This window comes from Pseudarthrobacter sp. MDT3-1 (assembly GCF_054510755.1).
In genome coordinates this window covers 1-55536 of sequence record NZ_JBTNDX010000026.1, presented here as the reverse complement: position 1 = coordinate 55536, position 55536 = coordinate 1, and the positions used below count along the sequence as shown (strand labels likewise).

Annotated in this window: 52 protein-coding genes and 2 pseudogenes; 28 read left to right on the top strand and 26 right to left on the bottom strand. The window is 66.3% G+C overall.

The genetic code is table 11. The annotated features are described in order from the left end of the window. Positions 1–156: 156 nt before the first annotated feature. Positions 157–918 carry an SGNH/GDSL hydrolase family protein gene (locus tag ACX80X_RS17380; RefSeq protein WP_252599570.1) on the bottom strand — a complete coding sequence of 254 codons (762 nt, stop codon included), beginning with the start codon at positions 916–918 and terminating at the stop codon, positions 157–159. Between the two features lie 75 nt (positions 919–993). After that, positions 994–1485, bottom strand: coding sequence for a MarR family winged helix-turn-helix transcriptional regulator (locus tag ACX80X_RS17375; RefSeq protein ID WP_056342119.1), 492 nt, complete (start codon positions 1483–1485; stop codon positions 994–996). Positions 1486–1567: 82 nt separating this feature from the next. On the opposite strand from ACX80X_RS17375, the gene ACX80X_RS17370 reads away from it, so the two are divergent. Continuing rightward, complete coding sequence (locus ACX80X_RS17370; RefSeq protein WP_459312853.1) at positions 1568–1855, top strand: YciI family protein; 288 nt, start codon at positions 1568–1570, stop codon at positions 1853–1855. A 69-nt stretch (positions 1856–1924) separates the two neighbouring features. Here ACX80X_RS17370 and ACX80X_RS17365 read toward each other — a convergent pair whose 3' ends face one another. The 6 genes from ACX80X_RS17365 to ACX80X_RS17340 form a co-directional block, all read right to left on the bottom strand. After that, entirely contained in the window at positions 1925–3046 is a 1122-nt protein-coding gene (locus tag ACX80X_RS17365) for an ABC transporter ATP-binding protein (protein WP_459312851.1), read from the bottom strand. A 9-nt stretch (positions 3047–3055) separates the two neighbouring features. Beyond that, complete coding sequence (locus ACX80X_RS17360) at positions 3056–3883, bottom strand: ABC transporter permease (RefSeq protein WP_252614942.1); 828 nt, start codon at positions 3881–3883, stop codon at positions 3056–3058. After that, positions 3870–4754: an ABC transporter permease gene (locus tag ACX80X_RS17355; RefSeq protein WP_252599573.1), complete on the bottom strand. Its 885-nt coding sequence runs from the start codon at positions 4752–4754 to the stop codon at positions 3870–3872. The genes ACX80X_RS17360 and ACX80X_RS17355 overlap by 14 nt, the downstream gene beginning before the upstream one ends. Before the next feature lies 1 nt (position 4755). Further along, entirely contained in the window at positions 4756–5385 is a 630-nt protein-coding gene (locus tag ACX80X_RS17350; protein WP_459312849.1) for an extracellular solute-binding protein, read from the bottom strand. Positions 5386–5427: 42 nt separating this feature from the next. After that, entirely contained in the window at positions 5428–5847 is a 420-nt protein-coding gene (locus ACX80X_RS17345) for a hypothetical protein (protein ID WP_459312847.1), read from the bottom strand. A 221-nt stretch (positions 5848–6068) separates the two neighbouring features. Next, positions 6069–6932 carry an SGNH/GDSL hydrolase family protein gene (locus tag ACX80X_RS17340; protein ID WP_459312845.1) on the bottom strand — a complete coding sequence of 288 codons (864 nt, stop codon included), beginning with the start codon at positions 6930–6932 and terminating at the stop codon, positions 6069–6071. Between the two features lie 427 nt (positions 6933–7359). Between ACX80X_RS17340 and ACX80X_RS17335 the strand changes: the two genes are divergently transcribed. Both ACX80X_RS17335 and ACX80X_RS17330 read left to right on the top strand, forming a co-directional pair. Further along, positions 7360–7629 carry a hypothetical protein gene (locus ACX80X_RS17335; RefSeq protein WP_459312843.1) on the top strand — a complete coding sequence of 90 codons (270 nt, stop codon included), beginning with the start codon at positions 7360–7362 and terminating at the stop codon, positions 7627–7629. A gap of 205 nt (positions 7630–7834) precedes the next feature. Further along, positions 7835–8272 (top strand): glycoside hydrolase family 16 protein, encoded by a 438-nt coding sequence (locus tag ACX80X_RS17330; protein WP_459312861.1) that lies wholly within the window; start codon positions 7835–7837, stop codon positions 8270–8272. A gap of 219 nt (positions 8273–8491) precedes the next feature. On the opposite strand, the gene ACX80X_RS17325 is transcribed toward ACX80X_RS17330, so the two are convergent. From ACX80X_RS17325 to ACX80X_RS17305, 5 genes are read right to left on the bottom strand one after another with little or no spacing between them, the layout of a single operon-like run. Beyond that, positions 8492–9532 carry a siderophore-interacting protein gene (locus ACX80X_RS17325; RefSeq protein ID WP_252599576.1) on the bottom strand — a complete coding sequence of 347 codons (1041 nt, stop codon included), beginning with the start codon at positions 9530–9532 and terminating at the stop codon, positions 8492–8494. Further along, on the bottom strand, positions 9529–10344 hold the full coding sequence (locus ACX80X_RS17320) for an ABC transporter ATP-binding protein (RefSeq protein WP_459312841.1): 816 nt from the start codon (positions 10342–10344) through the stop codon (positions 9529–9531). The genes ACX80X_RS17325 and ACX80X_RS17320 overlap by 4 nt, the downstream gene beginning before the upstream one ends. A 1-nt stretch (position 10345) precedes the next feature. Next, a complete protein-coding gene (locus ACX80X_RS17315; protein ID WP_459312859.1) occupies positions 10346–11425 on the bottom strand; it encodes a FecCD family ABC transporter permease in 1080 nt (359 codons plus the stop codon). A 23-nt stretch (positions 11426–11448) separates the two neighbouring features. Then, complete coding sequence (locus ACX80X_RS17310; RefSeq protein ID WP_459312839.1) at positions 11449–12588, bottom strand: FecCD family ABC transporter permease; 1140 nt, start codon at positions 12586–12588, stop codon at positions 11449–11451. Positions 12589–12598: 10 nt separating this feature from the next. Next, positions 12599–13693 (bottom strand): iron-siderophore ABC transporter substrate-binding protein, encoded by a 1095-nt coding sequence (locus ACX80X_RS17305; protein ID WP_459312837.1) that lies wholly within the window; start codon positions 13691–13693, stop codon positions 12599–12601. A gap of 208 nt (positions 13694–13901) precedes the next feature. On the opposite strand from ACX80X_RS17305, the gene ACX80X_RS17300 reads away from it, so the two are divergent. Together ACX80X_RS17300 and ACX80X_RS17295 are read left to right on the top strand one after the other, a co-directional pair. Further along, positions 13902–15887 (top strand): MFS transporter, encoded by a 1986-nt coding sequence (locus ACX80X_RS17300; protein WP_459312835.1) that lies wholly within the window; start codon positions 13902–13904, stop codon positions 15885–15887. Beyond that, positions 15884–16429, top strand: a complete 546-nt coding sequence (locus ACX80X_RS17295) for a TetR/AcrR family transcriptional regulator (RefSeq protein ID WP_459312833.1) — start codon at positions 15884–15886, stop codon at positions 16427–16429. Before ACX80X_RS17300 ends, ACX80X_RS17295 begins: the two co-directional genes overlap by 4 nt. A 107-nt stretch (positions 16430–16536) precedes the next feature. On the opposite strand, the gene ACX80X_RS17290 is transcribed toward ACX80X_RS17295, so the two are convergent. From ACX80X_RS17290 to ACX80X_RS17280, 3 genes are read right to left on the bottom strand one after another with little or no spacing between them, the layout of a single operon-like run. Next, the gene (locus ACX80X_RS17290; protein ID WP_459312831.1) at positions 16537–20007 is read right to left on the bottom strand and encodes an ATP-binding protein; all 3471 of its coding nucleotides are present in this window, start codon (positions 20005–20007) and stop codon (positions 16537–16539) included. Beyond that, on the bottom strand, positions 20004–20963 hold the full coding sequence (locus ACX80X_RS17285) for a DUF4194 domain-containing protein (protein WP_459312829.1): 960 nt from the start codon (positions 20961–20963) through the stop codon (positions 20004–20006). The genes ACX80X_RS17290 and ACX80X_RS17285 overlap by 4 nt, the downstream gene beginning before the upstream one ends. A 2-nt stretch (positions 20964–20965) precedes the next feature. Next, on the bottom strand, positions 20966–22426 hold the full coding sequence (locus tag ACX80X_RS17280) for a DUF3375 family protein (protein WP_459312827.1): 1461 nt from the start codon (positions 22424–22426) through the stop codon (positions 20966–20968). A 151-nt stretch (positions 22427–22577) separates the two neighbouring features. Here ACX80X_RS17280 and ACX80X_RS17275 point away from each other — a divergent pair, with 151 nt between their 5' ends. The 4 genes from ACX80X_RS17275 to ACX80X_RS17260 all read left to right on the top strand — a co-directional run bounded on the left by ACX80X_RS17275 (position 22578) and on the right by ACX80X_RS17260 (position 26406). Continuing rightward, a complete protein-coding gene (locus ACX80X_RS17275) occupies positions 22578–22982 on the top strand; it encodes a PepSY domain-containing protein (protein ID WP_252599585.1) in 405 nt (134 codons plus the stop codon). A 172-nt stretch (positions 22983–23154) separates the two neighbouring features. Then, complete coding sequence (locus tag ACX80X_RS17270; protein WP_459312825.1) at positions 23155–23454, top strand: hypothetical protein; 300 nt, start codon at positions 23155–23157, stop codon at positions 23452–23454. Between the two features lie 63 nt (positions 23455–23517). Beyond that, positions 23518–25548: an acyl-CoA dehydrogenase family protein gene (locus tag ACX80X_RS17265; protein ID WP_252599587.1), complete on the top strand. Its 2031-nt coding sequence runs from the start codon at positions 23518–23520 to the stop codon at positions 25546–25548. Between the two features lie 51 nt (positions 25549–25599). Then, positions 25600–26406: a M48 family metalloprotease gene (locus tag ACX80X_RS17260; RefSeq protein ID WP_252611148.1), complete on the top strand. Its 807-nt coding sequence runs from the start codon at positions 25600–25602 to the stop codon at positions 26404–26406. Here ACX80X_RS17260 and ACX80X_RS17255 read toward each other — a convergent pair. Then, complete coding sequence (locus tag ACX80X_RS17255) at positions 26403–26804, bottom strand: YchJ family protein (RefSeq protein WP_252611147.1); 402 nt, start codon at positions 26802–26804, stop codon at positions 26403–26405. The two genes, ACX80X_RS17260 and ACX80X_RS17255, sit on opposite strands and share 4 nt — an antisense overlap. Positions 26805–27033: 229 nt before the next feature. On the opposite strand from ACX80X_RS17255, the gene ACX80X_RS17250 reads away from it, so the two are divergent. The 3 genes and pseudogenes from ACX80X_RS17250 (at position 27034) to ACX80X_RS17240 (ending at position 30023) form a co-directional block, all read left to right on the top strand. After that, a complete protein-coding gene (locus tag ACX80X_RS17250; protein ID WP_252599590.1) occupies positions 27034–27921 on the top strand; it encodes a hypothetical protein in 888 nt (295 codons plus the stop codon). A gap of 171 nt (positions 27922–28092) precedes the next feature. Continuing rightward, positions 28093–28937 (top strand): annotated as a pseudogene (locus tag ACX80X_RS17245) (aldo/keto reductase). A gap of 81 nt (positions 28938–29018) precedes the next feature. Next, entirely contained in the window at positions 29019–30023 is a 1005-nt protein-coding gene (locus ACX80X_RS17240; protein ID WP_252599592.1) for an aldo/keto reductase family protein, read from the top strand. Here the strand turns inward: ACX80X_RS17240 and ACX80X_RS17235 are convergent. The 4 genes from ACX80X_RS17235 to ACX80X_RS17220 are packed head-to-tail and all read right to left on the bottom strand — an operon-like array spanning position 30020 to position 33975. Then, positions 30020–30529, bottom strand: coding sequence for an RpiB/LacA/LacB family sugar-phosphate isomerase (locus tag ACX80X_RS17235; RefSeq protein WP_459312822.1), 510 nt, complete (start codon positions 30527–30529; stop codon positions 30020–30022). The genes ACX80X_RS17240 and ACX80X_RS17235 overlap by 4 nt on opposite strands. Beyond that, positions 30526–32304 carry a dihydroxyacetone kinase family protein gene (locus ACX80X_RS17230; protein WP_459312820.1) on the bottom strand — a complete coding sequence of 593 codons (1779 nt, stop codon included), beginning with the start codon at positions 32302–32304 and terminating at the stop codon, positions 30526–30528. The genes ACX80X_RS17235 and ACX80X_RS17230 overlap by 4 nt, the downstream gene beginning before the upstream one ends. Before the next feature lie 44 nt (positions 32305–32348). Continuing rightward, positions 32349–33125: an SDR family NAD(P)-dependent oxidoreductase gene (locus ACX80X_RS17225; protein WP_459312818.1), complete on the bottom strand. Its 777-nt coding sequence runs from the start codon at positions 33123–33125 to the stop codon at positions 32349–32351. 25 nt (positions 33126–33150) lie between these two features. After that, positions 33151–33975, bottom strand: coding sequence for a sugar phosphate isomerase/epimerase family protein (locus ACX80X_RS17220; protein ID WP_459312816.1), 825 nt, complete (start codon positions 33973–33975; stop codon positions 33151–33153). 187 nt (positions 33976–34162) lie between these two features. On the opposite strand from ACX80X_RS17220, the gene ACX80X_RS17215 reads away from it, so the two are divergent. The 6 genes from ACX80X_RS17215 (at position 34163) to ACX80X_RS17190 (ending at position 40250) form a co-directional block, all read left to right on the top strand. Next, entirely contained in the window at positions 34163–35500 is a 1338-nt protein-coding gene (locus ACX80X_RS17215; protein WP_459312814.1) for an MFS transporter, read from the top strand. Between the two features lie 50 nt (positions 35501–35550). Then, entirely contained in the window at positions 35551–36417 is an 867-nt protein-coding gene (locus ACX80X_RS17210) for a transketolase (protein WP_459312857.1), read from the top strand. After that, the gene (locus tag ACX80X_RS17205) at positions 36414–37421 is read left to right on the top strand and encodes a transketolase family protein (RefSeq protein WP_252599597.1); all 1008 of its coding nucleotides are present in this window, start codon (positions 36414–36416) and stop codon (positions 37419–37421) included. Before ACX80X_RS17210 ends, ACX80X_RS17205 begins: the two co-directional genes overlap by 4 nt. A 116-nt stretch (positions 37422–37537) precedes the next feature. Then, positions 37538–38191 (top strand): GntR family transcriptional regulator, encoded by a 654-nt coding sequence (locus tag ACX80X_RS17200; protein WP_252599698.1) that lies wholly within the window; start codon positions 37538–37540, stop codon positions 38189–38191. A 99-nt stretch (positions 38192–38290) separates the two neighbouring features. Beyond that, positions 38291–38677 carry an RNA-binding S4 domain-containing protein gene (locus ACX80X_RS17195; protein WP_056342031.1) on the top strand — a complete coding sequence of 129 codons (387 nt, stop codon included), beginning with the start codon at positions 38291–38293 and terminating at the stop codon, positions 38675–38677. A 109-nt stretch (positions 38678–38786) separates the two neighbouring features. Beyond that, positions 38787–40250, top strand: coding sequence for an amidohydrolase (locus ACX80X_RS17190; protein ID WP_459312812.1), 1464 nt, complete (start codon positions 38787–38789; stop codon positions 40248–40250). Here ACX80X_RS17190 and ACX80X_RS17185 read toward each other — a convergent pair. Continuing rightward, entirely contained in the window at positions 40247–40753 is a 507-nt protein-coding gene (locus ACX80X_RS17185) for a hypothetical protein (protein ID WP_252599599.1), read from the bottom strand. The genes ACX80X_RS17190 and ACX80X_RS17185 overlap by 4 nt on opposite strands. 118 nt (positions 40754–40871) lie before the next feature. Between ACX80X_RS17185 and ACX80X_RS17180 the strand changes: the two genes are divergently transcribed. Beyond that, entirely contained in the window at positions 40872–41489 is a 618-nt protein-coding gene (locus ACX80X_RS17180) for a uracil-DNA glycosylase family protein (protein ID WP_056342023.1), read from the top strand. 34 nt (positions 41490–41523) lie between these two features. On the opposite strand, the gene ACX80X_RS17175 is transcribed toward ACX80X_RS17180, so the two are convergent. The 4 genes and pseudogenes from ACX80X_RS17175 to ACX80X_RS17160 form a co-directional block, all read right to left on the bottom strand. Next, the gene (locus ACX80X_RS17175; protein WP_252614928.1) at positions 41524–42768 is read right to left on the bottom strand and encodes a type II toxin-antitoxin system HipA family toxin; all 1245 of its coding nucleotides are present in this window, start codon (positions 42766–42768) and stop codon (positions 41524–41526) included. Then, entirely contained in the window at positions 42765–43031 is a 267-nt protein-coding gene (locus ACX80X_RS17170; protein WP_252599601.1) for a helix-turn-helix transcriptional regulator, read from the bottom strand. The genes ACX80X_RS17175 and ACX80X_RS17170 overlap by 4 nt, the downstream gene beginning before the upstream one ends. A gap of 146 nt (positions 43032–43177) precedes the next feature. Then, positions 43178–45397: a PAS domain-containing hybrid sensor histidine kinase/response regulator gene (locus tag ACX80X_RS17165; protein ID WP_459312855.1), complete on the bottom strand. Its 2220-nt coding sequence runs from the start codon at positions 45395–45397 to the stop codon at positions 43178–43180. A gap of 213 nt (positions 45398–45610) precedes the next feature. Then, positions 45611–45934, bottom strand: a pseudogene (locus ACX80X_RS17160) (PAS domain S-box protein); the annotation flags it as partial. A gap of 285 nt (positions 45935–46219) precedes the next feature. On the opposite strand from ACX80X_RS17160, the gene ACX80X_RS17155 reads away from it, so the two are divergent. From ACX80X_RS17155 to ACX80X_RS17115, 9 genes are all read left to right on the top strand, one after another. After that, complete coding sequence (locus ACX80X_RS17155; RefSeq protein WP_252599602.1) at positions 46220–46954, top strand: FadR/GntR family transcriptional regulator; 735 nt, start codon at positions 46220–46222, stop codon at positions 46952–46954. An 18-nt stretch (positions 46955–46972) separates the two neighbouring features. Then, complete coding sequence (locus ACX80X_RS17150; RefSeq protein ID WP_459312810.1) at positions 46973–48073, top strand: asparaginase; 1101 nt, start codon at positions 46973–46975, stop codon at positions 48071–48073. Between the two features lie 8 nt (positions 48074–48081). Continuing rightward, positions 48082–49536: an aspartate ammonia-lyase gene (locus ACX80X_RS17145; protein WP_252611120.1), complete on the top strand. Its 1455-nt coding sequence runs from the start codon at positions 48082–48084 to the stop codon at positions 49534–49536. Positions 49537–49575: 39 nt separating this feature from the next. Then, complete coding sequence (locus ACX80X_RS17140; RefSeq protein WP_459312808.1) at positions 49576–51111, top strand: amino acid permease; 1536 nt, start codon at positions 49576–49578, stop codon at positions 51109–51111. Positions 51112–51291: 180 nt separating this feature from the next. Next, entirely contained in the window at positions 51292–51540 is a 249-nt protein-coding gene (locus tag ACX80X_RS17135; protein WP_252564463.1) for an SCO4226 family nickel-binding protein, read from the top strand. A 207-nt stretch (positions 51541–51747) separates the two neighbouring features. Further along, a complete protein-coding gene (locus tag ACX80X_RS17130; RefSeq protein ID WP_252599605.1) occupies positions 51748–53064 on the top strand; it encodes an ATP-binding protein in 1317 nt (438 codons plus the stop codon). Positions 53065–53240: 176 nt separating this feature from the next. Beyond that, complete coding sequence (locus ACX80X_RS17125) at positions 53241–53660, top strand: DUF6788 family protein (protein WP_459312806.1); 420 nt, start codon at positions 53241–53243, stop codon at positions 53658–53660. Positions 53661–53722: 62 nt separating this feature from the next. Continuing rightward, complete coding sequence (locus ACX80X_RS17120; RefSeq protein WP_459312804.1) at positions 53723–55045, top strand: hypothetical protein; 1323 nt, start codon at positions 53723–53725, stop codon at positions 55043–55045. Between the two features lie 61 nt (positions 55046–55106). After that, positions 55107–55536: DUF222 domain-containing protein (locus ACX80X_RS17115; RefSeq protein WP_459312802.1), on the top strand; the 430-nt coding region annotated here is incomplete at its 3' end.

Genomic DNA, 55536 nt, shown 5'->3' with positions numbered 1-55536 from the left:
ACGCAACTTGAGCCCCTAACTACCGGCTACCCTGGAGAAAATTACCGGGCCACCGGAGCAATTGCGCACGCTCCGCGCACTTAGCGCTCACCAAGTCTACGAGTTCACGCAATTAAAGACCAATCCGTGCTCGGACGGTGTATAAGGGGGCCTGCTTCAGAGGCGCGTGAGCTGGGCGTACTTGGGCGCCAGTCCGTCGCCCGAGGACTTGCCGGTAACACGGCGGACCACCCAGGGGCCGGCGAATTCGCGGACCCAGCGGGCGTTGGCGCGGAGAGCTTCGGCCCGGTTCAGCTCGGGCACCGGGGTCATGGGCGGGACCTCGATCGAGTGGTCGTGCTCCAGGACGGTAAGGACGCGTTTGGCCATGTTGGCGTGCCCGGCGGCAGACATGTGCATCCGGTCCTGGGCCCACATGCCCCAGTCGTAGTACTCGTTAAAGCGCCAGTAATCCACCAGCAACGCTCCATGGTCCCCGGCAATGCCGCGGACCAGTTCGTTGTAGATGGCGGTGCGGCCGCGCATAGTGCTGAAGACCTTCGAACCGCGCGCGTCGAAGCCGGTGAACATCACCACTGTGGCGCCCGTGGCCGCCAGCTTGCGGATGCCGGCGTCGTACTCCGCCAGCAGATCGTCGATGTCGATCTTGGGCCGCAGAATGTCGTTGGCACCTGCGTAAATGGTCACCAGGGTGGGGTTAAGTTCGACGGCGGCGTCCACCTGTTCTGCCATGATCTGGCGGAGCTTCCTGCCGCGGATGGCCAGGTTGGCGTAGCCGAAGCCGGGATCCGCCGCGCCCAGCTGCTCCGCCACGCGATCCGCCCAGCCCCGCACGCCGTTGGGGCGGCTGGGATCGTCATCCCCGACCCCTTCCGTGAAGGAATCGCCGAGCGCTACATACCGGGTCGAAAAGTCCATGGCGTCAGTCTTTCATCTGTTGCCGGGAGCAACCAAGGCGGGGCCTGTCCGGACGGTGTCCATCAGGGCGACGGCTTATGGCCGGCTTTCGGTCTCGCGGAGGATCCAGTGGTCATCGTCCAGCCGGGCCACGATCTTTTCGCCGATGCGGGCGAGGTCGTTGACGTCGCGTTCCGTCAGGGCGTCCAGGAACTTAGTGCGCACCGCCTCCACGTGCCCCGGTGCGAGTGCCTCCAAAGTGGCCATCCCGACGTCGGACAGGTGTGCGGTGGTGACCCGGGCATCGCGGGGGTGCGGACGCCGCTCCAGCCATCCGCGCTTCTCCAGTTTGGCAACCACATGCGAGAGCCGGGAAAGCGACGAACTCGTACGGGCGGCCAGCTGGCTCATCGGCAGGAAGCGGCCCTCGGCTTCGGACAGCATGGCCATGACGTTGTAATCGAACAGTGACACCTTGCCGGCGGTGTGGAGCTGGTTGTCCAGGGCAGCCGGCAGCAGCGTGTTGATGCTCAGGAGTGCCAGCCAGGCACGGCGTTCGTCGGCGTTGAGCCAGCGCGGTTCGGTCATGCGTCCATTCTAGAAGCAGAGCGTGGTTGAGCGTTCAAGTGACGCACCAGTTCCCGTGGACCCATCCGGGTAGGCTGACTCTATGTTTGTTGTATCGCTGACCTACAAGGTGCCCGAAGACATCGTGGACTATCACCGCCCTGCGCATATGGCGTGGGTTAAGCAGGCGTTCGACGACGGCGTGTTCCTTGCGTCCGGACGCCTGGTTCCGGCGGTGGGCGGTGTGCTGTTGTCCAAGGCGGACCGAACCACGCTGGATGCCGCGTTGGCCAAGGATCCTTTCTACAGCAACGGAGTGGCCGAGTTCGAAGTTATCGAATTCACCGCCACGACCGTGGCAGATGGTTACGAAAACCTGCTGGACACCTAGGCCCCTGGCCCCCGCGCCAGCAGGCTTCCGGGGAAATGCCCGGCATCCCCGGCAGTTCCCCGGAAGCACCTACTGCTCCAGAACCAGCAGCTGGGCCTTGTCCGGCTCCCAGGTCACGAACAGCTCCGCGCCTGGCGCGGGCCGATTCGTCGCATCTGAAGTGAGTTCGCGCACCTGGAGCTCGTGGCCGCCGGCCGTGAGGCGGTGGCGCACCGTGGCGCCCAGGTTGGTCGAGGAGACCAGCGCCGCCTTGCCGCAGTTGTCCGCGCTTGCCTCGGAGCTGAACTTGAGGTGTTCGGGACGGATGGACACGGCGTAGTTCTCGCCGGCGACGCCGCGGTCGCGCACACGGCCCAGGCCCAGGCCGCCGAGGTCAACCAGCGCCTCGCCGTCCTTGCGTTCCAGGACGGTGCACGGGATGAGGTTGGTGTCGCCAAGGAAGCTGGCCACCCAATCCGTGAGCGGGTGGTTGTAGACCTCTTCGGGCGAGCCCGACTGGACGATCCTGCCGTCCTTCATGACCACGATCCGGTCGGACATGGCCATCGCCTCGTCCTGGTCGTGCGTGACGAAAAGGACGGAGATGCCCAGGCTCTTCTGCAGCGTCTTGATCTCTTCCTGCATGTGTTCGCGGAGCCGCTTGTCGAGGGCGGCCATGGGCTCGTCCAGGAGCAGCGCGGCCGGGTTGAACACCAGCGCGCGGGCCAGGGCCACGCGCTGCTGCTGCCCGCCGGAGAGCTGGCGGGGCTTGCGGTCGCCCATCGTGCCCAGGCCCACGCGTTCCAGCGCGCTATCGGCGCGTTGACGCCGTTCGGCCTTAGGCACCTTGCGCATCCGGAGCGCGAACTCCACGTTTTCGCGGGCGCTCATGTGCGGGAAGAGGGCGTAGTTCTGGAACACGACGCCCAGGTTCCGGTCCCGGGGCGGGAGCGAATCCACGGGCTTGCCGTCGATCAGGACGCTCCCGGACGTGTGCTCCTCGAAGCCGGCCACCATCATCATGGTGGTGGTCTTGCCGGATCCGCTCGGTCCCAGCAGGGTGACGAATTCGCCGGGTTCCACCACCAGGTCCAGTTCGTCGACGGCAACCACGTCGCCGTACGTCTTGCGGACCTGCCGGAGTTCAATGGAACCTTGTGCGGACGCCGTCGTCCTGGTGCTTGCTGCTGCGGAAATCACTGAAGTAGTCATGGGCCTTCCTTAGTTTGGTGCGGACACGGCCAGCGGCAGCATCCTGGCGGTGGAACGCCGTTTGAGAACGAACATGACCTGGAACAACAGCCCCAAGGTGGCCACGGTGACCAACAGAGCCGAGGACACCGCGATCTTGGGGGTCAGGTTGAACTGGATGTCGGTGAACATCTTCACGGGCAAGGTGGTGGCGCTGGGCGACTGCATGAACAGGGACATGACGGTCTCGTCGATGGAGACCGAGAAGGCGAACAGCGCCCCGGAAACCAGCCCGGGCAGGATGACCGGCAGGTAGACGTGCCGGAACACGGACAGCCATCCGGCGCCCAGGCTCTGCGCCGAATTGACCAGCGCCGGGTTCAGTCCGGCAAGGCTGGCACGCGTGGTCAGGTACACGTACGGGGTGGCGATGACGGCATGCGCCAGGCCGATGGGGAGGATGCTGCCCAGCACGCCGAGGGAGATGAAGAACTGGTAGAACGCCAGCGCCAGCACCACGGTGGGGACGATCATCGGCGCCAGGATCAGCCCGACGACAGCCTGCTGGCCCGGGAACTTGCGTCCGTGCAGGCCGATCGCCGCGGTCGCGCCGAGAATCACACCGATCACGACGGCGATCGCTGCAGATTGGAGGCTGGCCGTCAGTGCCGAGGTCCAAGCCTTGTCAGCGAAGAAGCCGGCGACGGCGGCGAACGAGATCCTTTCGGGCGGGAAAGTGATGTAGCGGCTGTCGTTAAGGGCAACAGGCACCACGATCGCCGTCGGGACCACCAGGAACAGGAACACCGGAATGGAAAGCAGCGTCAGCAGTCGCTGCCGGGGATTAGTTGTCTGCATGTTGGCCTCCCGCCTTGAGCACTCGCTGGTAGATGGCAACGAGGATGCTGACCAGCACTGTCAGGATCACGGCCAGGGCCGCGGCCCCGGAGAAGTCGGTGAGCTGGCGCGCGTAGTAGTCGATCTGGTTGGCGATCATCATGTCGCCGGGTCCGCCCATGACCACCGGGGTGATGAAGAAGCCGGTACTGATGATGAACACGAGCAAGCCTGCCGCGGAGATGCCCGGCGTGCTGAGAGGCAGGATGATCCGGCGAAAGATTGAGGCTTCCTTGGCCCCGAGCGAACGCGCCGCCAGGGCAAGCCGGTCATCGATGGAGGTCAGCGAGGAGAAAATCGGGAACACCGCATACGGGAGCAGGCAGTGAACCATGCCGATGATCACGGCCAGCCGGTTATGCAGCAGCTCAATGGGAGCATCGGTGAGGCCCACCGTCTGGAGGAAGGAGTTCACGATGCCGTTGTCCTGAAGTAGCACGGCCCACGCGAAGTTCTTCACCAGGATGCCGGTCCAGAAGGGCAGCAGCACCACGGCGAACAGGATCACGCGGGTCACCGTGCCGGAGCGCCACAGCACCAGGGCAATGACGTAGCCCAGGACCACGGTGACAACGGTGGATGCCAGGCTGATGCTCAGGGTGTTGATCAGGGAACGGACCACCAGCGGGTCTTCGAGGACGCGCTGGTAGGCGTTGCCAGTGAAGCTCGAGCCCACCAGTTTGCCCAGCGGGCTGAGGAACAGTACGACGTCGAAGGCCAGGATCGGGGCCAGCAGCAGCCACCAGGTGGTGCGCCGCCGTCGGGGTTTCTCCTGCTCCGGTGCCGGGGCGCGTCCCTCCGGACGCGCGCGTTGCAAGGTTGCGTTGCTCATGTCAGCTGGCCTGCCACAGCTTGAACTGCTGCTCGGTCTTCTTCAGGTTCTCCGACCACCACTTGTCGTCACGGACCAGGATCTTGTCGGCCAGGCGCGGACTGGTGGGCAGGGTGTCTGCGACTTCCTTAGGCAGTTTGGACAGCGCCGGAGTGTTGGCCAGGGTCAGGTTGGTGACCGTATCGAAGGCGGCGCCGGCCTCGGCGTCATTGGACATGAAGTTCATCAGTTTGAAGGCGGCTTCCTTGTTCTTGGCCCCCTTCGGCACCACGAAGTAGTCGCCGGCCAGCACTGCGTTCTCCGCGCTGAAGTTCAGCTTGGCGCCGTCGTTGCGGGCCGCGTTAATGCGGTTGTTGAAGCTCGTGGACAGCGAGACCTCGCCCGAGGTGAGCTGCTGGATGGGCTCCTGGTTGGCCGCGTGGTAAAGCAGGCGGTCCTTGCCGGGGTGGTGGCCCAGCACGCGCAGGGCCCGGTCGACGTCGAGCGGGTAGATCTGGTCGAACGGCACGCCGTCGGCCAGGAGTGCGGCCTCCAGCACAGAGCTGTCCGAGAGCTGGTTGTAGACCGAGCGCTTGGTATCGTACTTGCCCTGGTCGAAGAACTGCGCCCAGTCCTTGGGGGGCCTGCGCATCGGGGATGGCCTTCTGGTCCCATGCCATCACGAACAGGAAGCTCAGGTACTTGATGCCGTACTCCGCCTTGGCGTAGCCGGGCAGGCCTTGTCGCTGATGATGTTGTAGTCGAACGGCTCCACGAGGCCTTCTGCCACGGCCGTTTCGTATTCCGGGGCGGTGATTTCCACGAGGTCCCACTGCACGTCCCCGGACTGCACCTGGGCCTTGAGGGAGGCCAGGCCGGTGTTGGCCAGCAGCGTGGTTTGGATCCCCGACTGCTTGGAGAAGGGCTCCAGAATCGTCTGGGTCAGCTGGTCATTGTAGGAGCCGCCGTAGGAGGTGACCGTGACTGTCTTGTTGGCTGCCGCGCTATCGGCGGGCTTTGCCCCGCAGCCGGACAGTGCCAGGCCTGCGAATGGGGTCAACGCTGCTGCTTTCAGGAGTTTCCTGCGGTCAAAATGAAGGGAACTGTCAGTCATCGCGGTGGTGCCTCTCAAGGCTGGGGCCCTCCCGGCGCACGCCAAAGGACGCCGTGTGCCGAAGGGGCAGGTTGGGGATTCCGCGTTCACGCTGGCATCCCGACGGCGGCGGTTCATGCCCCGAACGGCCCACGCAGCGCTGAGCGGACTAGAACTGACGCGTTGAGTCGTCGTCAGTGCCGCAACAGTATCTGTGATGTTGCACACAAGTCAACAGCTGTTTACAAACCACTTACTTTCGGGCTGTTCTTGAGTACCGCGTCCCGGTCCATCAGCTTCTTCAGCCCGCGCTTCCGCGGCACCTTGACGGGTTCTGGCCAGCGCGGCGCCAGTGCATCCCCGAGGGTGACGCCCCTGATTTTGCGGCCAAAAAGCGGCAGCACCCAGTCGTTAACCCAACGCCGCTGCCGCTGTTCCCACTCCCGGAGGCTGAGCCGCGCCGGAGGGTCCCAGTCCTTGAGCCGGATTTTGTGGGGCACCCCGAGCTGGTCCAGCACCTGCCCGGCGAGGTACTTGTGGCCCGCCTTGGACATGTGGAGGCGGTCCGAGTCCCACATCCGCCGGTCATGGAAGGCGTCCAGGCACCAGTAATCCACTAGGACTGTCCCATATTTCGCAGAGATCTCGCGGACGCGCTGGTTGTAGACCGTGTTCCGCTTCTTCAGCAGCTCCAGAACGGCCGAGACTTTGACGTCGAAGCCTGTGAACAGGACAACCGTGGCCCCGGTCGCGGCGAGTCGCGCCACGAGGTCCTCGTACTCATCCATCAGGGCAGCCATGTCCGTGCCGATGTCCAGGATGTCGTTTCCGCCGGCGTACAGCGTGATCAGCGTGGGCCTCATGGCCAGCGCCGGTTCCAGCTGCTCGGTGATGACGTGACGCAGGCGCTTGCTCCTGATGGCCAGGTTGGCATATTCCCACCCCGGCTCAGCCTTGGCCAGCTTCTCGGCCACCCGGTCAGCCCACCCCCGGACCCCGTTGGGCAGCCGCTCATCCCGGTCCCCAACACCTTCTGTAAACGAGTCCCCCAAAGCGGCAAACACCCGCCGGCCCTCACGGTCCGAGAGTAAAGGATTAGAACCCATCCACTGAAAGTAACCGCCCAAAGAAACACCAAGGTAAACGGACAGCAACAGGATGTGCAGAAGGGTTGAGATCTAGGGGCAGAGTGCAAGGGAGCGTTTGCAGTGCCGGGTGCTAGGCGTTTCCATCAAGCCGCCGCCTCTGATCATCGGCAGCTCCTCAGCCTTTGTCACATTATTGCGACCGATGGTCACGATCAGGTAACGTTGGCGGCTGGCCCCAATGCAGGGCCCCGGGCGCCCGATCACTGGACCCCCGATGCGCCCCTTCGGCGCCTGCTAGCTCCGGCCCTGCCAAGGGGCCCAAGGATGCTTTCCGCACTCGTCATCGTCTCAAGTGCATCAGTCTTTTCTTCCAGTCCTAGCCCGGAGGTATCTTGTTCAAGAAAATAGCCATCATAACGACCATGGGTGCTTTGTCCCTGACAGGATGCGGCCTAGCCCCTACGACCAATGGGGCGTCTGCCCCATCCTCGGCTGGCCGCGAGTCCGCACCTGCCACTCCAGCCCCAACTGCCGCAGCCACGGCGTCTTCAGCCGCAGCATCTCCGGCGCCCACGGCTTCGAGCAGCGGCCAGACCCCCGCTTCGGCGGAGGCAGCCCCGGCGGCAGCCGTCCCCCCGGCGCCCGCGCTGGCCGCGGCCCCGGCCCCGGCCCCGGCGGTGCCCCCAGCCAGCCAGAGTCTCGCGACGACGGGTGACGGTGCCCAGGCAGCTGCCGCCTTCGGTTGGGGCCCGGTCCTGACGGGCGACGAATTCTCCAACACCGGCGCACCGGACCGGACAAAATGGAGTGTCTATAACAGTGCTGGGCATGCCGGCAAAGGCCTGCGCAGTCCCCAGGCTTGGTCGGTTGCCAACGGCGTGGCCACCGTTAGCGGAGACGCAGCCGGCACCACGGGCGGCATGTCGGCAAAGTTCGCGGAACAAAGGTATGGTCGCTGGGAAACGCGCATGAAAACCAATTCACGGGACCCGAAATACCACCCGGTCCTGATCCTTAACAACAACGCTGCCCCGAACTGTGCCGAGATCGATTATGCCGAGGGCAGCTCAGTCACCTCCGTGATGAGGTTCTTCCTGCACTACGCCTGTGGTGGAGCGGATTTCCAGACCACAGCGGCGACGCCCGTCGATGGCACACAGTGGCACAACTACGCGGTGGAGTGGACCCCGGCCGGCATCAGCGGATACGTCGACGGAGTAAAGACCTTCACTGACACGAACCCGGCGCACCAGCCCTCTGTCGCCATGAAGCAGACATTGCAGCTGGATTGGTTCCCGGACGGCTCCGCCACCAAGCCCTCGCAGATGCAGGTCGATTGGGTCCGCGTCTACAAGTGAGAGAGCGTTTGGAAAAAACCCACAGGAAGTGAGAGAGCGTTTGGACGTGACAGGCCCAACGAGCCGCAGCCGCTGTCTTGCGTAGGAGCGCAGCGTCGGGAGGAAGGGCGGACCCGAGGGCCCCGAACTGAGCTTGCGAAGTTTGGGACGGGTCCAACCGCTAAGCGACGGCAAGGCGGCGGTTGCGGCGCACCCAACCGCCGCATACGACGGAAGGCTTTAGACCTCGGCCTTACCCTGACGCCAGTACCCCATGAAAGCAACCTGCTTCCGGTCGATCCCCACGTCCCGCACAAGGTACCGCCGCATGTCCTTGATGACGGCAGCCTCACCGGCGATCCAGGCGTAGAAAGGCATGGCGCCGGCCGGCATGGCGGGGTTCTTGGTGGCCTCGATTTCGGCTGTTTCCATCCGCGCGGGGGTCTCCCAGAGGATGTCCACGTCCACATTGACGTCTTCGGGCTCCGGGCCCGCGCCGGCGTCGGACGCTTTGATTCCCACCCAGCCGGGAACGGGAACTGCAGTGCGCACTGCCTGCTGCAGCAGCTCGCCGTGCGGGCGTGAGCGGCCAATGGCGGCGCCGCGGGCAAGCCAGGTGATGTCGATGTCGGCGTCCGTCGTGAGGTCGAGGAAGTCGCCGGCTTCCGGTACTTCCAGGAGGGCGTGGCCGGTCATGTAGGACGGCAGGCTTTCGAGGATGGCGGAGATAGCGGGGATGGCGGTTTCGTCGCCGGCGAGCAGGACGCGCTGGGCCATTCCGGGCCGCCACTCGATGCCACCGTAGACCTCGGCGGTGTAGCACTGGGCGGCTCGGCTGTTGGGGCCGATTATAGTGATGGCGTCGCCCGGCTGGGCGTTCTGGGCCCAGTTCGCGGCGGGACCGCCGTGCCCGTCGGCGTCGAAGTGCATCACAAAGTCAACGTCAATTTCGGGATAAACGGCATCGAGCCGGGACTGGCGGACCGTGTACGTGCGCATCGAGCCGCGGACTGCGGGGTCCATGGCCAGCCATTCCTGGTACCAGCCGGCCTGCGCCATTTCGAAGACCGGCAGCGGCAGCTTTGTACCGTCGGACGCCAGGGAAGGGATCATCAGTTTGATCCGCAGGTCAAGGGTATCGCCGTTAACGCCGAAGTCCCGCAGCGAGTAGCCGCCGAAGGTGATCCGGCGGAAGTTGGGGCTCAGCTCCTGCACCGAGGAAACGGTCACCTCGAAAGCCAGGGTCATGGGCTCGGTGGCGGCGATGTCGCGGGTCTTCATGAAACGAGCTCCAGTTCGGTTGCGGCCGTGTGGTGGCGGCCGATGGGGATGATCAGGGGTGTGCCCGAGACGGGATCGGGAATCACCCGGGACTCAAGGCCGAAAACGTCGCGGACCAGCTTTTCGGTGACAACAGTTATGGGGTCACCCAGGGCCACGATCTCGCCGCCCTTCATGGCGATGACATGGTCCGCGTAGCGTGCCGCCAGGTTCAGGTCGTGCAGGACGATGGCCACGGTGGTGCCGCGCTTGCGGTTCAGATCCGTGACCAGGTCCAGGACTTCCACCTGGTGCGCCAGGTCCAGATATGTGGTGGGTTCGTCCAGCAGGAGCACGTCGGTTTCCTGGGCGAGCGCCATGGCGATCCAGACGCGCTGGCGCTGGCCGCCGGACAGTTCATCGACGTTCCGCTCAGCGAGTTCCAGCGTTTCCGTCGCTTCGAGCGCGCGCTGCACGGCGGCGTCGTCCTCGGTGCTCCAGCTGCGGAAGAAGCCCTGGTGCGGATACCGGCCGCGGCCCACGAGGTCGCGGACAGCGATGCCGTCCGGCGCCGTGGGGTGCTGCGGGAGGAGCCCCAGGGTGCGCGCCAATTCACGGGCCGGGCGGGCGTGGATGTCCATGCCGTCCAGGGTCACCGTGCCGGAGGCGGGCTTAAGGAGGCGGGACAGGCCACGGAGGAGCGTGGACTTGCCGCAGGCGTTGGCGCCCACAATCATAGTCACCTTGCCCTCGGGGATTTCCGCCGTGAGGCCGTCCACCACGCAGCGCTGGTCGTATTTGAGGGTGAGGTCCTGGGCGCTGAGAACGGCCATGTCAGGCATCCTTTCGGTTGGCCGTGACCAGAAGCCACAGCAGGAACGGGGCACCGAGCGCGCCGGTGATAACACCGACGGGCAGCACGGTGCCGTCCAGCAGCAAGGGGGCGAGGTTGGCCGCGACGTAGTCGGCGGTGAGGACAATCAGCGCACCCACCAGGGCCGACGCCGGGAGGCTGGCTTTACGGGTGAAGCGCCGGGCGATGGGACCGGCCAGGAAGGCGACGAACGAGACCGGCCCGGCAGCCGCCGTCGCCACTGCGGCCAGTGCGACGGCGGTGACCACCACGGCGAGGCGCGTGAACCCGACGCGGATGCCCAGCCCGGCCGCGGCGTCGTCGCCGAGTTCCAGGATGCGCAGCGGCCCGGCAAGGGCGATGACGGCGGGGACCAGGACCAGCAGCGCCAAGGAGAGCATGCCCGCCCGGTCCCAGTTGGCGGAGTTGAGGGAGCCGTTAAGCCAGACGAGTGCGTCGGCTGCCGTGCGGATGTCCGCGCGGGTCATCATGAAGTTGACCACCGCGTGGAGGGCGGCGGCGATGCCCACACCGGCCAGAATCAGCCGGTTGCCCGCGGCGTCCCCCCGGTTGCCGCCGCCTGAGCCCAGTGACGGTCCGCGGGAGATGGCGTAGATCAGCGCTGCGATGCCCAGCGCGCCGCCGAGTGCCGCTGCGGACACGGCGGGACCTGTGGCGCCGAAGATCACGATGGCGGTGACCGCGGCCGCGCTGGCTCCGTAGCTGATGCCGATCACGTCGGGGCTGGCCAGCGGGTTGCGGAGCATGGTCTGGAACAGGCCGCCGGAGAGGCCGAACGCGGCGCCGATCATCACGCCGATAACGGCCCGGGGCAGCTTGTTCTCCATAATAATGAAGCTTGCGCCCGGGATTCTTTCGCCGCCGGTCAGGTGTCCGATGAGGATCTTGAAGAAGTCCGGGATGGTCACGGTGTAGCTGCCCAGGAGCACGTAGATGGCGAACATAACCACGACGCCGAGGGCCAGAACGGCGGTCCGGGTCAGCACGCGAGATGGCAGTTCACGCCAATGTTTGCGCGTGCGATTGCTGTCAAGTGCCATCTCGGCGGGGGATTCGAGCGTGGTCACAGGCCGGCCCCCTTGCCACGGCGGATGAGCCAGACGAAGACGGGCGCACCCACGAGTGCGGTCATTATGCCGGCCGGGACCTCGCCGGGAAGCAGCACAACGCGGCCGATAATGTCCGCGCCGAGCAAAAGTGCCGGCGCGAGGACCAGGGAGAACGGCAGGATCCAGCGGTAGTCGGGGCCGGTGAGTGAGCGGACCGCGTGCGGAATGACCAGGCCAACAAAGCCGATGGGCCCTGCCAAGGCCGTCGCGGAGCCGCACAGCAGCACAATCCCCAGGGCGGTGACTCCCCGGCTCAGGCCCACACGCTGGCCCAGGCCGCGGGCAATGTCATCACCCAGCGCGAGGCTGTTGAGGATGCGGCCGGTGCCAAGAACAATCAGTGCCCCGACGGCCAGGAACGGGAGGCCCGGGAGCACCACTGCCCAGTCGCGGCCGGAGATTCCGCCCACCTGCCAGAAACGGAAGCGGTCCAGGGTGTCCTGGCTGGAGACGAGAATGACGCTCATCAGGGAATAGAGCCCGGCGCTGAGCGCGGCGCCGGCGAGGGCGAGCTTGACCGGCGTCGCACCGTCCCTGCCCATCGACGCGATGAGGTAAACCACGACGGCGGCGGCTCCGGCGCCGATGAAGGCGAACCAGATGTAGCCGCTGAGGGAAGTGACGCCGAAAAGATAGATGCCGGTCACCACGGCCAGCGCGGCCCCGGCGTTGACGCCCATGATGCCCGGGTCTGCCAGCGGGTTGCGGGCAACGCCCTGCATGGCGGCGCCGGCGAGGCCCAGGGCACCGCCAACGAGGATGCCCAGGACGGTGCGGGGGATGCGCGCGTGGACCACGGCGTGGTCGCCGTTGGCGGGATCGAACTGGGTGAGGGCCTGCCACACGGTGGCCACGGAAAGGCCCCGGGCGCCGATGGCCAGGGAAGCGGCGGCTAACAAAGAAAGTACGACGACGGTAGCCAGCAGCCAGGCAACCTGCCTGGTTCTGGCCTTCCCACCGGTGCGGGCCAATCCACCGGCGCTAGCCAATCGACCGGCGCGAACGGACACTTGGGGCCCTCGTTGCGACCCGATCGGGGCCCCAACTGTCCGTTCGCGCTGTCCGGCGGGTGCCGCCGTCGTACTTTCCGTCATGGAGCGGTGCTTACTTCACTGCATCCGCGGCGGTGGCGAGCTGCGGGAGGAAGGTGTCCAGCGCCCACGGCAGGCTCAGCGGCGAGGAGGCCGAGATTGCCAGGACCAGGCTCTTGTCCGCGTCGGCAACGAACGCGCCGTTCTTGACTGCCGGAATCTGGCCCAGCAAGGGGTCGCTCTTGACGGCCGCGGCGGTCGCGGCATCCTCAACCGAGCTCAGGAAGATATCGGCCTCAAGCTCGTTGGCCTTCTCGGCGGCCCACGGCACGAAGAAGTCCTTGGAGCCGGCTGAAGCCTTCTCGGCGACCGGGGCCAGCTTCATCCCGATCGCTGAGAGGAACTTCGGACGGTTGTCATTGGCGGTGTAGAAGCCCGTGGCAGTGAGGTCCGAGGGATCGGTGTAACCGTAGACGAAGCTCTTGCCGGCGATCTGCGGGTACTTGGCAGCTTCCGTCTTGACGGTGGCCTCAGTGTCGGCGATGAGCTTGGTAGCTTCAGCCTCCTTGCCCAGGGCCTTGCCGATGATGGAGGTTGAATCCTGCCATGAGGTTCCGTAGGCAACCTCGGGGTGCGCCACCACGGGGGCGATCTCGCTGAGCTTCTTGTAGTCCTCTTCGGTAAGGCCGGAGTAGGCGGCCAGGATGACGTCCGGGGTGAGCTTGGCGATCTCGGTGAAGTTGATGCCATCAGCCTCGGAGAACTGGACCGGAGCCTTGTCGGAACCGAAGCCCGCGCCAAGTTCCTTCAGCGCCGCGTCCTTCCACGGCGTGGAGCCCTGCTCGTTGCCGCCCCATTCGTTCTTGGGGACGCCCACCGGGACCACGCCGAGGGCAAGGGCAACGTCGTCGTTGACCCAGGAAACGGTGACTACGCGCTTGGGCTGTTCCTTGACGGTGGTTTCACTGAAGGCGTGCTTGATGGTGACCGGGAACTGCGAGCTGCTGGAGCTGGAGCTGGAGCTGCTGGCGTCCGAGGTGGAGGACGCGGGGCCGGTGGAGCAGGCGGACAGTGTGAGTGCCGCGGCGGCCAGCGCCGTTGCCTTGCCGGCTGACTTGAACAGCGTGCGGCGGGTGGCGCTCGGGCCGGAGAAGAGGGGGGAAGTCACGGAACTCCTTAGGTGAATGATGCGAACCTAAGTAAGGGTAGCCTAGCCTGCTCTGAATTAGAAAAGCTTTGTATTGCGTAATTGATCATGTGACGCAACGTATAGCGCCAGGTCATTGCCGGCAGGGGTGAACGGTGGTTCACTCTTTAGTGGTAAACACGCGTTCACCGTGCCGCGCTCCATCCCAGTCCACACTTGAAAGCACCTGATGCCGCGTTCCAACGCCCTGAACAACACCCGGGGCCCGTCCCCGTCCGCCATCACCGCCGTACTTGCCCTCAGCGGCACGGTGGTGGCCCTCATGCAAACGCTCGTAGTGCCGCTCCTTCCGGATTTCCCCCGGATCCTGGGTATCACCGCCGACGACGCCTCCTGGCTGGTGACCGCCACCCTGCTCGCCAGCGCCGTGGCAACACCCATCGTGTCCCGCAGCGCGGACATGTACGGCAAGCGCAAGATGATGGTGGTTTGCCTGGCGATCATGGTGGCCGGCTCGGTCATTGCCGCGGTTGGCGGATCCTTCCTGTGGCTGGTCATCGGCAGGACGCTCCAAGGGTTCGCATCGGCCCTGATTCCGGTGGGCATCAGCATCATGCGCGATGAGCTGCCCAAGGAGAAGATGGGCTCCGCCGTTGCCTTGATGAGCGCCACGCTGGGAATCGGCAGCGCCATGGGCCTGCCCCTCGCCGGAGTGCTGTACGAGAGCCTGGGGTGGGCCTCGATCTTCTGGGTGTCCGCCGCTGCCGGCGCACTGCTGCTCGTTGCCGTGGCGCTGGTGGTTCCCGAATCCAAGGTCCGCACGCCCGGGCGCTTCGACTACGCGGGGGCGCTGGTGCTCTCCGCAGCCCTGGCTGCCCTGCTGCTGGCGATCTCCAAAGGCGGCGCCTGGGGCTGGGGCTCGGAGCCGGTGCTGCTGCTGTTCCTCACGGCCGCAATACTCCTGGCTGCTTGGGTCCCGTACGAGCTGAAAGTCAGCCAGCCGATGGTTGACCTGCGGACATCGGGCCGCAGGCCGGTGCTCATGACCAACGTGGCCTCGCTGCTCGTCGGCTTCGCCATGTTCGCCAACATGCTCCTCACCACCCAGCAGCTCCAGCTGCCTACCGCCACGGGATACGGATTCGGGCTGAACGTCATCACCGCAGGGCTGTGTATGGTCCCCTCCGGGCTCGCGATGGTGATTTTCGCGCCTGTTTCCGGACGTATCATCCGCGTCTTCGGCGGTAAGTCTGCGCTGATCGCCGGCGCCGTCGTGATGATTGTGGGCTACGTGAGCCGGGTCTTCTTCTACGACTCCATCGCATGGGTAATCATCGGTTCAACCGTTGTCAGCGTGGGCACCGCCATCGCCTACGCGGCCATGCCCACACTGATCATGGGCGTGGTGCCGATCACCGAGACGGCCTCGGCCAACGGGCTGAACAGCCTGGTCCGGTCCATCGGCACCTCGACGTCGAGCGCAGCGGTTGCCGCGGTCCTCACCTCGGTCAGCATGACGGTGGGGGCCGTGCAGCGTCCGTCCTTCGATGCCTTCAAGGACGTGTTCTGGCTGGCCGCGCTGGCAGCCGCAGCATCGGTGGTGGCCACGGTCTTCATCCCGAAGGCCACGGCAGCCCGCCGGCCATCCGCAGCTGACACCGCCGCCTCCGTCAATACGGCCGAAATCGTGGTGCAGGGGCGCGTCCTTGCACCGGACAACCGCCCCGTCACTCCCGCCGTCGTGACCGTACTTCAGACCGCCGGCGAGCCGGTGGACTGGAGCCGGGTCGATACGGAAGGCAACTATTCGGTGGCCCTCCCCGGCGCCGGGAAGTACCTCATGGTGACCAATGCAGCCGGCTGGGCGCCGATGGCCGAGGTCTTCGACTTCGACGGCCGCACCCGGCACCAGAACTTCCTTCTTCGGGACCGGCTGGAGATCAGCGGACTGGTCACGGCCGGAAGCGCGGCTGTGGCCGGCGCGGTGGTGACGCTCCTTGAGGCAAGCGGGGGTTACGTGCACACCACCCTTTCGGACGACGACGGCGCGTACGCGTTTCCGCTGCCCCTCGCCGGCCGCTACGTCGTGAGCATGGTTGATCCGGCGACGCACCAGGCCATGGCGCGGAAGCTCGCGGTGGACAACCGCTCTGTCACCGTTCATCTCGCCGCGCCGCGTGTGGAGGAAAAGACCATGGAGCCGGTGGGCGCATGAGCAGCCGCAGCCACGACGCGATCTTCAGCGCCGCCGGGCGGCTTTTCGGGGAACGCGGATACCGCGCCGTCACGGTGCGGGACATAGCCGCGGACGCTGGCGTTTCGGCGGCCCTGGTCATGAAACTCTTCGTCTCCAAGGAAAAGCTCTATGCCGCCGTCCGGCCCGACGAATCGCAGCTCGCCGAACTGGAGGTCCCGACGCCGGAACTGGGCAGGGCGCTGGTGTTCCGTGTGTTGATGCGCCGGGAACGCGGAACGCAGGAGCCGTGGGCCATCATCCCGTTCGCCGTGCTGGACTCTCCCGACCCCGAGGCAGCTCGAACGGATGTCCGCGAAAGATACCTCGCCGCCATCGCGAGCCTGATCGGGGACACAACACCGGAGCGGCGGTTCGCCTCCACCGTGGTGGCCCTGATGACCGGATTCGGCGAGTCCGTCCGCACCCTGGGCCTCTTCGACGGCTGGAACTTTGACGAGCTGGTGGGACACTACGGCGCAATCGTCCAGGCCCAGATCGATGCCTGCACCGCTGCCCTCTAAAACCCTCTCTCACTTAACGCAGAAAAAACACCAACGCTCTCTCACTTTCCTCAAGAAAGTGAGAGAGCGTTGGTAAAAAACCCGTATTAAGTGAGAGAGCGTCCGGGTCAGCGGAGCACGATGTCCACGGGGTTCGCCTCGGACCGCCACTGGCCTTCCGCGCCGGGCCTGGGCCGGATCACCGGGGCGGTAAGCACGCCGGAGCGGTTGGTGCGCTTGTCCCGCAGGATCTCCGTCACCGAGCCCAGGTGCCGGGACAGGTCGATCACGTTCTCCGGAGCGGCCAGCAGCAGCTGGAAACCGAACTCGTGCAGCGCCTTGATCCCGGCGCCGGCAAACTCCTCCGATGCCAGCACAAACGCCTCGTCCATCATCACGGTGCCGTAAGTGGTGAACCCCTGCTCGGCGATGCCCAGCTGGTAGCTCAGCGCCGCGGCCATGATGAACGCGGTGAAGCGCTGCCGCTCGCCGCCGGACATGGAGCCGGTGTCGGCATGCATGTAAACGTCGGTCCGCTTGCCGCCGCCCCTCCTGCCTGAGGCCGGCCCGGCCACCTCCCGGTGCTCCTTGCACTGGATGAACAGGTGCCCGCGGACATCCAGGACTTCGGCGCGCCACCGCCGGTCCTCGGGGGTGGGCGAGCCGAGCCGCTTTACGAGCGTTTCGAGGGTCTTGTACCGAGCGGTGAGCTCGGCGTCGTCGTCTCCCCCGGCACTAGCGGCTTCCGCGCCACCTCGGGCGGGCCGAGTGTGCCGGGCCTTCAGCGCGTTCTGGATAGCGTCCTTGAACTGCTTGGCCGCGGCCGGCAGGGTCTGCTTGATGTCCAATTCCAGGAAGCTGCCCTCATGGAAGTTGACCTCGGACAGGATGCCGTTGAGCGGCAGGATGCGGCTGGTAATGGACCGCCGCTCCTCGTCCAGCAGGTGCAGCAGCGTGCTGAACGATTCATGCGTGCGCTGGTTGAAAAACTGCCGGAACTCGGACTCCTGGGCGGGCAGGCCGTCGCTGATGATGGCGTGGTAGCGGCCTTCGAACTCCCCGGCCGCACCGATTGAGGTGCCGTGGTCCGCCGAGATCGCGGAGCCCCACTCGCGCACAAAGCCCTCGAAGATCCGGGTCAGCCGCTCGGAGGTTGCCTGACCGCGCGTCTCGGCGGCGTGCAGCTCCCCGAGCAGCGCCGTCCGGACGCGGTTGGCCAGGTTGTCCAGCTCATGCATCTCGCTGACGTCGCCGAAGTCGGTGAAGTACGGCTCCAGCGCACTGACGGTGGCGTCCGACGGCGGCGCCTGCTCCAGGCGGGCACGCGCGGCTTCCAGCAGCGAATCGGCAGCGCTCAGCTGCCGGTCCAGGGCCTTGTATTCGCTCTGCAGGACTGCTGCGGCTTCGGTGCTGGCCTGGTGTTTCTGCCGGGCCGTTTCGATGTTGGCCCGCAGCGGTTCCAGGTCGGCCTGGGCCGCGAGGGCATCCTTGAGCCGCTGTTCAATCCGGGTGAGTTCATCGGCTGCGACGGCAGCGGACACCTGTTCCCAGGGCCGGTGGTCCTCCGCGATTCGTCGGAGGGCATCGAGCTGCCGGCTCATGCCCTGGTGCGACTCTTCACGGCTTTGCGCCAGCTCGGCGGCCTTGGCGAGTTCCTGCTGCAGGTCCTCCACCTGGGCGGCCACAAGTTCCAGCTTGGCGGCGTTGTCGAACCCGAGCACGTAGTCCTGGCGGCTGGTGAAACGGTCGTCCTTCTCCACCGTGTGCCGGTTGCGTTTGACCACACCTCCCAGGCTCAGGCCCTTGTCCAGGGTGGCCAGCTCGTTGGGGTCCTCGACGCACGGGAAGGCGAAATCGAGGGCGATCCGCTCCCGGATCCATTCCCCGGCGTCCACCACCGCGCCGCTGGCGAGGATGTCCAGCTTGGTGAGCAGATCGCCGTCGCGCGCGTCCTCCACGGCGAGGGCGCCGCCCGCGATCGGCTTGGATACGTCCACCGCGCGCAGGGCGCCACGCACTTTGTTGTCGTTCAGGTAGCGGGTCACCGCGGCGAAATGTTCGCCGGGGACCAGCAACGTGGTGGCGAGGTTCCGGAGGGCACGCTCCGCGGCCGGCCGCCAGTGTTCCTCCCCTTCGGCGAGGTCCATCAGTTCGCCGCCGAACGGCATCCGGTCCTCAGGAACCCCGGTGGCCGCGGCGATGGCCGCACGGTTTTCAATGCTCGACGGCGGCAGCAGGGACTTGCGCGTCTTCAGCGACACGAGCTCCTGCTGGGCTGCCGCCAGCTCACGCTTTTTGGTGGCGTGGCCATCGAAGGCTTCGAAGCGGAGCTCCTGCAGGGCCTGAGAGTCGTCCTTGAGTTCGGCCGACCTGGCGGCAGCCTGCTCGTGGGCCTGTTCCCAACCGTCAGCGGTCCACTCCAGCTGCAGGCCGGCGTCGGACAGGGCCTTGCGGGCCGCTTCCTCCACCTGCTCGCGCAGCCGCAGACCCACCTTGGCGTTGTCCAGCGACTGCTCGATCGCGGAGATCGCGTTGCCGCCCTGGTTGTTGTAATCGGTCTCCAGCTGGCGCAGTTCCTTGGCCAGCCCGTCGCGGACCGAGCGTTCCGCGCCCAGCTCCTTGGCTTTCGCCTGGGCCAGCTCCTCGAACCGGGCCAGTGTCTTCTGATGCACCGTGACGGCGAGCTGCTGCTTGTAGGCGTCGAACTCCTCGCCGGACAGCTCACGGAGCCGGTTTGCGTCCAGGAGCGACTGCGCGTATTCATTGTTCAGGCCGGGCACGGGGGCCAGCTGGTCCCGCTGCTGCCGCACGTCCTCCAGCCGCTGCCGGATCGACATGAGGTTGCTGAATTCCTCCACCACGTCATCGGCAGCGGCGAGGGTAGCGGGGGCGTCCAGGACCTGGTCGCGGAAGAAGGTATTGACGCTGCCGCCCAGGCCCTTGCCGGCCTGGATCACGCGCAGCAGGGGCAGAGCCTGGTCCGAACTGATGCCCAGGAGCCGGCGGAAACGCTCCGCGAAGGCCTTGTGGACATCGAAGATCTGGGCGTCCGGGAAGATCGTCTCCAGCGCAGCCTTGGTGAAGCGCTTGTCGGCGATGTCCTCGATGGCCGGCAGGTCCAGCGGCTTGCTGTCGATCACGTAGAAACGCCCAACGCTGGACTCCGTGCCGTTTTTGGGCAGGTCGAACAGTGCGGACACCGTGATGCGGGTGCCCGCGGCGTTATCAAACGTCAGGGCGACGGCGGACCAGGTGGCACCGGGGCGCTGGAACGCGCTGGCCGAGCCCTCGCCCACCGCTTTGTCGCCCACCTTGCCGCGCATGTACGTGAAGGTGGTCCTCTTGTCCTCCACAGCACCGCCGGCACGCTGGGCCGCGGCCTCGTTGGAGCGCGGCCGGGCATCAAACACCCGCAGCATGGCGTCAAACAGGGTGGACTTGCCCACGCCCGAGTTGCCCGTCAGCAGGGTTCCGTTCCGGTCCACGTGCATCGTGTGGGCACCATGGAACGTGCCCCAGTTGACCACCTGCACCAACGCCAGGCGCATCTGGCCGGGGTTCGTGAGGTCGCCCATGGGCAGCATGGTTGCGATGCTCACTTGGCTTCCTCCGTTGTCGTGGCTGGGGACGCCGACGACGATGCCGCCCCCGCCCCTTCGCCGCGCCGCTGATCTTCGATCAGCTCAGCGCGCGGCTCCGATAGGCCCGATGCCACTCCCTGGGCGGCATCGCCGTCGTCGTTTGGTACGTCACCGCCGGCGTCGTCATCCTCGGCACCACTGTCGCCGTCCAGCTCCAGCAGGGGTTCTGTGCCTGTTGGGTCTGTGGTTGCTGCTACCAGGGCTTCGATTTGGGCTGGGATGTCGCCGATGTTTTCGAAGGGGAGAGCCAGCGGGAGGGCGTTGGAGATGGTGTAGACGTCGTCCAGGCCCGTGGTGAGGAGCAGCTGGCGGGCCAGGAGCTTGGTGATGGCCCGGGTGACCACGTCCGAATCCCGCAGCGCGTCCTGCTGGCCGGCGGGCTGGTAGTGGGCCACAAGGTCGGCGATTTCCTCGCGGGTGATGGTGGCATCGGTCCGGGCCGTGACGTGGCGGTCCAGCAGCATCCGCAGGCGGAGCAGCACGATGGTCTCCACCCGGCTCAGCGCACGCTGTTGGCGCAGGATGCTCGACCGGCTGCTGCCCCCGATGGCCTCAGGATCCACCGGGCGCAGGACGGCGATCTTGCGCTCGTGGTCCAGCTGCAGGGTCAGGAACAGCTCGGACAGGCGGCTGCGCAGGATGATCTGGTTGTCCAGCAGCGTGGTCCACAGTTTCTCGTCGCGGCCGCCGTCGACGTACGGGCCCTTGAGCATCTTGACCAGCGCCTGGCGCACCTTCATCGAGAGAACGCCGGTGTCACCGGGAAACAGGGCCGCGCCGTCCACAAACGTGTCCCGGGGCGTGACTCCGGCGCCCCTGGTGATTGAGCCTGTCGAAATCCCCTGGATCTCGGGCTCAACCGCCGGTGCGGCCTCCTCAACGGGGGGTGCCGCCGTCGTAATTTCTTCAGTCATCGTCAATCCTTCTTGAGGGTGACCACCGGCAGGTACGCCGTGCGGGTGGTGCCGTCGATCTGTTCGTAGTCCAGGCCATCCCAGGCGTCGCGGTCAAAGGCCGCGCCTTCCTGGAGGGCGTGCGAGAGGAGTGCGCGGATGGAGTTGATGTGCTGTTCCTCCGGCGGGAGCTGTCCCCAGGCCTCGGCCAGGGTGGACGCGCCGGCCACGGCGGCCCGGATGGCCTCGGGACGGGCCTTGCCTGTCCTCGGCGAGCGCACGCGGTCGGAGTCGCTGAAGGCGATGGGGTCGGCCAGCTTGGGCGGGACGGCGAACTCGTCCGGGTCGTAGAGCTTGACCATGGCCAGCGATTCTAACCCGGCGTTGAACAGCTCCGGACCGCGGACCAGGCCAGGCCGTTCGCGTTCATACGGCAGGGTCCTGATGGCCTGCTCGGCTTCGCGCAGGACCTTCCGGAGGCGGACGGACTGGCGGAAGTCGTCGCTCTGGACGTAGGTGTTCAGGCTTTCGCTGAGCTTGCCGTAGATCCGCTGGATCTGGCTGTGCTGGTGGCGGAGCTCGGCCACCAGGTTCTTGAGCGTCTCGCGGTCCTCCGGGGAAAGGTCGTCGGCGAACTGCCGGCTGAGGACCTCACCGATGGCCGACCGGAACCGGAGCTGCTGCTGCGGGTCTTCCAGGAATGCGGTGAAGGAGCGGAAGGTCCTGCCTTCGGGGCTCTGCCGCAGCCGCTTGTCCGCGTCAAGCACCTGCGCCATGGTGGCGCCTTTGCTCAGCGACTCCTCGATGATCTGGTTGCGCAGCTCGCCCACCAGTTCCTCGATGCGGTCGCGCATCTTTTTGTAGTCGGCGGGCAGGCTGGCGGCGAGGTCCAGGATGTTCCCGGCGGCTTCCACCGCTTCGTCGTCGTCCAGCAGGCCGTCAAAGTCGCCGGAGCTGATGTCCTGGATCAGCTGCTGCCGTTCCCTGATCTCGTCCTCAAGGGATTCCAGCCGGGCACTCTGGTCCGGATTGGTCTCATTGGCCAGCTTCTCCACGTCGCCGAGGAGGGTACCCAGCCGCGAACCGTTCAGTGTGGAACGCTCGCTGGAAAGGCTGTCCAGGAAGGCAAGCACGCGGGCGGCCGGCTCGGTCACCTCGTAAACGATCTGCCCCGACTGGTTGCGGCGGGTCAGGAAATGCTTGCGTGTCCACTCGTCCGCATAGTTCCTGCCGGACGACGTGCCGATGGCGGCACCACCCGGCCCGGGCTCCTGGCGCCGGAGCTGTTCAAGGAAGGAGTCGACGTCGGCGTGGAACTCCTCGAGCGGAAGCTGCGGACGCGTGCGGGTAAAGGATGCCTGCAGCACCGCGATCACCCAGGGCGCCGAGCGCGTCAGGGCCCAGGCGGGTCCCTTTGTGAGGAGTTCGAGGTCCCGGAGCCGGGCACTGATCGCGTCAGCGGATGACCTGGCGGAGCGGGGCACGCACTCTCCTTCAGCTGCTGGGGGATGGTTGGGCAGCGCGGATCGCGAAAGCTGCCAACTACAAGGTTAACGCAGGCCCCGCGACCGAATAATCGTTGTACCTTGCTGGCCGCGGGAGCACACTGTTTAGATCACCTGAGAGGAGTTTGTCATGCGTGAAAAAGCTGCACTGATCACCGGCCTGGCGGCTGCGGCTGTCATTCTGGGTGGCGCGACAGTGGCGGTCGCCGCGAGCACCGGGACCAGCGGAGATCAGCCCTTGAGCAAGATCGGGGTCAACGTCGACCGGTCAGTGCCGGTGTCCACCGTCCCGGGGCCTGAGCGGGACGACGATTCCAATCTGGCACCACTTAACACTGCGGACCATGACCAGGCCGCGAACGCCGCATTGGCCAGGGTGGGCCAGGGCAGTGTCATCGAGGTGGAACGGGAAAATGACGGGAACGTCGCGTACGAGGTTGAAGTCAGGCTGGACAACGGTTCCCAGGTTGAGGTGGGGCTCGGCGCCGACTTCGCGGTCCTGAACCAGGCCGCCCCGGAGTTCGACGACGACTGAAGGCAAGCGCGGACAGTGACTTCCGCGACCGCTCCGTGACCTACGTCCCGGTAGCATTGCGATCCCGCATCAACCCGCCGTGACGGCGGGGCAGGTCTGGCTGGGACGCCTCAGCACCCCCTACGCTCATGCTACTGATCTCAACCGAAGCAACGGCGCAGCAGGGGGAACAATGCAGTTCGACTTAAGTGCAGTGGAGACGGCCACCATGGTGTTCATCGGAACCCTGGTGTTTGGCCTGGTCCTGGTGGCCTTCGTCCTGACAGCGGGCTTCCTGGCCCTGGTCATGGTTGGGGTAGGCAAGTTCGCCTGGTTCCTCGCCTCCACGACGCTGCTGACGGTGGTCCACGGGATCAACAGCGGCTGGGACAGGCTGGTCCACCACGCCTCCACCGGATCCCCGGGGGACTTCCAGGGCCAGCCATCCCCTAGCACTGGAAACTACCCGCGGGTAATGTTGAGAGACAGCTGAAGGGTTCTCCAACCCGGCGGATCCATGGCTTGAACCGGCCATCCCGGTCAGAGGAGATACCCCATGAGCTTCGCCACTGACAGTCCCGCCACGAACCCACCTGCCACCGAAGTTCCTGCCACGGATGCCCCGGACGCCGAAGTCCCCGTCGCCGCGGCCAATATTGGGCCCGAAGCCACCGCGGCGGACGCCCGGGCACTTGCTGAAGCCTCCCGCGAACTCGACTGGGACCGGCCCAGCTTCGCCAAGGGACTCTACCTGGGGAATTTCGACCTCAGCCTCATCCACCCCTGGCCGAAAGCGAACGCCGATGACGTGGTACGCGGTGAGGCCTTCATGGAGCGCCTCACCGCGTACGCCCGCACCATGTCCGGGCGCGTGATCGAACGCGAGGCCCGGATCCCGGACGAGTACCTCCAGGGCCTGGCGGGCCTGGGCGTCTTTGGCATGAAAATCCCGCAGGAGTACGGCGGGCTCGGCCTGTCCCTGGTCTACTACGGCCGGGCCCTGGCGCTGCTCGGCAGTGTCCACCCGAGCATTGGCGCCCTGATCTCCGCGCACCAGTCCATCGGCGTCCCCGAGCCCGTGAAGGTCTTTGGCACGCCGGACCAGAAACGCGAGTACCTGCCGCGCTGCGCCGCCGGCGCCATCACGGCTTTCCTCCTGACGGAACCGGACGTGGGCAGCGATCCCGCCCGGATGGGCAGCACCGCCGTTCCCACGGACGACGGCGGGAGTTACGTCCTGGACGGCGTGAAACTCTGGACCACCAACGGTGTGATCGCCGAGCTGGTGGTGGTGATGGCCGTGGTGCCGGCCCACACCGATAAGGACGGCACCGAACATAAGGGCGGCATCAGCGCCTTTGTGGTGGAAATGGACTCCCCCGGCATCACCGTGGAGAACCGCAACACGTTTATGGGGCTGCGTGGGATCGAAAACGGTGTCACCCGCTTCCACCAGGTGCGGGTGCCTGCGGCAAACAGGCTGGGCCGCGAGGGCCAGGGCCTGAAGATCGCCCTCACCACTCTGAACACGGGCCGGCTTTCCCTGCCGGCGTTGTGCGTCGCGTCCGGCCGCTGGAGCCTGAAGATCGCCCGGGAATGGTCCAACGCCCGCACCCAGTGGGGTCAGCCGGTGGGCAAGCACGAGGCCGTGGGCAAGAAGATCGCCTTTATCGCCGCGTCGGCCTTCGCCCTGGACGCCGTCTTCGAACTGTCCGCGGAACTCGCCGACGCCGGGCAGAAGGACGTGCGGATCGAGGCTGCCCTGGCCAAGCTGTGGTCCTCCGAGATCAGCTACCGGATCGCCGACGAACTGGTCCAGATCCGCGGCGGCCGTGGCTTCGAGACGGCGGAGTCCTTGGAAGCCCGGGGAGAACGCGCGGTTCCGGCCGAGCAGCAGCTGCGCGACCTCCGGATCAACCGGATCTTCGAGGGCTCCTCGGAGATCATGAAACTCCTCATCGCCCGGGAAGCCGTGGACGCCCACCTGGCCGCCGCGGGCGACCTTGCGTCCGTGGACGCGAGCCTCCAGGACAAAGCGAGGGCCGCCGTCGGGGCTTCAGGTTTTTATGCCCGCTGGCTGCCCAAACTGGTGGCCGGCGCCGGAATGGACCCCCGGTCCTACAGCGACTTCGGCAGGCTGGCCAAGCAACTGCGCTTTGTGGAACGGTCCTCGCGCCGGCTGGCCCGCCAGACGTTCTACGGCATGGGGCGCTGGCAGGCGAAGCTGGAGTACAAGCAGGCGTTCCTGGGCCGGGTGGTGGATATCGGCGCCGAGCTGTTCGCCATGGCCGCCTGCTGTTCCCGGGCAGAGATGATCCTTCGCACCACGCCCGAACGTGCCGCCAGTGCCTACGAACTTGCAGAGGCATATTGCGAGCAGGCCCGCGTCCGCATTGACGAGTACTTTGACCAGCTGTGGCGGAACACGGACGACGTCGACCACATCCTTTCGCGCAAGGTCCTGGCCGGGGATTACACCTGGCTTGAGGCGGGCGTACTGGATCCGTCGGAGGGCACCGGCCCGTGGATCGCCGATGCCACGCCGGGGGCGTCCACCAAGGAGAACCTGCACCGGAAGTACCGCTAGCAACTCATAAGCATCCTTGTTATCGCTGGTCACCAGTGGTTGAGTTGACCCATGAGCAACCAAACGGACCCAGAGGACAGGCTTCCGCCGACGACGCGGAACGCGAATCTACGGAATGAAACTGCTCGTGATCAATCCTTCGCCAGTGGCGAGCCCACGCGAGCCTTCGAACAGACGCCAGAGTCCTATGCCGAGCCGGGATATGCCCGGGCAGCCCCAGCGCCGATGGCCGACGCTTCGGTGCTGGATCCACGCCTGACGGATCCGCGCCTGACCGACCAGCAGACGGCCGTAGCCAGGGAGAAGGAACAGTTCGGCGGCATCAAAGTGGGCTCGGCCTTTTTCGGCTGGCTCGCTGCCACCGGCATGGCCGTCCTGCTCACAGCCTTTGTGGCCGCAGCCGGAACCGCGGTAGGCCTGGCGAACAACACCGACGTGAACGAGGCCGTCAACCAGGTGACGACCAACGGCGCCGTCGGGCTGGTGGGCATCATTGTCCTGCTGGTGGTCCTGTTCGTCTCCTACTACTCCGGCGGCTACGTTGCCGGCCGGATGGCCCGGTTCAACGGCGCCCGGCAGGGTTTTATGGTGTGGATCTGGGCGCTTATTGCCGCGGTGGTGATTGCTCTGCTGGGCATCATCGCCGGCCAGCAGTTCAACGTCCTGGCCAACCTGAACAGCTTCCCCCGGATCCCCATCAACGAAGGCGAACTGACGCTCACCAGCATCATTGCCGCCGTTGTGGTGGCCCTGGTCGCGCTGGTGGGTGCCGTGCTCGGCGGCCTGGCGGGCATGCACTTCCACCGCAAGGTGGACCGGGCAGGCTTCACGCCGGACGAAACGTACAACGGGGGCTAGGCGAGCATCACGGCGTCGACGTAGTACCAGCGGCGGTTCTCGCGGACAAAACGGCTGGTTTCGTGGTGGACTCCGCGTTCGCCGTCGTGCCGGAAGTGGGCCTTGAACTCCACGGTCCCCTCAGTATCCAGCGGGCCGCCGCGGCTCGTGGACAGGATGTCCAAGCGGCGCCACTCCATGGCAGGATCCAGCTCCAGATCCGAAGGGGCGGTGTCCGGATACCAGGTTTTCCGGAGATATTCGGCGTTCCGCAGGACAAACGCACTGTAGCGGGAGCGCATCAGCTGCTCCGCTGTGGCGGCTTCGGCCCCGCCATTATGGAACCGTCCGCAGCAGTCCGCGTAGGCCTCGCCGGACAGGCAAACGCAGTTGCCGGCGTGGATCGGGTTCTCGGTCATGGTGCTCCTGTCGCGGTTGTCCGGACCGCTTTCGGCGGCCTCGTGGATCCCTTCCGACTATAGGCCGCAGCCGGTGTTGTCATATCCGGTAACAGCTTCGAAACAACCTCGGACGAACCCCGCCCGGGAGCGGCAGGACCGAAAAATAGTCCGTAAGGTGGAGGAGGGCTGTTGCCCGTGGTGATGAGTGCCGGGACGGACTCCGCCGCCGGCAGAGAGGAGAGATGACGTGGGAGATTCAACGACGATCGCTCTCAACCTGACTTTTTTCGGCACGCTCGGCCTGGCGCTCCTGATGTTCCTGGGCCTGTTCCTGCTGGTGGTCATCACCTTGCTGCTTGCCGGCGCCGGGCGGCTGTTTGTGCTGACCGTAATGGCCCTCTTTGGGCGGCTCCCCAAACACGAAACCCTCCCCCTGGTCCGCCTGACCGGGGAGTCCGTGCCGCCGTCGGGCGCCCCCGACGGAACGCACGACGACGGCGCTGCCGCCCCGTCTGCCGGCCAGCCGGCCCGCGCCGGGGTGCTGCGGGCAGCATTGGTGGCACGGGCCGGCGCCCCACGGACGACAACCGGCGCAGCCCTGTCCACGATGTTTGCCCACAGCGCGGCCGCCGTGGCCGCAGTGAGCGCGCCGGGCAGCTGGCGCAAAGCCCTTCAAGACGCCCGCACCTTCCTGAAACCCTCCGAACTCCGGCCCCGCTTCCACCATGCAGTGGAGCATCACCCGCTGCTCACCGCGGCCCGCAAGGAACCCCCGGTGCTCGCCGAGGACTGGGCTGCCGCGGTGGCCGAAGCAGATGCCCGGGCCATGGCGCGCGCCCGGGCGGCCGCCCCCGAAATCAAGATCTCGGTCCGCGATCTTCCCGGTCCCTCCGTTCCCGCGGCGAAGGTGGAAGCGGTGGCTCCGTTGGTGGAGTCAGCGCTGCACCAGGACAACCCTGCGCGGGACAATTCCAACCGCGACCCCAGCCGTGAGAGCGCCGGCCTTGGAGCCGCCCGCTCCTTCACGAAGCCGCCCACCCCCGCGCCCCTGTCCCTGCTGGACACCGGATCGCTGGTGTCGTTGTCCGGCCACGCGAACGTCCTCAAGGCCAAGCTGCCTGCCGACCGGAGCTGAGGACCGTGCGGCTCCCGGGCCGTCACAAACCGTCGCTGCCCCGGCCCGCGTTACCCCGTGCTACGAAAAGCGAAGCACTGTGGCATCTTCCTGCGGGCTGGCCCCGAATTTGTGTAGCGTCGTGACGATCCAGAGCAATCCGCGTGGGAAATCGATTGTGAGGAGCCGGGGATGAGCCTCAGCGAACTTCGCGTGTTCGGGCGGTCCGGCACGCCCATCAGCCCGCTCATACTGGGCACCATGAACTTTGGCTAAGGGTCGGGCGGCGCAGCCGGCGGCCTCCAGGCAGGCGGCGCCCCCACCGGCGCGGATGAAAGCATCCGCATCATCCAGACCGGATCGATCTGTACCAGGCGCACCGGCCGGACTACAACACCGACGTGCTCGAGACCATCACCGCCCTGAACGACCTCATCCGGCAGGGAAAGATCCTCTACTACGGCACCTCGGTGTTCACCCCGGCGCAGCTCGTGGAGGCCCAGTGGCTGGCCACCACCAACCACCTGATCCCGCCCGTAGCCAACCAGGTCCCCTATTCGATGCTGGTCCGCGGCAACGAACGCGATGTCCTGCCCGTTGCGCAGCAGTACGGCCTGGGTGTACTCGCCTACGGTCCGCTGGCCGGGGGCTGGTTGTCCGGCGAGTTCGTCCTCGATGCCGGGAAACCGCCAACCCGAGTGCACTCACTTCCGGGACGCTCCGACATTTCCGGGCCGTCCAGCGAGCGGAAGCTGCTGGCTGCGGACGCGCTGGCCCGGCTGGCCGACAAGCTGGAAATCTCGCTCGTGGAACTGTCCATCGGGTTCGCGCTGAACCACCCCGCCGTCAGCAGTGTGATCATCGGCCCGCGCACCGAGGACCATCTCAAGGCCTATCTCAAGGCCGCGGACACCCTCCTGGGGGAGTCCGTGCTGGACGCGATCGACGAACTGGTGCCGCCTGGGACCAACGTCGTGGAGCGCGACGCCGGGGCGATAGTGCCGTCCCTGGAGTACGCGGAACTCCGCCGCCGCTGATCGCGGGGGGCGGCCGCAACGCCGTCGTGCGTTTGCGGAAAGCCCTTTCCCTCAATAACTTTCTCCGCTAGCGTGGAAACCATGGAATTCAGATACCTCGGAAACAGCGGCCTCAAAGTCTCGGAAATCACGTTCGGCAACTGGCTGACGCACGGCTCACAGGTGGAGAACGACGTCGCCACCCAGTGCGTGCGGGCCGCGCTCGACGCCGGCATCAGCACCTTTGACACGGCGGACGTCTACGCCAACACAGCAGCGGAAACAGTCCTCGGCGAGGCACTGAAGGGCGAACGCCGGGAGTCCCTGGAGATCTTCACCAAGGTCTTCGGCCCCACCGGCCCCAAGGGCAAAAACGATCTGGGCCTGTCCCGCAAGCACATCATGGAGTCGATCAACGGCTCGCTCAGCCGGCTCCAGACGGACTACGTGGACCTCTACCAGGCCCACCGGTACGACTTCGAAACGCCGCTGGAAGAGACCATGCAGGCGTTCGCGGACATTGTCCGCCAAGGCAAGGCGCTGTACATCGGCGTCAGCGAGTGGACCGCGGAGCAGCTCCGCGAGGGCCATGCCCTGTCCAGGCAACTGGGTTTCCAGCTGATCTCCAACCAGCCGCAGTACTCCATGCTGTGGCGCGTCATCGAGGCCGAGGTTGTGCCGGCGTCGGAGGAGCTGGGCGTATCCCAGATCGTCTGGTCCCCCATGGCGCAGGGTGTGCTGAGCGGAAAGTACCTGCCCGGCCAGCCTGCGCCCGAAGGCAGCCGCGCCACGGATGACAAGGGCGGCGCCAGGATGATCCAGCGCTGGATGCGTGACGACGTCCTCGCCGGTGTCCAGGACCTCAAGCCGATCGCCGCGGAAGCCGGGCTCACCATGCCCCAACTCGCGGTTGCCTGGGTGCTGCAGAACCCGAACGTGGCCTCCGCCATCGTCGGGGCGTCGCGCCCTGAGCAGCTCGCAGACACCGTGGCCGCTGCGGGTGTGACGCTGGAGCCTGAGGTCCTGAAGAAGATCGACGACGCCATCGGCTCACTCGCGGAACGCGATCCGGCGCAGACCAAGTCCCCCGCCACCCGGGAAGCCTAGGAGCAGCCCTCGAAGTCCGTGAGCACCTTGACCTTGTCCGCCGAGGCCGAGCTGGGGTCGAACGTGTAGCCGATCCATTCTCGGGCCAGCCTGCTGGCCAGTTCCACTCCCACAACGCGCTGCCCCATGGCGAGGACCTGGCAGTCATTGGACAGTACGGACCGCTCCACGGACAACGAATCATGGGCCGTCGTGGCGCGGATTCCGTCCACCTTTTTGGCGGCAATCGCCACACCGATTCCCGTCCCGCAGAACAGAATGGCACGGTCGGCACGCCCGTCGCGGATCAGCTCTCCCGCCGCAATACCAACGTACGGGTAGGGCCTGACGAAGTCCGCCGGGGCGTCGCTCCGGTTGACCCCGATGTCGATGATTTCGCTGATCCTCGGGTCGTCCTGCAGGTCGGCCAGGATGCGGTTTTTGTAGTCGACGCCGGCCTCATCGGCGCCCAGGACCAGACGCAGTCCCGGGGTTGCTGGAGTGGGGGTTGCTGGGTCCATGGTCATGAAAGTGCCCTTGCGGTCTGGTTGGATGTGATGCGTGATTGGCTGGAGCCGGGCTGGCCCGAACCTGCCAGGAACGGCCCCATGACGGTGAAAATCATGGCGAGGGACGTTGCTCCGGGGTCCGGCGTGCCCAGGCTCTTCTCCGCCAGTGGCCGCGCCCGTCCCTTCAGTGGGCGGAGTGCGGCCGTGGCCTCGGCCGCCGCCACAGCGTCAAGGGCCGCGGAGGCCCAGGCCTGACGCGGTTCTGCACCCTCCTGCACCAGCCGGGTGAAGGCTTCCGTGAACGGCAGGAGCGCATCCACCATTGTCTTGTCGCCCGGTCCGGCCTTCCCCAGGTCAGTGATTCTGGCAGCGAAGGCGCTCATTCCGGCCGCCAGTTCCTCGGCGCCAGGGACCCTCTGGTCCCCCAAGGATTCGCCCAACGCCCGCAGCCCCGCACCCCATAGAACTCCGGAGGTGCCGCCGGCCTTGTCTGCCCAGGCGTCACCGGCGGCGACCAGGACCGAGCCCGCCCCGGCACCTCGGGTACCGGCCGCGGCGCCTGCTGTGGCGGCGGCGTCGATCCCGCGGACCATTCCGCGGCCGTGGTCACCGTCGCCGGCCACGGCATCGAGGTCCCCCAGCCGCGACTCGGCCGCATGCAGCGATTGGCGGGCGGCTTCGAGCGCCGCAACGCACTGGACGGCGTAGGTGCGGGAGTCGGCGTCGGCCTCGAATGGCGCATCGGCCGTCCCGGCGTCGGACGTTTCCTCGCCGGAGGCGTCCCCTGACTGAACGGCGGTAGTTCCTCGGCGGTACGCAGGGGTTTCCGCGGGCGCCGTCCAGAGCGGTTCCAGCTCCGCATCCAGCCAGGTGATGGTGAGGGAGACGCCGGACATGTCGAGGCTGGTGACGAGCTCGCCCACCTCGGGCTTCACCAGCGTGTAGCCGGCGTCCCGCAGGAGCGGGGCCACGGTCAGCCAGAGGACAAAGAGCTCCTCGTGCTTGGTGGACCCCAGCCCATTGAGGATCACCGCGAGCCGGTCGCCGGCGCCGGGCGGGGTTTCGGCCAGCAGCCGGGCCACAAATTCCTGGCCGAGTTCCTTGGCGGACGGCAAATCGGTGTCGAACAGGCCGGGTTCGCCGTGGATTCCCAGGCCGAGGCCCATCTGCTTGTCCGGGAGCGTAAACAGCGGGGCGTCGGCGCCGGGAAACGTGCAGCCGTGGAAAGCGCTGCCGATGGTCCTCGTCAGGCTGTTGGCCTTCCGGCCCAGGCGGACGACGACGGCCAGGTCAGCGCCCGCCTCAGCTGCAGCGCCCATGATCTTGAAGACCGTGAAGTCACCGGCGATGCCGCGGCGTTTGTCGGATTCCGACGGCGGTGCGCTGGCGATGTCGTCGGTGACCAGGACGTTCTCGACCTGGATCCCTTCGGCGGCGAGGCGTTCGCTGGCCATGCCGAAGTTCATCACGTCCCCGGCGTAGTTGCCGTAGGTGAAGATGACGCCGGCGCCCGAATCCGCGGACTTGGCCACGGCGTAGGCCTGCTGCGCCGAAGGCGACGTGAAGATGTTGCCCACCACGGCGCCGTCGGCCAGTCCGGTGCCGATCAGCCCGGCGAACGCCGGGTAGTGTCCGGAACCGCCGCCGGCGAGGACCGCCACTTTGGGCTCGGCGGGGCGGTGGCGCCGCACGGCGCCGCCGGGGACCTGACGCACCAGCCCGGAATGGATGTCGCAGAATCCGGCCAGGGCCTCTTCTGCGAATTCGGAGGGATTGTTGAAAATCTTGGTCATGGTGGGCTCTCTGACGTGGACTTAGTCTTCTGGGTGGAGCGCTGTTAGTGGATGTGGCTTCCGCCGTTGATGTCGATGGTGGTTCCGGTGAGGTACGCGGATTCCTCGGAGGACAGGAACGTGATGACGGCCGCGATCTCTTCGGTCGTGGCGTTCCGCCCCAGGGGGATGCCGGCGTTGATGGCGGCTTCCTGCTCGTCGGTGCTGCCCACCCGGATGTTGGTATCCACGGCGCCGGGCGTGATGGCGTTCACGGTGACGCCGGTGGCGCCAATTTCGCGGGCCAGCGCCTTGGTCAGGCCCAGGATCGCGGCCTTCGCGGCGGAGTAGGGGACCTTGCCGAACACGCCGCCGCCGCGCTGGGCGGAGACCGAGGACATGTTGACGATCCTGCCCCAGCCGTTCTCGATCATGTCCGGCAGGAACGCCTTGGTCACCAGGTAGGTGCCGGTGGCGTTGACGTCCATCACCTTGTGCCAGAGCTCCAGCGTGGTCTCCAGGAACGGGACCGGGGAGGTGATGCCGGCGATGTTGGCGAGGGCTCCGACCGGGGGCAGGATGCCGGCAATGATCTCCGCCTTGACCGCCGCGTAGGCGGTGTTGACGGAGCTTTCGTTGGCGACGTCGATCTCGCGGCCGAAGGCAGGCACGTTGAATTCATTGCCGATGTCGGCGGCGACCTTGGCGGACTTCTCGCCATCGAGGTCCAGGATCACCACCGCCCAGCCCTTGCTGGCGTAGCGGCGGGCCGTGGTGATGCCGATGCCCCGGTCCGAGGTTGCCCCGGTGAGGACGGCGGTGCGCTGGATGGCGGTGTTCATGATGCTCCTTGGATGGTGTGTTGTGTCAGATGAGGTCGGTGATGCAGCTGGCAGCCTTGGCGGCGGCCGCGGGGCCTTCGTCGTGCGTGACGTCGCTGGTTTCGAGCTCGAGGGAGAAGTGGCCGGTGTAGCCGCTCGCCGCGAGGCCGCTGAGCCCGGCGGCGAAGTCTGCCTGGCCGTTGCCGATGCTGAGGTTGATGTTGCCGGGCACGGCATCGCGGAGGTGGACGTGGGAGATCCGGCCCTCGTGGCGGGAGAGGTACTCCAGCGGATCTTCGCCGGCGGCGACAATATGGCTGAAGTCCATAACAATTCCGACGCCGGTATCCGCCAGCCGCCCGGCCAGCAGTTCCGCGCGTTCCAGGTTCCAGCAGAACCTCAGGAAGTGCAGGGATTCGGTCCAGAGCTCGACACCGAACTCCGCCGCCCGCTGTCCGGCATGGATCAGGTGGGCGGCAATTTGGTCCAGGTCCTCGTCGACGCTCCGAACCGGTTCGTGGCTCAGCGCCCCGCACGGAAGGACCAGCGCCTTCGCCCCGGTGTTGGCGGCGAGCGTGAGCAGCGCCTCGAGGTGCCGTTCGCGGGAAACCTGCTGGCCGTCGTCGAGCACTACGTTGAGGTCGCCGATATCTCCGTTGACGGAACGGACGCGCAGCCCGGAAGCGGCAACTTCCGCAGTCACAGCGGTGACGGCCGCGTCATCGAGGTTGTACGGGACGTGGTCGCACACCCCCGGGAGGGCGCCGAGATCGATTTCGTCGAAGCCCAGGCCGCTGATGGTCCGCAGAGCGGCCGGCAGGTCTTGGTGCCTGAAGCTGATGGACGAGCAGCCGAGTCGGGAATTGAACATCGTCGTTGATCCTCTGAACGAGTGGGTGGTGATGTGAATCACTGTAGATGATTTCATTGTTGACAGTCAACCTCAAACATTGACTGTTGACATTGACGCATGATGCGGGTCACACTGGCATATCATTTGTTAACAGTCGACAGCGACGGTGCGGAAGCGTTCCTCGCTCTTCGAAAGGGATTCAGCAATGAGCAATGAGGCTCTCAAAATGCGCGGTCACGTGCATGGCACAAAGGACGCAAAGCGCGTCGCAATCGGGTCCGGCGTTGGCGCCGTTATCGAGACGTATGACTTCATCGGCTTCGGCACCGCGGCTGCACTGTACTTCGGCACGGCGTTCTTCCCCACCGGCGATCCGGTGACGGGCACGCTGGCAGCCTTCGCCACCCTCGGCGTCGGCTTCGCCGCCCGCCCCATCGGCGGCATCATCGGCGGCCACCTGGGCGACAAGGTAGGCCGCAAGCCCGTCCTGGTGGCCTCCCTGATCCTCATGGGCGTCGCCACGTTCCTCATCGGCCTCCTGCCCACGTACGAGCAGGTTGGTCTGCTCGCTCCGGCCCTGCTCGTCTTCGTCCGCGTGGTCCAGGGCCTCGCCTTCGGCGCTGAATGGGGCGGCGCCATCCTGATGAGCTACGAACACGCGCCCTGGAAGTCCAAAGGCAAGTACACCGGCATCGTCCAGGCCGGTTTCCCCGTTGGACTCCTCCTGGCGAACCTCGTCTTCCTGGTCAGCGTGAACCTGGGCGGCGAACTTGCCTGGCGCGTCCCGTTCCTGGCCAGCATCGTGCTGGTGGCCGTTGGCCTGATCATCCGCTCGAAGGTCCCGGAGTCCCCGGTCTTCGACGAGGTCAAGGAGAGCGGCTCCATCGTCAAGAACCCCATCATGGAGGTCATCAAGACGGACTGGCGAAGCATCGTCCGAGGCATCGGCCTGCGTATTGCGGAGACCGCCGGCTACGCCGTGTCCATCACTTACATGATTTCCTACCTCCACACCCAGCAGCTGGCTGACAAGACCCAGACCCTGGTGGCCCTCTGCATCGCCTCGGCCATCGGCATCTTCGCCACCATGGCCTGGGCCCGGCTCACGGACAGGATCGGCCGCCGGCCCCTATATATCTGGTCCACAGCCTTCGCCGTGCTGTTCGGCATCCCCATGTTCCTGCTGTTGAACACCGGAATGTTCATCTTCGTGATCGCCACCATTGTGATCTCCTACGCCGTCTGCCAGAACTCCCTTGCCGGCGCCCAGGGCGCGTGGTTCCCTGAACTGTTCCAGGCCAAGACCCGCTCCTCCGGTGCCTCACTTGCCTACCAGATCTCGGCCATGGTCTCCGGGTTCACGCCCTTCGTCACCACCCTGCTCTTCGTAGCCCTGGGCTGGATGGGTCCTGCGATCCTCTTCAGCTTCTACGCGGCCATCGGCCTGTGGGCCGCCTTGGTCACCCGGGAGACCTGGGGCAAGCGCGAGCGCCAGCTCGCGGATGAGGCCACCAAAAGCACGCCCCAGTCAGTGAGCGTCTGATGACCGTGACTCAGGAACTGCACTCACACGAACTCCCCCAGAAGGAAGGCATGTCACACGAAACCGATTCAGAACGCCTCGAACGCGTCGGCGCCGCGGCGTTCCGGATCCGGCACCATGCCCTGAACATGGGCGAGGTGCAGGGCCAGGGCTACGTGGGTCAGGCTCTCGGCGCCGCCGACATGCTGGCCGCCGTGTACTCGGACCAGCTCCGTTTCCGCGCCGAGGACCCCGAATGGGAGGCCCGGGACCGGTTCCTGCTCTCCACCGGGCACTATGCAATCGGACACTACGCGGCCCTCGCCGAAGCCGGCACCATCCCCGTGACCGAACTCGAAACGTACGGCTCGGACGATTCCCGCCTGCCGATGTCCGGGATGTCCACCTACACCCCCGGCATGGAAATCTCCGGCGGATCCCTGGGCCACGGCCTCCCCATCGCCGTCGGCATGGCCCTGGGCCTGCGCTACCAAGGCTCTTCGGCCAGGATCTATAACTTCCTCTCCGACGGCGAACTCGACGAAGGCTCCACCTGGGAAGCGGCCATGGGCGCCCACCACCACCAGCTCGGCAACCTCACCGCCATGGTGGACATCAACGCCCTCCAGGCCGACGGCAAAACCGACAACGTCCTCCGCACCGAACCCGTCACCGAGAAGTGGGAAGCATTCGGCTGGTACACCCAGCGCATCGACGGCAACAACATCGCCGCGCTGCTCGCAGCGTTCGACAACGCAGCCGCCCAGGCCGCCGCCGTCGGACGTCCCTCCGTGATCCTTTGCGACACGAAGGTGGGCCGCGGCGTCCCGCTGCTGGAGGAGCGCGAAAAGGCGCACTTCATGCGCATCGAAGAACACGAATGGAAGACGTGCCGCGAACAGCTGACCGCCGGCTACGAAGGAAAGGACGCCCTATGAGCGCCGCAGCTGTTTCCACGGGACCCGCACCGAAATTGAAGACGTCGGCAATGATCGCGTCCTTCGCCGACCCCGGCCAGAAAACTGCCTCCGCACCGTTCGGGCATGCGCTCGTCAAAGCCGCGCAGGAGAACGACAAGATTGTCGGCCTCACGGCGGACCTCGGCAAATACACCGACATGCACATCTTCGCCCAGGCGTACCCCGAACGGTTCTTCCAGATGGGCATGGCCGAACAGCTCCTCTTCGGCGCCGCCGCAGGCATGGCCGAAACCGGGCTCATCCCGTTCGCCTCCACCTACTCCGTGTTCGCCGCACGCCGCGCCTACGACTTCCTCTGCCTCGACAGCGCCGAACCAAACCTGAATGTCAACATCGTCGGCGGGCTCCCGGGCCTTACCACCGGCTACGGACCCAGCCATCAGGCCACCGAGGACATGGCCATCTTCCGCGGCATGCCCAACCTAACCATCGTGGACCCCTGCGACTCGATCGACATCGAACAGGCCGTCCCCCAACTCGCCGCCAGCGACGGACCCACCTACCTGCGCCTGCTCCGCGGCAACGTGCCCACGGTCCTGGACGAATACGACTACACCTTCGAGCTCGGCAAAGCCAAGGTTTTGCGCGGCGGCAACGACGTTGTCTTCATCTCCTCCGGGCTGATGACCATGCGCGCCCTGCAGGCAGCGAAAGCCCTCGCGGCACACAACGTGGACGTCGCCGTCGTCCACACACCCACCATCAAACCGTTCGACGCCGCCACCGTCCTGGCCGAAATCAACACCGACCGCCTCGCCGTGACGCTGGAAAACCACAGCGTGATCGGAGGCCTCTTCGAAACGGTTGCGTCCGCCATCGTCACCGCCGGACTTGGCAAACGCGTGGTGCCGGTGGCGCTGCCGGACCAGTTCCTCGACGCCGGCGCGCTCCCGACGCTCCACGACCGCTACGGACTCACGGTCCAGAAGATCGTGGCAAAAGTGCTCGCCGAGCTGAAGTAGAAGCGTTTCGCCGGAAGCGCGGGGCCGCACCAGCTGGCGCCGCGCTTCTGGCGTACCATCGACAGTTAACACATCGACTGTAGACAGTTGACCACTAACATTGAGGAAGTACCATGATGGCCGGAGCAACGCTGCTGGGACTGCAAAAGAAGAGCCTTCGCGAGCAGGCCCTCTCGGCACTGCGCGCCGCCATCACCAGCGGCGAGCTGGAACCGGGGCGGCATCTGGTGGAAACCGAGCTGTCGGAAATGCTCCAGATCAGCCGCGGCACGTTGCGGGAAGCGCTGCGCCAACTCGAACAGGAAGGCCTCCTCTCCCCCGGGCCCCGGGGCCGGCTTTCCGTCCGGCACCTGGATGAGAAGGAAATCCGCGACATCTACTCCGTCCGGGCAGCACTTGAATCCCTGGCGGCCCGCACCCTGTGCGAACTCCCGGACCGGGAGCACGTCATCACCTCGCTGCGGGCCGCCATCGAAGCCATGGCCGCCGCAGAGAAGGCCAGCCTGCAGGAACGCATCGAATCGGATCTGGAATTCCATCGGACCCTGTGCCGCCTGACCGGCAACGAAACCCTGCTGCATTCCTGGGAGTCGCTGGAAGGGTCCATCCGCATGTCCATCATGTTCGCGGGCCGGGACAAGGGTGTGAAGAACATGAGCGTGGACCGGCACTACGACATCGTCACCGCCATCGAGACCGGAGACGCCTCGCTGGCCCGGAACACAATCCGCGAGCACATGGACACCGCTGCCGCGAACCTTGTGGCGTAGGGCAGCGGACTTAGAACAGCCCGGGCAGCCTGCCGCTCGCGGCTGTGTATTTTCCGGGAGGGACCGTAGGAGACCGACGCCGTATACTCGGTGCCAGCCATGACCATCCTTCCGTCCTCCCCCGCCAGCGTCCGCATTGATGCGTGGCTGTGGGCGATCCGCGCCTACAAGACACGCTCTGCCGCCACCGCGTCGTGCCGGGCCGGGCACGTGCGGCTGAACGGAAGCCCGGCCAAAGCCTCGGCCACTCTGGTCACGGGCGACACCGTCACCGTGCGGATGTCCGGCTTCGAACGCACCCTCGAAGTCCGCCGCCTGATCGCCAAACGCGTCGGCGCAGAGGTGGCTTCGCACTGCTTCACCGACCACACGCCGCCAAGGCCGGTGGCGCCGGCACTGGGCCTCCCGCAGCGCGACCGTGGCGCGGGACGTCCCACCAAGAAGGACCGCCGCGAGATGGAACGGCTCAAGGGCCCCGCAACCTAGGCCCTCGAGGCCGGCAGCGTCGGTACGTGGAGACTGCTGCGAAACCCTTCATCAATGTTCCCGTCGGGTCAGAGTCCTGCTCCGCGACTGAGCTATCAGAATTGAAACTGTGAACAACATCGTCCTGACCTCCGTCCGACAGCCCGGCGAGGACACAGTCTCGGACCTTTACATCGTTGACGGCGTGGTGACCCGGATCAGTGCCGGCGCCGGGATCCCGGGCGACGCCCGCGTGGTCAGCCTGGACGGGCGCTACGTCATTCCGGGGCTCTGGGACGAGCACGTCCACATGACCCAGTGGGCGCTGCATTCAAGCAGGCTGGACCTGTCCGCCGCCGCATCCGCGCGAGAGGCGGCGGCCGACGTCGGACTTTCCGTTCGCGACGCCGATCCTTCGGTCACCACGGTGGGGGTGGGCTTCCGCGACGCCCTGTGGGCGGACGTCCCCACCCTGGAAATGCTCGACGCCGCCACCGGCAGCCAGGCCACCGCCCTGATCAGCCACGACCTGCATTCTGTCTGGCTGAACAGCGCTGCCGCCCGGCGGTTTGGGGTGGAGGTTGACGCCGGCGGCCTGCTGCGGGAGGAACCTGCTTTTGCGCTGACCCGTGAGCTGGGCCAACTTCCGGACTCAGTGGTGGACGGCTGGGTCCGCAATGCCGCAGAAGCAGCATCCGCCCGGGGCATTGTGGGCGTCGTTGATTTTGAAATGACCTGGAACCGTGACGTCTGGCTGCGCCGCTTTGCCGGTGGATTCAACAGCCTGAGGGTGGACGCCGGTGTCTACCCGGAGGACCTGGAGCGGGCCCGCCACGACGGCATGCGCACGGGCCTGGAGCTCGACGGCGGCAAGGGGCTCCTGCGCGCCGGCCCGCTGAAGGTGCTCGTTGACGGTTCGCTGAACACCCGGACGGCGTTTTGTGTGGATCCCTACCCCGACGGCGGCTACGGACTGCTGACTGTCAACGTTGATGACTTGTTGTCCCTGCTTAGCCGGGCGCGGGAGTACGGCTTTGTCCCGGCGGTCCATGCGATCGGGGATGGCGCCAACCAGGTGGCGCTGGATGCCTTCGAGCGAGCAGGGATCGGCGGCCGGATTGAACACGCGCAGTTTGTCCGGACGGAGGATTTGGCCCGCTTTGGGCGTCTGGGGGTTACGGCAAGCGTGCAGCCGGTGCATGCACTGGATGACCGCGACGCCGCGGAGGCCAACTGGGGCGGCCGCACGCAGCGGGCGTTTCCGCTGAGGTCGCTGCTCAACGCCGGAGCCACGTTGGCGCTGGGTTCGGACGCGCCGGTTGCGCCGCTGGATCCTTGGGCTGCGATGTCCGCGGCCAGCACCCGGTCCCGGCAGGACACCCGCGGGCCGTGGCATCCCCAGGAATGCATCAGCCGACGGCAGGCACTTGCCGCTTCAGCTAGGGGCCGGAGCCGGCTCCGGGCCGGGGACCCGGCGGACCTGGTGGTGCTCGACGCCGATCCGCTGGCCTCGCCGGACCCGGAATTCGCCGCCATGCCGGTTGCGGCAACGCTGGTGGCCGGCCGCTTCACGTACGACGGCGGCCTGGCTTAGTTCCGCACCTTGGCCTGCACGAGATTCGCGAACGGCAGCCGGCCATGCTCCGCAATAAAGGCTGCGTGATACGCGGCCTCGGCTTGGTTTACTTCTTCGGCGGGCACCTCTTTCCACGCCATGATGAGTTCATCCGTGTGGATCAGCTGCCAGATGAGGCGGCCGTCCCAATGCCCCGGCGGCCTGCCCCGCCCAAAATCCAGGAACTCCTTGATCTGATTCCGAAGGCCGCGGTTGCCCTTGCTTCCCGGCCCGGCTTTGCCAAGGTAGAGAATGTCGGCGCCGTCCACCCATTCCGCCCATATGGCGTCCGCCGGCAGAGTGGGATTCTTTTTCTTGAAGGTCCCGGCGGTGCTGATCTTCAGGAAGTGCGGCTCGAACTCATTCGGCCGAAGAACGGCGAACACCCCGGTGCCCTGCGGAACCCTGATGATCTCAAGGCTGTCGAAGCTCCGGAAGCCGGCAAAGCCGTCGGACTTGAGCGTTTTCCTGTTCATCATCATGACGTTACCCGGCCAGGCGCCGGTCCGGAGCAAACTTGCACTGCGCACCCATACGCCCAAAAGCGTAGAGTGGGTTAAGACGCCTGTTTCTGGACGCCGTGCTGCTGAGGGAGAGATCGTGACGATTGACTGGGACGAAAAAAAGGCCCTGCTACAGGAACCAAACATCGCGGCGGTAACGCAGCTCTGCGATGAACTGATGGAAAAGAAGCCAGGGTCCGTCGTCCCCTACATCGACCCCGTGCACGACGAGGACGAATGCCGGATCGTCAGCCTCCACGTCAGTCCGGGCAAGGGCACCGAATCCGGCTTCGTCTCCCATTTCAACGACGACGAAGCCGCCCGCCGCGCCACCCAGATTTACGAACTTGCCGAGCTTGATCCGCGCTATGTGATGCCGTGGAACGCGTACCCGTGGGTGCGGGATCCGGAGCTTCCGTCGGCGCTGAACGTCCAGGAGAAGACTGACGGCCTGCGGCCCTTTCGGCAGTTCCTGAAGATCAACCGCCGTGTCTCCGCAGTCATCGCCCACGGCACGGACGCTTCCACGTTCCTCACCCTCTTCGAGAAGACCTACCATTCTTCCCTGAAGAACAGCGGCATCAAGATCTACAAGGCCAGCGCGCTCGGCGGGCGGGCCTTTGCTGTTTCCGAAGCAAAACAGGAGGATCTCCTCGCCAAAAGCGTGGACGTCTACAAGGACGCCATGCAGCGGGCAGGCATCCAGCACCTCTAACCAACGCACGACGGCGGCAGTCACCGCGGGTGCCTCAGCCTTCCAGCAGCCTCCGCCGGTGTTTCAGCTCCTTCACCCACGCCCTGGTGACCATGCCCGGGAACGGCGAGCCGCCGTCGTCGTTCTTCTCCGGACCTCCGAGCCCGGCGAACGCGGTACCTGCCTCCAGGTCGGCGATCAGCGGACCTGACGCCTTCAGGGCGAGCTCCATCACCTGGGCTGCCGTGCGGTCACTCAGTCCCAGGTCCTTGGCCCAGCCAAGAAAGTGCCGGCGCGAGATCCCGCTCCGCTTCCCGTTCAGCGTCAGCGCAAGGGTCTTGTCCCCGTAGACCACGGTGGAGGGAATGTCGTAGACAGGGGCGATGGTCCACTCGCCATGCGGCTGCTGGACCATGGAAACGTTCTTGGCGTGCAGGTCGCCGTTGCCGCTCAGCCAGGCAAACGCCCCCTGGACCGCCAGGTTCCTGAGGGCCGGGAGCGGCGCCGAGCAGTAGTCTGCCAATGCGTGGCAGACCTGGCCATAAGCCACGTTGTACTTGTCTGCCGGGTAGAGCTTCAGCACCTGGGCGCCGTCCTCCACCGACAGCCGCTGGACGTCGTCGGCTCCGCCGCCGGGGATGGGCACCCTGTCGAAACGTTCAACCAGAAGCCCGGGCCGGCCCGCGATGTCCCGGATCAGCTGGACCCGGCTCAGCGGAATCCGCAATTTGGCCGCGTACCGGAACATCACCAGCTCGTTTTCCACCACATGCGGGAACTCGGGCGCGTTGAGTTTGAGGATGAAGCGTTTGCCCGCGCTGGCCACGGGCAGTGAGATCATCCCGGCAGAGAGTTTGTCCTGCACGCCCGCCAGCGCAACGGGGTCGATCAGGTCCGGATCGCCCAGGAGGTGGTCGAAGTCCACCGGCAGCTTGGGGTCCAGCTGGACAGCATGCTCGTCGGGATCCAGCGGCTCTCCGTGCCCCACGATCTGGACGTCGCCCACCGAGTTGCCGCCGGCCGCGATGAGCAGCGACAGGTCATCGTCCGCGCTGGTCTTGATGGACCGCCGCAGGGCGTTGAGCCGGCGGCCCTCCGGCAGCAGCCCGGTGAAATAGGGCGGTGCAGCCCCCGCCGCTGAATCGACGGGCGCGGCGGTGAGCGGCAGGGAACTGGCGACGGCGGGTCCCCCGGACGCGAGGTACGCCGGCAGATAGCTGAACCGGGTGCCGCCGTCGTGCCGTTCGAGCCGGGCAGCCAGCACCCCGGCCTTGTAGATGTCGGCGACGCGGTGCTTCATGGGTTTGTTTCTTGGGCCTTGCCGTGGCCGGCAAGGGCGCGGGCGGCGCGGCTGGCCCGGGCGGCTAGCCGGAGCTCCAGGCCCAGGGTTTCCAGCACGGCGGTGAGTGAGTCCAGCTGGATGCTGGGCTTGCCCTGCTCAACGAAGCGGACAAAGCGCTCGGAGACCCCGGCCATGTCGGCGAGATCCTGCTGCGTGAGGCCTAAAGCTGCCCGGCGCGTCCGGACTTCACCTGCGAGCCGGTCCCCGAATGCATTCGCCATGGGCATCTCCAATAGGTACGATCGTGCCGTTCTAGCTGTGTTCTGATTCTAGACCGGCAACTCGCTCCAGCATAGAGAAAAATCGGAACGAACGTACCGTGCCTATAATCACGAGGGAACCTTCCCCTGCTCCGACGACGTGGACTTTACGGTGTCGGCGGAAGTGCCTGGTTTAGCGCCGTCGGATCCACCGCTGGCGCTTCCCCCGCCAGCCGCGGGGCCGGCGGAACCCATCGGTCGAGGGTCGCCTCCAGGGCGGCGGGGTCGACGGGTTTGGTGAGGTAGTCGTCCATGCCGGCAGCGAGGCACCGCTCACGGTCTTCGTCCAGGGCGCCTGCGGTCATAGCAATGATGGGCAGATGCCCCGTCACCTCGCCCTTGCGGATGGTCCTGGTGGCCTCAATACCGTCCATCACCGGCATGTGGCAGTCCATGAGCACGGCCGCGTAGGAGACGGCTGCAATGGCCGAGACGGCTTCCGCCCCGTCGGGCACAACGTCAACCAGGTAGCCCAGTCTTTTCACCATCTCCCGGGCAACGAGCTGGTTCACCTCGTTGTCCTCCACTACCAGTACGCGTCCCCGGGAAGGGATGCTCTGCTTCTCCGGCACACCACGGGCCGAAAGCCGTTCGGCCACCTGCGTTCCTCCCCTCAGCCGCAGAAGACGGTCGTAGAGTTCAGAACTGCGCACCGGTTTCATCAACCATTCACGGACACCCGCAGCTGCCAGCTCAGCCGGATCCATCTGCGGCGTTGACGTCAGCATAATCAGGGAGGTAGGAGCCAGAACTCCGTCGGCGCTGATGGCCCGCGCCAGCTCCAGCCCGTCCATCTCCGGCATGCACATATCCAGTACGACGACGTCGAAGGGCCGTCCGGCGAAGGCCGCATCCCGGCACCGGTCCAGGGCAGCGCGCGCATCGCCGACGGTGTCCGGGTCCATGTTCCACGTCCTGAGCTGGGACTCCAGCACCAGCCTGTTGGTCGCGTTGTCATCCACAACCAGGACCCTGACTCCGGTCAGCAGATCCGGGAAGCGGACCGCCGCCTCGTCGATGCCCCCGGCGTCCACCGCGGGCTGCAACGGGAGCACAATCCAGAAGGTGCTGCCCTCACCTGGAGCGCTGGTCAGCCCGATTTCCCCGCCCATCATTTCGGTCAGCCGCCGCGAGATCGCCAGCCCCAAACCGCTCCCGCCGTACCGGCGCGTGGTGGAGGAATCGGCCTGGGAAAAGGACTCGAACAGGCGCAGATGATCTTCTGGCTCAACTCCGATCCCGGTGTCACGGACTTCAAACCGCACCGCAGGCCCACGGGGATGAAGGTCAACGGGCTGCACGCGAACGGACACTTCCCCGGTCGGCGTGAACTTTACGGCGTTGGAGGCAAGATTGAGCAGGACCTGCCGGATGCGTCCGACGTCTCCGGACAGCCGCGCCGGCACCTCCGGGCGGCAGTAGGCGATGAGTTCCAGTCCTTTGGCGCGGGCGGACTCGCTCACCAGGCCCGCCACCTCCTCCACCAGAAGCCGCGGATCAAAGGCTGCGATGTCCAGATCGACCTTCCCGGCCTCCAGCTTGGACAGATCCAAGATGTCGTTGATCAGGGCCAGCAGCACCTCGCCCGCGCCCCTCACCCCTTCGGCATACCGGCGCTGCGTCTCATCCAGCGGGGTCTCCAGCAACAAAGCGGTCAGGCCGATGACGCCGTTCATCGGTGTCCGGATCTCATGGCTCATCGTCGCCAGGAATTCGGACTTCAACCGGCTCGATTCAAGCGCCGCCTCCCGCGCAGCCAGGAGCTCTGCCGCTGCGAGCCGTTGTCCGGTGACGTCGCGGACAATCTGCGCCATCCCGCGCACGCCCCCGCCTTCGGCCCGGATGGGTGAAATAGTCACGGAAACGGGGACCGTCGTCCCGTCTTTGCGCACGCGCTCCGCCTCGAAACTCCGCGCTACACCGCGCTCCCGGACATCAGCGAGCAACGCCTCCTCGCTCAGGCGGAGATGATCCGGAATCAGGAACTGGACGTCCCGGCCTGCCACCTCGTCCGCACCATACCCGTACAGCCGTTCGGCGCCCTGATTCCAGCTGGTGATCACACCCTCCGGGGTGATGCCGATGATCGCGTCGACAGAGGAACTAACGATCGCGCCGAGACCCTCCAGCTCTGCGATGGCGTCACGGGCCCGGTCCTGTGCACGCCGGCGGGCCGTGATATCACGGAAGCTCCAGACCCGGCCGACAATGTCATCCCCCACCCGTTGGGGCCGGGAGTAGCGCTCAAACGTCCGGCCATCACGGAATTCCAGCACATCCAGGCTCTCCGCTCCCGGATCGGCATACAGCTCTTGGACCTTGCGCATGAAGCTGCCCGGATCGGAGAGCTGGTCCAGGACGAAACCGATCAGTTTGCCGTCGTCATGGGAATCCAGCAGATCCGCCGGGATGCCCCACAACGCGGCGAACCGTTCATTGGAACCGGCAATCCTCCCGTCGGCAGTCACCACCAGGATGCCGTCGGCGGTGGATTCCAGGGTGGCGCCGAGCAGCGAAAGGGCATCCCGCAGCTCGCTGTCGGTGCGGCGGCGTTCGCTCACGTCCCGGACGGAGGCGACGATGTCCGCGCCCGGACCGTCCCCGAGAGCGGCGGCGCTGATTTCGATGGGGAACTCGGTCCCGTCGCGGTGCACGCCGAACAGGCCCAGGCCGGTCCCCATCCGGAGTATCCGCTGCCCGGAGGCGAAATCATCACTGGTGCCGGCAAACTGGCCTTCGAACTGCTGGGGCAGGAGCATCCCGTAATGCCTGTCCAGCAACTCGTCCCGCCGGTAACCAAAGAGCTGTTCCGTCTGGTTATTGACGAAGACAATAGAACCGTCCGCACCGACCCTTAGCAGTGCATCCGGCGCCGCCTAGACCAGCTCCTGGTAGAAATCCGCATGATCGTTTCCCTTGACTGCCTGTTCCATTTCAGCCCCCAACAAACGTCGACGGCCTTCGCCGCCGCGCACCCGGTCGGCCGGACGGGCCTCCCCACACACAGCTTATCCGCCAGCCCCGGATGCGCCCTAGAGGCTGGACAGCGACGTCGCTCCCGCGGCCCCTGATCCTGGAGTCAGCCTGCGCCGTGAAACCCCGTCCCGTGCCCGATTGACAGCCCGTGTGACCCGTGCCATATTTTAAGCATGAACCTGTCAGACAGCCGGATAGCAGGACAGCCTGCGGAATCCCCCGGCGAGCAGTCCCTCCGAGCCCAGCCCTTGGCCCGGCTCAGCGCTGCCGAAGCGGTGTTCAACGCCATCCGCGCCGACATCGAGTCCGGCAGGGCGGCCGTGGGCGGCAAGCTCAGCTCCGAAGCCACCCTCGCCCAGCAGTACGGGGTCAGCCGCTCCGTCATCCGCGAGGCCCTCCGTTCCTGCACCGCCCTGGGCCTCACCGTCACCAAAACCGGCAAGGGCACCTTCGTGGTGGCCGACAAGGTGGCCAATGACCTAACGCTGGGCCAATACTCCGCCCGGGACCTCACCGAAGCCCGGCCGCACATCGAGGTACCCGCCGCCGGACTCGCCGCCCAGCGCCGCACCGACGAACAGCTGGAAACGCTCCGGCACATCGTGGACGCCATGACCGCGGAAACAGACCCCGAATCCTGGGTTTCCCTGGACTCCAGCTTCCACGCCGCCATCGCCCGCGCCAGCCGCAACAGGGTGTTCGCCAGCGTGGTCGGGGACATCCGGGGCGCCCTGGCGCACCAGTCCGAAACGCTCAACATGGTGGCGGACCGCCAGCACGCCTCGGACGTGGAACACCAGCGGATCCTCGCCGCCATCGAGGCCGGCTCCGCGGACGAAGCCAGCGCCGCCATGGCCGCGCACCTGCACGCCGTGGGCGTCGCGCTCGATTCCATCCTCAACCAGTAACCGCCACCCAAGGACCCCATGCCAGCCCCTGCCATTCCCGCTGCCCTGCCGGCTCCCTTCGACGCAATGGACGGCCAGTTATCCAGCGGTCTCCCGCAGCACGCCGCCCTGGCCGTGGCCACCCGCGACCGCCTGGTGGAGAGCATCCACTACGGCTCGGTCATCGCCACCGCGCCGGACGGCTCCACCCTGGCAGCGGCCGGCGATCCGCTGGCCCCCTTCTACCCGCGCTCCTCGCTCAAGCCGCTGCAGGCCGTGGCCCTGGTCCGTGCCGGCCTGGACCTCCCGGCCGGCCTCCTGGCGCTGACCGCGGCCAGCCACTCCGGCGCCGCCAGGCACCGCGACGGGGCCCTGCGCATCCTTGAACTCCACGGCCTGGCCCCCAGCGACCTGGAGAACAGCACCGACCTCCCGTACGGCGCCACCGAGCGCGAGGAATGGCTGCGTTCCGGCGGGCACGCCACCCGGCTCACGCAGAACTGCTCCGGCAAGCACGCCGCCATGGCCGCCACCTGCGTCATCAACGGCTGGCCGGTCAAGGGCTACCTGGACCCGTCCCATCCGCTGCAGCAGCTGATCGCCAGCACCGTCGCCGAGCTGACCGGCGAGGCGCCGCTGGCCCTCAGCACGGACGGCTGCGGCACCCCGCTCTTCGCCCTGACCCTCCGGGGCATGGCCCGCGCATTCGGGCGCATCGCCGCCGCCAGCAACAGCGCCGCCGGCAACACCGCCAAGAGCACCTCCGACGGCGGCGGGCACGCGCCACTGACCGCGGAAGCCGCCGTCGGCCTGGCCATGCAGCAGCACCCCGACATGGTGGCCGGTGAGCGCCGGGACGTCACCGAACTGATGCGCCTGTCCCCCGGCATAGTGGCGAAGGACGGCTTTGAAGGCGTGCAGCTGGTGGGCCTGCCGGACGGCCGCGCCATCGCGGTAAAGATCTCCGACGGCGGCGACCGCGCCAGGATGCCCGTCACCGTCCGCATGCTGGAGGCGCTCGGCGTGGACACCGCGCCGCTCGCAGGGATCGGCACCGCGCCCGTCCTGGGCGGCGGCCATCGGGTCGGCCTGCTGCAGGCCACCGATTTCCTGTCCACGCCCGTCAACGAAGCCCTGTGAGGACCCCCATGACCACTGCCAACAAGGCCACCACGTCAGCCGCCGGCACCAACGCGGCCGGCACCTCGGCCGCAACCCGCTCCGAGCATGACCTGCTGGGCGACCGTGACCTCCCCGCCGCAGCCTACTGGGGTGTCCACACGCTCCGCGCCGTGGAAAACTTCCCCATCACCGGGCAGCCGCTGTCCTCCAACATGCACCTGGTCCGGGGACTGGCCGCCGTGAAGCTTGCCGCCGCCCGCACCAACCGCGAACTGGGACTGCTGGACGCCGAACGCGGCCAGGCGATCGAGCAGGCGTGCACCGACGTGATGAACGGCCAGCTCAGCGACCAGTTTGTGGTGGACGTGATCCAGGGCGGCGCCGGGACGTCGTCGAACATGAACGCGAACGAGGTCATCGCCAACCGCGCCCTCGAAATCCTCGGCCACCCCAAAGGCGAATACGCCCGCCTGCACCCCAACGACCACGTCAACCTCAGCCAGTCCACCAACGACGTCTACCCCACCGCCGTGAAACTGGGCACCATCTTCGCCGGCCGGGAACTGCTGGACGCACTGGCCGAACTCGAAGAGGCCTTCGCCGCCAAAGCACTGGAATTCCGCACCGTGGTGAAGATGGGCCGCACCCAGCTGCAGGACGCCGTCCCCATGACGCTGGGCCAGGAGTTCGGCACCTACGCCATCACCATCGGCGAGGACCGGCTGCGCCTGGCCGAGGCGGAGCTGCTCATCCACGAAATCAACCTCGGCGCCACCGCCATCGGCACTGGCCTGAACGCCCCCGCCGGCTATGCCGAGGCAGCCTGCCGGCACCTGGCCGAGGTCACCGGCCTCCCCCTGGTCACCGCCGTCGACCTCATCGAAGCCACCCAGGACGTGGGCGCCTTCGTGCACCTCTCCGGCGTGCTCAAGCGCGTGGCCGTGAAACTCTCCAAGATCTGCAACGACCTCCGCCTGCTCTCCTCCGGCCCGCGCGCCGGCTTCGGCGAGATCAATTTGCCGGCCGTCCAGTCCGGCTCCTCCATCATGCCCGGCAAGATCAACCCGGTAATCCCCGAAGTGGTCAGCCAGGTGGCCTACGAGGTCATCGGCAACGACGTCACCATCACCATGGCCGCCGAAGCCGGGCAGCTCCAACTCAACGCCTTCGAACCCATCATCGTCCACAGCCTCCACAAGAGCATCTCCCACCTGGAAGCCGCCTGCCGCACCCTCACGGCACGCTGCGTCCGGGACATCACCGCCAACACCGAACACCTCCGCATCACCGTGGAACAGTCAATCGGCCTGGTCACAGCCCTCAACCCCCACCTCGGCTACACCACCGCCACCGCCATCGCCCAGGAGGCTCTCGCCACCGGCAAGGGTGTGGCCGAACTCGTGCTCGAGCATGGCCTGCTCACCGCCGCCCAGCTCCAGGAACTCCTCAGTCCTGAGCGCCTGGCGAATCTCAGCAAATAGTCCCTACCCGCCCGCCCAACCACCCCCAAAGGACACCGCATGACAACTCCCCAACAGGACACTGCCCAAAAGCAGGTCGTCACGGACCACACGGTGCCGCCCCAGGCGCACGCCTCTGAATCGGCGCTGCATGCCGAGGACAAGGGTTACCACAAGAACCTCAAACCGCGGCAGATCCAGATGATCGCCATCGGCGGGGCGATCGGCACCGGCCTGTTCCTCGGCGCCGGCGGCCGCCTCAACGCCGCTGGCCCATCACTCGTCATCGCCTACGCCGTCTGCGGCTTCTTCGCGTTCCTCATCCTGCGGGCCCTGGGCGAACTGGTCCTGCACCGCCCCTCATCAGGCTCGTTCGTCTCCTACGCCCGCGAATTCTTCGGCGAGAAAGCGGCGTTCGTCTCCGGCTGGTTCTACTGGATCAACTGGGCCACCACCACCATCGTGGACATCACCGCCGCCGCACTCTACATGAACTTCTTCGGCAACTACATCCCCTGGATGGCCGAAGTACCGCAGTGGGCCTGGGCCCTCATCGCCCTGGTAGTGGTGCTCTGCCTGAACCTCGTCTCCGTAAAGGTGTTCGGCGAGATGGAATTCTGGTTCGCCCTGATCAAGGTCGCCGCACTGGTGGTCTTCCTCGTGGTGGGCACCTACTTCGTCATCTTCGGCACCCCCGTCGACGGCCAGCCCGTGGGCCTGAGCCTCCTCTCGGACAACGGCGGTATCTTCCCCAACGGCCTGCTCCCCATGATCATCCTGATGCAAGGCGTCCTGTTCGCCTACGCCTCCATTGAACTCGTCGGCACCGCCGCCGGCGAGACCGAAAACCCGGAAAAGATCATGCCCAAGGCCATCAACTCCGTAGTGTTCCGGATCGCGGTCTTCTACGTCGGCTCCGTCATCCTGCTCGCCCTCCTGCTGCCCTATACGTCCTACGAAAAGGGCGTCAGCCCCTTCGTGACATTCTTCGGCTCCATCGGCATCCAGGGCGTGGACGTCATCATGAACCTGGTGGTCCTCACCGCCGCGCTCTCCTCCCTCAACGCCGGCCTATACTCCACCGGCCGCATACTCCGCTCCATGTCCGTGAACGGCTCCGCCCCGAAATTCGCAGGCCGCATGAACAAAGCCGGCGTCCCCTACGGCGGCATCGCCATCACCGCCGGAGTGTCCCTCCTCGGCGTCCCGCTGAACTACCTCGTACCCGCACAGGCCTTCGAAATCGTGCTGAACGTCGCGTCCGTGGGCATCGTCATGACCTGGGCAACCATTGTGCTCTGCCAGATCCAGCTCCAACGCTGGGCGAACAAAGGCTGGCTCAAACGCCCCTCCTTCCGGATGTTCGGCGCCCCGTACACCGGCTACCTCTCACTGCTCTTCCTCGCGAGCGTCCTGGTGATGGTCTTCATCGACTCACCCCTCACCATGCTCGTCACCGCCATCGCCTCCGCACTCATGGTGGCCGGCTGGTACGCCTGCCGCCAACGAATCCGTGAGATCGCCGAAACCCGCGAAGGCTTCACCGGCACCGCCCCCGTCATCGCAAACCCGCCCGCGGAGTCCTTCAAGAAGTAACGCCCTGCCGGCCAGCTGGCCGTGACGTCCGACGGCGGCACCTGGGTTCTGTTTCCACGGAACCCGGGTGCCGCCGCCGTCGTCACTTCCGCAGTCCTCTTGACGCCTGACAGGCGCAGGTCTAACGTCGGCCGCATCCTGCTGTTTCAACGTCGAACCCAGTTAAGGAGCATCAGTATCATGCCGGAATTCATGGACGTTCATCGCAACATGGTCGGAATCACCCAGGAAGCTTTGCAAGCAGCCCACGACGCCGATCTCGCCATTCAAAGCGACGAGAGCGTTGACTTCAAATCTGCCTGGGCAGATCCCGAGTCAGGTTTGGTTTACTGCCTGTCCGAGGCCCCCTCAGAGGAAGCTGTACGGCGTATCCACGAGCGCGCGGGCCACCCCGCCGACGAGGTCCACCCCGTTCCGATCAAGGTCTGATCAGGCAGCAGAGTACGACGGCGGCACCTGGGTTCTGTGGACACGGAACCCAGGTGCCGCCGTCGTACTTTTTGTAATGCAACGCTCCCGCAACCCTTCGCCGAGGGCTGATCGCCTATGCTCAGCAGAGCGCCTCACAGCGCCTTTTGCAGTTCGACGACGAAGCTCAATGACCCGTTCAATGACGCACCACCCGGGAGACACGGCATGACCAACTGGCGCATCAGGGATTTCCATTCAGCAGACCTGGACGGGATCCTGCACCTCTGGGAGTCGCTCAAGGCCACTGATGTGGAGCCCGTCTATGCCCTCTCCGAGGTGCTGGCATCCTGCGAGAAAGACCACGCGGTGGTGGCGGTGCAGGGCGATCAGGTGGTGGGCGCCGCCGTCGGACGCGCCGCGCATGACCAGGGCTGGATCGTCTTCCTGGCCACTCTCCCTGAATATCGCGGGCGCGGGATCGGCACGTCACTGCTCGCCGCCGTCGAAAACCGCATGGCCCCGCATGGGCTCAACAAGCTCTCCGCGCTGATGCCGGAAGCGGAGACCCGGGTGGAGGCGTTCCTCAGCCGCGGCTTCGCGCTCAAGAAGAACCTGCGTTATTTCGAGCGGACCATCCCCGTCCAGCGTCAGGAGCTCGGCGCGTTGGGCCAGTTGGGCGGCCGGATCCTGGCCCGGGACTTGTGGGAGAACGTGGCCGGCATGCGCAAGGAAAAGGAACTCCTGGAGCGCCGGCTGGTCCTGCCCCTCGCGGAGGCCGACCTCGCCGATGAATACGGTGTGGTGCCGCCGCGTGCCGTGGTGCTGTTCGGTCCTCCCGGCACCGGCAAGACCACGTTTGCGAAGGCCATCGCGTCCCGGCTCGAGTGGCCGTTCGTGGAGGTTTTCCCGTCCCGTCTGGCCTCAGATCCCAAGGGCCTCGCCGGCGCCCTGCGCGAAACATTCCTCGAGATCGCGGAGCTGGAGCACTGCGTGGTGTTCATCGACGAGGTGGAAGAGATCGCCTCCCAGCGCTCGGGTGAACCGCCGTCGCCCCTGCAGGGCGTCACCAACGAGCTCCTGAAGATCATCCCGGCGTTCCGCGAACAGCCCGGCCGCCTGCTGGTTTGCGCCACGAACTTCATCCGCGCGCTGGACACCGCCTTCCTGCGCCACGGCCGGTTCGACTACGTCATCCCCATCGGCCTCCCGGACCGCCAGGCCCGCGAAGCCATGTGGCAGCGCTTCATCCCGGCCGCCGTGGTGGACGATGTGGATGTGGAGCTCCTGGTGGAACGGACCGAGGGCTTCTCCCCAGCGGACATTGAGTACGCCGCCCGCAGCGCCTCCCAGCGCGCGCTGGAAAAGGCAGTGTACGACGACGGCGGCGCGGCTTCCGCGGGCAGCGTTTCAGTCCGCGAGGCGGTCCGGAAGGGGCCTTGCACCGAGGACTACCTCGACGCGATCGGCGATACCCGGACCACCGTGAGCCAGGAGGTCCACGAGCAGTTCCTCGAGGACATCGACGCACTGGGGCGGGTCTAGACCCAATGCCATTTACTTTGTGATTTTGGGTGTTTTTTTGAGTGGCCAGTTGGACATGATGTCAGCGAAGTTTTCCACATAGGCATTGGGTGTGCGTCAGGAATATAGGTCATCGCTTTTGAGTCCGTGACGGGGCTAATCTGGTTGTGAATATAACAACCAGATGAGGAGTGGCAATGGTGAACCGATCCTTGGAAGAGCTGGAGGCGGAGCGTGCCGGGCTCTATGGGCAGCTGGCCGCGACTGGTGATTTCCGCCGGGGCAGTGTCAGTGAGAACTACCGGCGGTGCGGGAAGCCCAATTGTGCGTGTGCCCTGCCGGGCCATCCCGGGCATGGGCCGAGGCAGTTGTGGACGCGCACGGGCCCGGGCGGCAAGAGGAGGGGCCGGCAGCTGGCGGCAATTGAGGTGGAGAAGGTCCGTGCCGAGCTGGACGCCTATGCCCGGTTCGCCACTTTGACGGAGGCGATCGTGGAGGTCAACGAGGCGATCTGCGAGGCCCGCCCGGTCACGGCAGTCCCGGCCGCGGGGTCGCCGCCGGGAGCGGGCCTGTTTGAGGACCCCGCCGCGACAGACGGGGAAAAAGGGGGCTCTTAAGCCGGATCCGGGACGACTTCACCACTGAGGTTGAGTCCCTGGCGGCGCTGGCAGCCCGCGGCGTGGGCGGCGTCGCCGGTGGGGGACTGCCGGTGTTGGAAGAGGCGATTCGTGCGGCCATGACCGCGTTGGGCGCTTCGCTGTTGGAGGGCCTGCTCGCTGCCGACCCCGGCCACCGCGGGCCCCGCATCGCGTGCGGGGCCGGGCATGTGGCCGAGTTCATCTCCTACCGTGCCAAGGCCATCGATACCGTGCTCGGTCCGATCCGCCTGCAGCGGGCGTATTACCACTGCAGGGTATGCCGGGCAGGGGTGGTGCCCCGCGATGCCGAACTCGATCTCTGCAGGGAATCCCTTTCGGGCGGGTTACGGGCGATGATCGCCGCCACCGGCGCCGCTGTTCCCTTCGCGCAAGCTGCGACCTTGATCAAGGACCTGGCCGGGATCACCCTGAGCACCAAACGGGTCGAACGTGCCGCCGAGGCGGTCGGTGCCACCGCAGCCGCCGCCTTGGACGCGGATACCGTCGCGGTACTGGCTGGCCAGGTGGTGCCCCTGCCGCCATCAGTGCCAGCACCGGAGATTTTGTACATCGCCGTGGATGGGACCGGGGTGCCGATGACGCCAGCCGAAACGGCCGGACGGCCCGGCAAGGGCCCGGACGGCCGGGCCCGTACCCGTGAGGCGAAACTGGCCTGCCTGTTCACCCAAACCGGCCTCGATGATGACGGCCGGCCGGTGCGGGATCCGGACTCAACGAGCTATCTGGCCACCCTGGAACCGGTGGAAAAATTCTCGGATCTGGTCGCCGCCGAGGGCCGCCGGCGCGGTTCCGAGCACATCCGTCAGCTCGTCATGCTCGGCGACGGGGCGCATTGGATCTGGAATCTGGCCACCGCCCGTTTCCCCGAAGCCACCCAAATCGTCGACCTCTTCCACGCCCGAGAACACCTGCATGAACTCGCCGACCTGCTCGCGTTCATCATCACCGAGGACCCGAACGGCTGGTACCAGGCCCGGCGTACCGAACTGGACAACGGTGATATTGAAACCATCGTTAAGGCCGCCATGGGTCTATCCGCTCGTCGGACCCAGAGCCACCCAACGCACCAAGGCGCTGGCCTACTTCCAAACCAATGCCCACCGCATGCGCTACGCCCGCTTCCGCCGCCTGGGTATGTTCGTCGGCTCCGGCACCGTCGAAGCCGGCTGCAAAGCCGTCGTGGGCCAACGCCTCAAACTCTCCGGCATGCGCTGGTCCGGCCCCGGCGCCACCAGCATCATCACCCTGCGCTGCCAAAACGCCAGCACCCACCAGGCCACCGCAGCCTGAGCGCCACCAACAGCCCTGAAACCGCCACCACGAACAACTACCTACAAATCTGACGCACACCCATAGGCATTCACCCGCGCGGTCTTTGTCAGACCCTGCTGGGATGCTTTGAGTATGGATAGCAGAGCAGCTGTGGCGACGGCGGAGGCCCTTTCGACGTCCTTCGCAGGGCTGGCTTCTGCGATCCNTGGTTTCCTGGACGGGCTGGCCGAGATCTCGCGGTTGGACGCGAAAAGTGCCGCCCTGAAGGCCTGGCTGGCTGCCGGTTACGGCGCCGCTGCCGAGGCCCTGGCGGGTCCGGCCGAGTCGCCGCAGGACAACACAGGTCAGGAGATGGCTGTCGTCGCTGAGGTCGCTTGCGCCCTGACGGTGAGTGAACGCAGTGCCGGTGCCCTGCTCGCCGAATCCCACGTACTGACCACGGCCTTGCCGCTGACGTTCGCGGCATTGCAGGCCGGGACGATTTCGTGGCAGCACGCCCGGATCATGGTCGACGAAACCACCAACCTTGACCTCACCGGGGCGCAGGCGTTGGAGGCACATT

What these genes read in the sequence shown, in the direction of transcription:
- ACX80X_RS17185 (WP_252599599.1), bottom strand. Translation starts at nt 40,753, where the DNA reads ATGATGATGAACAGGAAAACGCTCAAGTCCGACGGCTTTGCCGGCTTC.
- ACX80X_RS17360 (WP_252614942.1), bottom strand. Translation starts at nt 3,883, where the DNA reads ATGCAGACAACTAATCCCCGGCAGCGACTGCTGACGCTGCTTTCCATT.
- ACX80X_RS17325 (WP_252599576.1), bottom strand. Translation starts at nt 9,532, where the DNA reads ATGAAGACCCGCGACATCGCCGCCACCGAGCCCATGACCCTGGCTTTC.
- ACX80X_RS17215 (WP_459312814.1), top strand. Translation starts at nt 34,163, where the DNA reads ATGAGCAATGAGGCTCTCAAAATGCGCGGTCACGTGCATGGCACAAAG.
- ACX80X_RS17220 (WP_459312816.1), bottom strand. Translation starts at nt 33,975, where the DNA reads ATGTTCAATTCCCGACTCGGCTGCTCGTCCATCAGCTTCAGGCACCAA.
- ACX80X_RS17195 (WP_056342031.1), top strand. Translation starts at nt 38,291, where the DNA reads ATGACCATCCTTCCGTCCTCCCCCGCCAGCGTCCGCATTGATGCGTGG.
- ACX80X_RS17355 (WP_252599573.1), bottom strand. Translation starts at nt 4,754, where the DNA reads ATGAGCAACGCAACCTTGCAACGCGCGCGTCCGGAGGGACGCGCCCCG.
- ACX80X_RS17295 (WP_459312833.1), top strand. Translation starts at nt 15,884, where the DNA reads ATGAGCAGCCGCAGCCACGACGCGATCTTCAGCGCCGCCGGGCGGCTT.
- ACX80X_RS17125 (WP_459312806.1), top strand. Translation starts at nt 53,241, where the DNA reads ATGGTGAACCGATCCTTGGAAGAGCTGGAGGCGGAGCGTGCCGGGCTC.
- ACX80X_RS17370 (WP_459312853.1), top strand. Translation starts at nt 1,568, where the DNA reads ATGTTTGTTGTATCGCTGACCTACAAGGTGCCCGAAGACATCGTGGAC.
- ACX80X_RS17230 (WP_459312820.1), bottom strand. Translation starts at nt 32,304, where the DNA reads ATGACCAAGATTTTCAACAATCCCTCCGAATTCGCAGAAGAGGCCCTG.
- ACX80X_RS17145 (WP_252611120.1), top strand. Translation starts at nt 48,082, where the DNA reads ATGACCACTGCCAACAAGGCCACCACGTCAGCCGCCGGCACCAACGCG.
- ACX80X_RS17375 (WP_056342119.1), bottom strand. Translation starts at nt 1,485, where the DNA reads ATGACCGAACCGCGCTGGCTCAACGCCGACGAACGCCGTGCCTGGCTG.
- ACX80X_RS17225 (WP_459312818.1), bottom strand. Translation starts at nt 33,125, where the DNA reads ATGAACACCGCCATCCAGCGCACCGCCGTCCTCACCGGGGCAACCTCG.
- ACX80X_RS17150 (WP_459312810.1), top strand. Translation starts at nt 46,973, where the DNA reads ATGCCAGCCCCTGCCATTCCCGCTGCCCTGCCGGCTCCCTTCGACGCA.
- ACX80X_RS17165 (WP_459312855.1), bottom strand. Translation starts at nt 45,397, where the DNA reads ATGCGCAAGGTCCAAGAGCTGTATGCCGATCCGGGAGCGGAGAGCCTG.
- ACX80X_RS17155 (WP_252599602.1), top strand. Translation starts at nt 46,220, where the DNA reads ATGAACCTGTCAGACAGCCGGATAGCAGGACAGCCTGCGGAATCCCCC.
- ACX80X_RS17345 (WP_459312847.1), bottom strand. Translation starts at nt 5,847, where the DNA reads ATGACTGACAGTTCCCTTCATTTTGACCGCAGGAAACTCCTGAAAGCA.
- ACX80X_RS17205 (WP_252599597.1), top strand. Translation starts at nt 36,414, where the DNA reads ATGAGCGCCGCAGCTGTTTCCACGGGACCCGCACCGAAATTGAAGACG.
- ACX80X_RS17270 (WP_459312825.1), top strand. Translation starts at nt 23,155, where the DNA reads ATGCAGTTCGACTTAAGTGCAGTGGAGACGGCCACCATGGTGTTCATC.
- ACX80X_RS17240 (WP_252599592.1), top strand. Translation starts at nt 29,019, where the DNA reads ATGGAATTCAGATACCTCGGAAACAGCGGCCTCAAAGTCTCGGAAATC.
- ACX80X_RS17275 (WP_252599585.1), top strand. Translation starts at nt 22,578, where the DNA reads ATGCGTGAAAAAGCTGCACTGATCACCGGCCTGGCGGCTGCGGCTGTC.
- ACX80X_RS17140 (WP_459312808.1), top strand. Translation starts at nt 49,576, where the DNA reads ATGACAACTCCCCAACAGGACACTGCCCAAAAGCAGGTCGTCACGGAC.
- ACX80X_RS17300 (WP_459312835.1), top strand. Translation starts at nt 13,902, where the DNA reads ATGCCGCGTTCCAACGCCCTGAACAACACCCGGGGCCCGTCCCCGTCC.
- ACX80X_RS17380 (WP_252599570.1), bottom strand. Translation starts at nt 918, where the DNA reads ATGGACTTTTCGACCCGGTATGTAGCGCTCGGCGATTCCTTCACGGAA.
- ACX80X_RS17315 (WP_459312859.1), bottom strand. Translation starts at nt 11,425, where the DNA reads ATGGCACTTGACAGCAATCGCACGCGCAAACATTGGCGTGAACTGCCA.
- ACX80X_RS17350 (WP_459312849.1), bottom strand. Translation starts at nt 5,385, where the DNA reads ATGCGCAGGCCCCCCAAGGACTGGGCGCAGTTCTTCGACCAGGGCAAG.
- ACX80X_RS17310 (WP_459312839.1), bottom strand. Translation starts at nt 12,588, where the DNA reads ATGACGGAAAGTACGACGGCGGCACCCGCCGGACAGCGCGAACGGACA.
- ACX80X_RS17320 (WP_459312841.1), bottom strand. Translation starts at nt 10,344, where the DNA reads ATGGCCGTTCTCAGCGCCCAGGACCTCACCCTCAAATACGACCAGCGC.
- ACX80X_RS17210 (WP_459312857.1), top strand. Translation starts at nt 35,551, where the DNA reads ATGTCACACGAAACCGATTCAGAACGCCTCGAACGCGTCGGCGCCGCG.
- ACX80X_RS17335 (WP_459312843.1), top strand. Translation starts at nt 7,360, where the DNA reads ATGCGGCCTAGCCCCTACGACCAATGGGGCGTCTGCCCCATCCTCGGC.
- ACX80X_RS17265 (WP_252599587.1), top strand. Translation starts at nt 23,518, where the DNA reads ATGAGCTTCGCCACTGACAGTCCCGCCACGAACCCACCTGCCACCGAA.
- ACX80X_RS17170 (WP_252599601.1), bottom strand. Translation starts at nt 43,031, where the DNA reads ATGGCGAATGCATTCGGGGACCGGCTCGCAGGTGAAGTCCGGACGCGC.
- ACX80X_RS17200 (WP_252599698.1), top strand. Translation starts at nt 37,538, where the DNA reads ATGGCCGGAGCAACGCTGCTGGGACTGCAAAAGAAGAGCCTTCGCGAG.
- ACX80X_RS17330 (WP_459312861.1), top strand. Translation starts at nt 7,835, where the DNA reads ATGTCGGCAAAGTTCGCGGAACAAAGGTATGGTCGCTGGGAAACGCGC.
- ACX80X_RS17365 (WP_459312851.1), bottom strand. Translation starts at nt 3,046, where the DNA reads ATGACTACTTCAGTGATTTCCGCAGCAGCAAGCACCAGGACGACGGCG.
- ACX80X_RS17285 (WP_459312829.1), bottom strand. Translation starts at nt 20,963, where the DNA reads ATGACTGAAGAAATTACGACGGCGGCACCCCCCGTTGAGGAGGCCGCA.
- ACX80X_RS17235 (WP_459312822.1), bottom strand. Translation starts at nt 30,529, where the DNA reads ATGACCATGGACCCAGCAACCCCCACTCCAGCAACCCCGGGACTGCGT.
- ACX80X_RS17255 (WP_252611147.1), bottom strand. Translation starts at nt 26,804, where the DNA reads ATGACCGAGAACCCGATCCACGCCGGCAACTGCGTTTGCCTGTCCGGC.
- ACX80X_RS17260 (WP_252611148.1), top strand. Translation starts at nt 25,600, where the DNA reads ATGAGCAACCAAACGGACCCAGAGGACAGGCTTCCGCCGACGACGCGG.
- ACX80X_RS17130 (WP_252599605.1), top strand. Translation starts at nt 51,748, where the DNA reads ATGACCAACTGGCGCATCAGGGATTTCCATTCAGCAGACCTGGACGGG.
- ACX80X_RS17175 (WP_252614928.1), bottom strand. Translation starts at nt 42,768, where the DNA reads ATGAAGCACCGCGTCGCCGACATCTACAAGGCCGGGGTGCTGGCTGCC.
- ACX80X_RS17340 (WP_459312845.1), bottom strand. Translation starts at nt 6,932, where the DNA reads ATGGGTTCTAATCCTTTACTCTCGGACCGTGAGGGCCGGCGGGTGTTT.
- ACX80X_RS17135 (WP_252564463.1), top strand. Translation starts at nt 51,292, where the DNA reads ATGCCGGAATTCATGGACGTTCATCGCAACATGGTCGGAATCACCCAG.